41 protein-coding genes and 1 other RNA gene (2 of these 42 cut by a window edge) are annotated in these 57,671 nt (G+C 72.1%); 14 read left to right on the forward strand and 28 right to left on the reverse strand.

The genetic code is table 11. The features are described 5' to 3' along the window. Positions 1-457: the final stretch of a UDP-N-acetylglucosamine 1-carboxyvinyltransferase gene (gene murA / locus AB0O07_RS23120; RefSeq protein WP_365636140.1), read on the forward strand. It extends 887 nt beyond the left edge of the window; 457 of the gene's 1,344 nt are visible here — the last part of the coding sequence; its start codon lies beyond the left edge, outside the window; its stop codon occupies positions 455-457. Between the two features lie 168 nt (positions 458-625). On the opposite strand, the gene AB0O07_RS23125 is transcribed toward murA, so the two are convergent. The 10 genes from AB0O07_RS23125 to AB0O07_RS23170 all read right to left on the reverse strand — a co-directional run bounded on the left by AB0O07_RS23125 (position 626) and on the right by AB0O07_RS23170 (position 13,607). Then, positions 626-907 carry an HU family DNA-binding protein gene (locus AB0O07_RS23125; RefSeq protein ID WP_004571953.1) on the reverse strand — a complete coding sequence of 94 codons (282 nt, stop codon included), beginning with the start codon at positions 905-907 and terminating at the stop codon, positions 626-628. Between the two features lie 421 nt (positions 908-1,328). Then, a complete protein-coding gene (locus tag AB0O07_RS23130) occupies positions 1,329-2,756 on the reverse strand; it encodes an NAD-dependent malic enzyme (protein ID WP_365636141.1) in 1,428 nt (475 codons plus the stop codon). Between the two features lie 416 nt (positions 2,757-3,172). Next, positions 3,173-5,725, reverse strand: a complete 2,553-nt coding sequence (locus AB0O07_RS23135) for a UvrD-helicase domain-containing protein (RefSeq protein ID WP_365636143.1) — start codon at positions 5,723-5,725, stop codon at positions 3,173-3,175. Positions 5,726-5,835: 110 nt separating this feature from the next. Then, positions 5,836-6,693: a zf-HC2 domain-containing protein gene (locus tag AB0O07_RS23140; protein ID WP_365636145.1), complete on the reverse strand. Its 858-nt coding sequence runs from the start codon at positions 6,691-6,693 to the stop codon at positions 5,836-5,838. Then, complete coding sequence (locus AB0O07_RS23145; RefSeq protein ID WP_114624088.1) at positions 6,690-7,277, reverse strand: sigma-70 family RNA polymerase sigma factor; 588 nt, start codon at positions 7,275-7,277, stop codon at positions 6,690-6,692. Before AB0O07_RS23145 ends, AB0O07_RS23140 begins: the two co-directional genes overlap by 4 nt. Positions 7,278-7,742: 465 nt before the next feature. Beyond that, entirely contained in the window at positions 7,743-8,366 is a 624-nt protein-coding gene (locus tag AB0O07_RS23150) for an ABATE domain-containing protein (RefSeq protein WP_365636147.1), read from the reverse strand. A 109-nt stretch (positions 8,367-8,475) separates the two neighbouring features. Continuing rightward, the gene (locus AB0O07_RS23155) at positions 8,476-9,087 is read right to left on the reverse strand and encodes a GNAT family protein (protein WP_365636149.1); all 612 of its coding nucleotides are present in this window, start codon (positions 9,085-9,087) and stop codon (positions 8,476-8,478) included. A 169-nt stretch (positions 9,088-9,256) separates the two neighbouring features. Continuing rightward, positions 9,257-10,570, reverse strand: a complete 1,314-nt coding sequence (locus AB0O07_RS23160) for a uroporphyrinogen-III synthase (protein WP_365636151.1) — start codon at positions 10,568-10,570, stop codon at positions 9,257-9,259. 123 nt (positions 10,571-10,693) lie between these two features. Continuing rightward, positions 10,694-12,070 carry a nitrate/nitrite transporter gene (locus tag AB0O07_RS23165; RefSeq protein ID WP_365636152.1) on the reverse strand — a complete coding sequence of 459 codons (1,377 nt, stop codon included), beginning with the start codon at positions 12,068-12,070 and terminating at the stop codon, positions 10,694-10,696. Positions 12,071-12,413: 343 nt separating this feature from the next. Then, positions 12,414-13,607: a helix-turn-helix domain-containing protein gene (locus tag AB0O07_RS23170; protein ID WP_365636154.1), complete on the reverse strand. Its 1,194-nt coding sequence runs from the start codon at positions 13,605-13,607 to the stop codon at positions 12,414-12,416. Between the two features lie 601 nt (positions 13,608-14,208). On the opposite strand from AB0O07_RS23170, the gene AB0O07_RS23175 reads away from it, so the two are divergent. Together AB0O07_RS23175 and AB0O07_RS23180 are read left to right on the forward strand one after the other, a co-directional pair. Continuing rightward, positions 14,209-15,405 carry a glutamate--cysteine ligase gene (locus AB0O07_RS23175; RefSeq protein WP_365636155.1) on the forward strand — a complete coding sequence of 399 codons (1,197 nt, stop codon included), beginning with the start codon at positions 14,209-14,211 and terminating at the stop codon, positions 15,403-15,405. A gap of 184 nt (positions 15,406-15,589) precedes the next feature. Further along, a complete protein-coding gene (locus tag AB0O07_RS23180; protein WP_365636157.1) occupies positions 15,590-16,843 on the forward strand; it encodes a LacI family DNA-binding transcriptional regulator in 1,254 nt (417 codons plus the stop codon). A gap of 111 nt (positions 16,844-16,954) precedes the next feature. On the opposite strand, the gene AB0O07_RS23185 is transcribed toward AB0O07_RS23180, so the two are convergent. From AB0O07_RS23185 to ftsE, 9 genes are all read right to left on the reverse strand, one after another. Beyond that, positions 16,955-18,400 carry an acyltransferase gene (locus AB0O07_RS23185; protein ID WP_365636159.1) on the reverse strand — a complete coding sequence of 482 codons (1,446 nt, stop codon included), beginning with the start codon at positions 18,398-18,400 and terminating at the stop codon, positions 16,955-16,957. Further along, a complete protein-coding gene (locus AB0O07_RS23190; protein WP_365636266.1) occupies positions 18,397-20,559 on the reverse strand; it encodes a bifunctional polysaccharide deacetylase/glycosyltransferase family 2 protein in 2,163 nt (720 codons plus the stop codon). The genes AB0O07_RS23185 and AB0O07_RS23190 overlap by 4 nt, the downstream gene beginning before the upstream one ends. A 312-nt stretch (positions 20,560-20,871) precedes the next feature. After that, on the reverse strand, positions 20,872-21,798 hold the full coding sequence (locus AB0O07_RS23195) for a hypothetical protein (protein WP_365636161.1): 927 nt from the start codon (positions 21,796-21,798) through the stop codon (positions 20,872-20,874). A gap of 154 nt (positions 21,799-21,952) precedes the next feature. Next, the gene (locus AB0O07_RS23200) at positions 21,953-22,903 is read right to left on the reverse strand and encodes a LysR family transcriptional regulator (RefSeq protein ID WP_365636163.1); all 951 of its coding nucleotides are present in this window, start codon (positions 22,901-22,903) and stop codon (positions 21,953-21,955) included. 283 nt (positions 22,904-23,186) lie between these two features. Continuing rightward, positions 23,187-23,573: a transfer-messenger RNA gene (ssrA, locus tag AB0O07_RS23205) on the reverse strand. Between the two features lie 119 nt (positions 23,574-23,692). Continuing rightward, the gene (gene smpB / locus AB0O07_RS23210) at positions 23,693-24,172 is read right to left on the reverse strand and encodes an SsrA-binding protein SmpB (protein ID WP_365636165.1); all 480 of its coding nucleotides are present in this window, start codon (positions 24,170-24,172) and stop codon (positions 23,693-23,695) included. A gap of 68 nt (positions 24,173-24,240) precedes the next feature. After that, a complete protein-coding gene (locus AB0O07_RS23215; RefSeq protein ID WP_365636166.1) occupies positions 24,241-25,488 on the reverse strand; it encodes a S41 family peptidase in 1,248 nt (415 codons plus the stop codon). A gap of 69 nt (positions 25,489-25,557) precedes the next feature. Next, positions 25,558-26,478, reverse strand: coding sequence for a permease-like cell division protein FtsX (gene ftsX / locus AB0O07_RS23220; protein WP_365636168.1), 921 nt, complete (start codon positions 26,476-26,478; stop codon positions 25,558-25,560). 124 nt (positions 26,479-26,602) lie between these two features. Continuing rightward, positions 26,603-27,292 carry a cell division ATP-binding protein FtsE gene (gene ftsE / locus AB0O07_RS23225; protein ID WP_365636170.1) on the reverse strand — a complete coding sequence of 230 codons (690 nt, stop codon included), beginning with the start codon at positions 27,290-27,292 and terminating at the stop codon, positions 26,603-26,605. A 280-nt stretch (positions 27,293-27,572) separates the two neighbouring features. On the opposite strand from ftsE, the gene AB0O07_RS23230 reads away from it, so the two are divergent. Next, the gene (locus AB0O07_RS23230; RefSeq protein ID WP_365636172.1) at positions 27,573-27,767 is read left to right on the forward strand and encodes a hypothetical protein; all 195 of its coding nucleotides are present in this window, start codon (positions 27,573-27,575) and stop codon (positions 27,765-27,767) included. A 284-nt stretch (positions 27,768-28,051) separates the two neighbouring features. Here AB0O07_RS23230 and AB0O07_RS23235 read toward each other — a convergent pair whose 3' ends face one another. The 4 genes from AB0O07_RS23235 to AB0O07_RS23250 all read right to left on the reverse strand — a co-directional run bounded on the left by AB0O07_RS23235 (position 28,052) and on the right by AB0O07_RS23250 (position 33,508). After that, the gene (locus AB0O07_RS23235) at positions 28,052-28,900 is read right to left on the reverse strand and encodes an LPXTG cell wall anchor domain-containing protein (protein ID WP_365636174.1); all 849 of its coding nucleotides are present in this window, start codon (positions 28,898-28,900) and stop codon (positions 28,052-28,054) included. A gap of 279 nt (positions 28,901-29,179) precedes the next feature. Next, on the reverse strand, positions 29,180-30,286 hold the full coding sequence (prfB, locus tag AB0O07_RS23240; RefSeq protein ID WP_365636176.1) for a peptide chain release factor 2: 1,107 nt from the start codon (positions 30,284-30,286) through the stop codon (positions 29,180-29,182). A gap of 120 nt (positions 30,287-30,406) precedes the next feature. Beyond that, positions 30,407-31,636, reverse strand: coding sequence for a serine/threonine-protein kinase (locus AB0O07_RS23245; protein WP_365636178.1), 1,230 nt, complete (start codon positions 31,634-31,636; stop codon positions 30,407-30,409). Positions 31,637-31,813: 177 nt separating this feature from the next. Further along, positions 31,814-33,508: a serine/threonine-protein kinase gene (locus AB0O07_RS23250; RefSeq protein WP_365636180.1), complete on the reverse strand. Its 1,695-nt coding sequence runs from the start codon at positions 33,506-33,508 to the stop codon at positions 31,814-31,816. 441 nt (positions 33,509-33,949) lie between these two features. Here AB0O07_RS23250 and AB0O07_RS23255 point away from each other — a divergent pair, with 441 nt between their 5' ends. The 4 genes from AB0O07_RS23255 (at position 33,950) to AB0O07_RS23270 (ending at position 41,831) form a co-directional block, all read left to right on the forward strand. After that, positions 33,950-37,792 (forward strand): FHA domain-containing protein, encoded by a 3,843-nt coding sequence (locus tag AB0O07_RS23255; RefSeq protein ID WP_365636182.1) that lies wholly within the window; start codon positions 33,950-33,952, stop codon positions 37,790-37,792. Positions 37,793-38,138: 346 nt separating this feature from the next. After that, positions 38,139-39,485, forward strand: a complete 1,347-nt coding sequence (locus AB0O07_RS23260) for an ABC transporter substrate-binding protein (protein WP_365636184.1) — start codon at positions 38,139-38,141, stop codon at positions 39,483-39,485. 4 nt (positions 39,486-39,489) lie between these two features. Next, the gene (locus AB0O07_RS23265) at positions 39,490-40,893 is read left to right on the forward strand and encodes a sugar ABC transporter permease (RefSeq protein ID WP_365636186.1); all 1,404 of its coding nucleotides are present in this window, start codon (positions 39,490-39,492) and stop codon (positions 40,891-40,893) included. Further along, positions 40,890-41,831 (forward strand): carbohydrate ABC transporter permease, encoded by a 942-nt coding sequence (locus AB0O07_RS23270; protein ID WP_365636188.1) that lies wholly within the window; start codon positions 40,890-40,892, stop codon positions 41,829-41,831. The genes AB0O07_RS23265 and AB0O07_RS23270 overlap by 4 nt, the downstream gene beginning before the upstream one ends. Before the next feature lie 187 nt (positions 41,832-42,018). Here the strand turns inward: AB0O07_RS23270 and AB0O07_RS23275 are convergent, their stop codons facing one another. Next, positions 42,019-42,660: a TetR/AcrR family transcriptional regulator gene (locus AB0O07_RS23275; protein ID WP_365636269.1), complete on the reverse strand. Its 642-nt coding sequence runs from the start codon at positions 42,658-42,660 to the stop codon at positions 42,019-42,021. 412 nt (positions 42,661-43,072) lie between these two features. On the opposite strand from AB0O07_RS23275, the gene AB0O07_RS23280 reads away from it, so the two are divergent. After that, complete coding sequence (locus AB0O07_RS23280) at positions 43,073-43,900, forward strand: ABC transporter permease (RefSeq protein WP_365636190.1); 828 nt, start codon at positions 43,073-43,075, stop codon at positions 43,898-43,900. Then, the gene (locus AB0O07_RS23285; RefSeq protein ID WP_365636191.1) at positions 43,893-44,714 is read left to right on the forward strand and encodes an ABC transporter ATP-binding protein; all 822 of its coding nucleotides are present in this window, start codon (positions 43,893-43,895) and stop codon (positions 44,712-44,714) included. Before AB0O07_RS23280 ends, AB0O07_RS23285 begins: the two co-directional genes overlap by 8 nt. A gap of 228 nt (positions 44,715-44,942) precedes the next feature. Here the strand turns inward: AB0O07_RS23285 and AB0O07_RS23290 are convergent, their stop codons facing one another. Then, complete coding sequence (locus AB0O07_RS23290; protein WP_365636193.1) at positions 44,943-49,931, reverse strand: NAD-glutamate dehydrogenase; 4,989 nt, start codon at positions 49,929-49,931, stop codon at positions 44,943-44,945. A 475-nt stretch (positions 49,932-50,406) separates the two neighbouring features. Here AB0O07_RS23290 and AB0O07_RS23295 point away from each other — a divergent pair, with 475 nt between their 5' ends. Further along, positions 50,407-50,973, forward strand: coding sequence for a DJ-1/PfpI family protein (locus AB0O07_RS23295; protein WP_365636194.1), 567 nt, complete (start codon positions 50,407-50,409; stop codon positions 50,971-50,973). A gap of 32 nt (positions 50,974-51,005) precedes the next feature. Here the strand turns inward: AB0O07_RS23295 and AB0O07_RS23300 are convergent, their stop codons facing one another. Both AB0O07_RS23300 and AB0O07_RS23305 read right to left on the reverse strand, forming a co-directional pair. Further along, entirely contained in the window at positions 51,006-51,686 is a 681-nt protein-coding gene (locus AB0O07_RS23300) for an HAD hydrolase-like protein (protein WP_365636196.1), read from the reverse strand. A gap of 77 nt (positions 51,687-51,763) precedes the next feature. Continuing rightward, positions 51,764-52,270, reverse strand: coding sequence for a hypothetical protein (locus tag AB0O07_RS23305; protein ID WP_365636198.1), 507 nt, complete (start codon positions 52,268-52,270; stop codon positions 51,764-51,766). Positions 52,271-52,550: 280 nt separating this feature from the next. Here AB0O07_RS23305 and AB0O07_RS23310 point away from each other — a divergent pair, with 280 nt between their 5' ends. Next, complete coding sequence (locus tag AB0O07_RS23310) at positions 52,551-53,042, forward strand: Rv3235 family protein (protein ID WP_365636199.1); 492 nt, start codon at positions 52,551-52,553, stop codon at positions 53,040-53,042. A 92-nt stretch (positions 53,043-53,134) separates the two neighbouring features. On the opposite strand, the gene secA is transcribed toward AB0O07_RS23310, so the two are convergent. Continuing rightward, entirely contained in the window at positions 53,135-55,957 is a 2,823-nt protein-coding gene (gene secA / locus AB0O07_RS23315; protein ID WP_365636200.1) for a preprotein translocase subunit SecA, read from the reverse strand. A 240-nt stretch (positions 55,958-56,197) separates the two neighbouring features. Between secA and AB0O07_RS23320 the strand changes: the two genes are divergently transcribed. Both AB0O07_RS23320 and AB0O07_RS23325 read left to right on the forward strand, forming a co-directional pair. Next, a complete protein-coding gene (locus AB0O07_RS23320) occupies positions 56,198-56,767 on the forward strand; it encodes a GNAT family N-acetyltransferase (RefSeq protein ID WP_365636202.1) in 570 nt (189 codons plus the stop codon). Between the two features lie 110 nt (positions 56,768-56,877). Beyond that, positions 56,878-57,671 carry the 5' portion of a crosslink repair DNA glycosylase YcaQ family protein gene (locus AB0O07_RS23325; protein WP_365636203.1) on the forward strand. The gene runs 406 nt beyond the window's last position, so 794 of the gene's 1,200 nt are visible here — the first part of the coding sequence; the start codon lies at positions 56,878-56,880; its stop codon lies off the right edge, out of view.

Here is a 57,671-nt window from a genome sequence, read left to right on the forward strand (position 1 = left end):
CTCGCTCAACGCGATCGCGCTGGAGACGGATGTGCACCCCGGGTTCCAGACGGACTGGCAGCAGCCGCTGGTGGTGGCGCTGACGCAGGCGTCGGGGCTCTCCATCGTGCACGAGACGGTGTACGAGTCGCGGCTCGGCTTCACCTCGGCGCTCAACCAGATGGGCGCGCACATCCAGCTCTACCGGGAGTGCCTGGGCGGCTCCGACTGCCGTTTCGGGCAGCGGAACTTCCTCCACTCGGCGGTCGTCTCGGGGCCCACCCGGCTCCAGGGCGCCGATCTGGTCATCCCCGACCTGCGGGGCGGGTTCTCGTATCTGATCGCGGCGCTGGCGGCGCAGGGCACGTCGCGGGTGCACGGGATCGACCTGATCAACCGGGGGTACGAGAACTTCATGGAGAAGCTGGTCGAGCTGGGCGCGAAGGTGGAGCTGCCGGGCGGCGGCGCGCTGGTCTGACCCCGGCCCGCCTGCCCGCCCCTGTGCGGCACGCCGGTGGCCCCGCTCTCCCCGGAGCGGGGCCACCGGCGTTCCCGGGGCGGTTCCGGCTCCGGACGGGGGCGTACGCAGCGGAGGCGGCCCCCCGGTCGGGGGGCCGCCTCCGCGCTTCGCCTGTGGGTGTGCGGGTTACTTGCCCTTGGCGGCTTCCTTGAGCTTGGAGCCCGCGGAGACCTTCACGCTGTAGCCGGCCGGGATCTGGATCGGGTCGCCGGTCTGCGGGTTACGAGCTGTGCGAGCGGCACGGTGGGTGCGCTCGAAGGTCAGGAAGCCAGGAATGGTGACCTTCTCGTCGCCCTTGGCGACGACCTCGCCGACGGTCTCGGCGAGAGCGGCCAGCACAGCGTCGGCGTCCTTGCGGGTCACCTCGGCGCGGTCGGCCAGGGCGGCCACCAGCTCACTGCGGTTCATGTTTGTACTCCCGTGTTCTTCTTGCCTGTGAGGCGTGAGATCGAAGCCGATGCTGCCAGGGCCCTCGGACAGTCCCCGGACCCGGGTCTGCGGACAGACCCTCGCGCCCGAATACGCATCCTGCCCCCACCAGCGGCGGGAAAGCCAATCCGGCACCCTCCGGAGCCGGCCGGAGACCGCCACCGCCTCGCCGTCGTGACGTTCCGTCGACTCTGTGGGGACTCCTCGGAGCCTTTACGGGGCCCCGTGAGCCCGCTGTGGGCCCGTCGGAGGCCCGGAAACCTCCCCGGAGCTGCGGGGCTCATGGTCCGTCACCCTAGAGGGGCCCGCGTGGCCCGGCGAATCGCGACGCGCCGGGCACCGGGCGGACGTGAGATGCGCCGCAGTGACGGCTACCGTGACCGGCCCGGGGTGGGCATGGTCACACCGTGGGGGCGGCGGCGCTCTCGGCCGCCTTCGCGGCGTCCCGCACGGCGCCCGCGACGGCGCCCGCCACCTTGTCGTTGAAGACGGACGGCACGATGTAGTTGGGGTTCAGCTCGTCCTCGGTGACGACATCCGCGAGGGCGGTCGCGGCGGCGAGCATCATCTCCGTGTTGACGGTACGGGACTGGGCGTCCAGGAGGCCGCGGAAGACCCCGGGGAAGACCAGCACGTTGTTGATCTGGTTGGGGAAGTCCGAGCGGCCGGTGGCGACCACGGCGGCGGTCTCGCGGGCGACCGCGGGGTCGACCTCCGGGTCGGGGTTGGCCAGCGCGAAGACGACCGCGCCGTCCGCCATGGCGGCGACGTCGTCGCCGTCCAGGACGTTGGGGGCGGAGACGCCGATGAAGACGTCGGCGCCGACGACGGCCTCCTTGAGGGTGCCGGTGATCGCCTCGGGGTTGGTGTTGTCGGCGATCCAGCGCAGCGCCGATTCGGGGGCGGCGTCCACCAGGTCGGCGCGGCCCGCGTGGACCACGCCGTGGATGTCGGCGACGACGGCGTGCTTGACGCCCGCCGCGAGGAGCAGTTTGAGGATGGCCGTACCGGCGGCGCCCGCGCCGGACATGACGACCCGGACGTCGCCGATGTCCTTGCCGACCACGCGCAGCGCGTTGGTCAGGGCCGCGAGGACGACGATGGCGGTGCCGTGCTGGTCGTCGTGGAAGACCGGGATGTCCAGGGCCTCGCGGAGCCGCGCCTCGATCTCGAAGCAGCGGGGCGCGGAGATGTCCTCCAGGTTGATGCCGGCGAAGCCGGGGGCGATCGCCTTGACGATGGCGACGATCTCGTCGGTGTCCTGGGTGTCCAGGCAGATCGGCCAGGCGTCGATGTCGGCGAAGCGCTTGAAGAGGGCCGCCTTGCCCTCCATGACCGGCATGGCGGCCATCGGGCCGATGTTGCCGAGGCCGAGGACGGCGGAGCCGTCCGTCACGACCGCGACCGTGTTCCGCTTGATGGTCAGGCGGCGGGCGTCCTCGGGGTTCTCGGCGATCGCCATGCAGACCCGCGCCACGCCGGGCGTGTAGACCATGGAGAGGTCGTCACGGTTGCGGATGGGGTGCTTGGACGCCATCTCGATCTTGCCGCCGAGGTGCATCAGGAAGGTACGGTCGGAGACCTTGCCGAGGGTGACGCCCTCGATCCCGCGCAGCTCCGAGACGATCTGGTCCGCGTGGGCGGTCGAGGTGGCCGCGATGGTCACGTCGATCCGGAGCTTCTCGTGGCCGGATGCGGTCACGTCGAGGCCGGTCACGGAGCCGCCGGAGGACTCCACGGCCGTGGTGAGCTGGGAGACCGCGGTACCGCTCGCGGGCACCTCCAGCCGGACCGTCATCGAGTACGAGACGCTGGGCGCCGTTGCCATGACCGATTTCCTCTTCTTTCCCTAGCCGCTTTTCCGCACCGCGGGAACACTTGTCCGCGCGGCGCCCTCGAATGGTCGCACCTACCGGCCGGTAACAGGTAATAGCGGCGGATTCAACGAAAGCAGGCCCTCACCAGGGAAAGGTGAAGGCCCGTTGAAAGGAAGGTAAAAGAAGGCGACACCGGCCCGCCATGCTCGCCTCGCGGCAAGTGGTCGCTCGTAGCGACGAAGGTTGGGCCCGGGGGCTTGGATCGGGCCGGTGTCTCCCCCAGGCTAACAAATCACCCCGGGAAGTGACTCGCTCCTCGCGAGTTGACCGTAAGTCAACGTACGGGGTCAACCCACGGCCGGGGCATCCCCCGGGCGGGCGCCCCGGGGGCCCGCCCCGGAGACCCGCCCCAGGGGCGCCCCGCCCGTCACTCCCTGAGCAGGTCGGGGACGCCCGCGGCGTCGGGTTCGTCGCGCGCCGTCGACACCACCGTGAGCTGCTGGGTCGCCCGGGTCAGCGCCACGTACAGCACCCGCAGCCCCGCCGGGGACTCGTCGGCGATCTCGGCGGGCGAGACCACGACCGTCGCGTCGTACTCCAGCCCCTTCGCCTCCAGGCTGCCCAGCGCGACCACCCGGTCGCCGAGCCCGGCGAGCCAGCGCGCCGCCTGCTCGCGCCGGTGCATCGCGACGACGACGCCCACCGTGCCGTCGACCCGCTCCAGCAGCCGCCGCGCCTCCTCGGTCACGGTACGGGCGAGCTCCCCGCCGTCCGGTACGACGGCGAAGCGCGGCCGTACGCCCGTGGAGCGGACCGCGCGCGGGGACTCCATGCCGGGCATGGCGAGCGCGAGGACCTGCGCGGCGAGCGCGGCGATCTCGGCCGGGTTGCGGTAGTTGACGGTCAGGGTGAAGTGGCGGCGCGGGCGGGTGCCCAGCGCCTCGTCCCTGGCCTCGGCCGCCTCGTCCGGTTCCGACCAGGAGGACTGCGCGGCGTCCCCGACGACGGTCCAGGTGGCGGTGCGGCCCCGGCGGCCGACCATGCGCCACTGCATGGGCGTCAGGTCCTGCGCCTCGTCGACGATGACATGCGCGTACTCGGTACGCTCCGCCGCCAGCCGTTCGGCGCGCTCGCGCTGCGACTCCTCGCGCCGGGGCATCAGCTCCTCCACCCCGGTGAGCTGGTCCAGCGGGTCGAGTTCGCGGCGCACCCGGGGCCGGGGCGGGGCGCCGAGCACGGTCTCCAGCTCGTCCAGGAGCGCCACGTCGTGGACGGAGAGCGGCCCGGTGCCGTCCGGGCCGAGCCGCTTGAGGGAGCGGGCCAGGCGGCGGCTCTCGCCCTGGTTGAGGACCCGGCGCGACCAGCGGCCCAGGCGGCGTTCGTCGGCCATCGCGGCGAGCACGCCGCGCGGGGTCAGCTCGGGCCACCAGGCGTCGAGGAAGGCGGTGAAGGAGTCCTCGGCGGTGACGTCCTCGTCGAAGGAGGAGCGCAGTTCGGCGGCGAGTTCGGGATCGGTGTGCCGGCCCGCGCTGCCGGAGCGCGCCCAGAGGGCGTCCAGCAGGAGTCTGCGGGCCCTGGGTCTGAGCAGGTTGACGGGGGCGGTGCCACCGAGCACGGTGTGCCGGATACGGCGGAGCTCGTCCGCCTCCACCTCCAGGCGACGGCCGAAGGCGACGACGCGCAGCAGGTCGGTACGGACCGGAGCGCCGGCCCCGTACGCCTCGTCGGTCTCGCCGATCCCGCCGGTGTCGTCGGGGGCATCCGCCGCGTCGTCGTCCGGTACGTCGAAGGCGAGCTGCCCGGCGGCGCCCGTACCGCCCGTACGGCCTGCGCCGCTCGTACCGCCCGCGCCGCGCGTACGCCCCGTACCGCCGCCGGCGCCGCCGTCCTCCAGCACCCCCCTGGCGGCCTTGCGCAGCACCTTCACCATCCGGGCCGAGCCCTTGACGCGGGCGACGGCCGGTTCGTCGTACGCGGTGGCCTCGGCGCCGTCCACCAGCGAACCGACGGCCCGGATCGCCACCTGGCCCTCCTCGCCCAGCGAGGGCAGCACGCCCTCGGTGTACGCGACGAGCAGCGGGGTCGGCGAGACGACCAGGATGCCGCCCGCGTACCGCCGCCGGTCCTGGTAGAGCAGGTACGCGGCACGGTGCAGCGCGACGGCGGTCTTGCCGGTGCCGGGGCCGCCGGAGACCTCGGTGACGGAGGCGGCGGGCGCCCGGATCACCAGGTCCTGCTCGGCCTGGATGGAGGCGACGATGTCCCGCATGGTGTGGCTGCGGGCCTGTCCGAGGGCGGCCATCAGCGCGCCGTCCCCGATCACCGCCAGCCGCTCGCCGCCGAGCGAGGCGGTCAGCTCGGGGCGCATCAGGTCGTCCTCGACGCCGAGGACCCGGCGCCCCTTGGAGCGGATGACCCGGCGCCGTACCACCCGTCCTGGCTCGACCGGCGTGGCGCGGTAGAAGGGCGCGGCGGCGGGCGCGCGCCAGTCGATGACCAGCGGCGCGTAGTCGGAGTCGAGCACGCCGATCCGCCCGATGTGGAGCGTCTCGGCGATGGCGGCCGTACGGTCGGCGCCGATCGCGTCCTCGGCGGGCTCGACGGAGGTGTACGCGCCGTCGGGGCCCTTCTGGCCGTCCTTGCCCTGGAGCAGGTCGATCCGGCCGAAGAGGAAGTCCTCGAACTCGCTGTTGAGCCGGTTGAGGTGGATCCCGGCCCGGAAGACCTGGGCGTCCCGCTCGGCGAGCGCGCCCGGCGTACCGACCTGCCCCCGTTTGGCGGCGTCGTTCATCAGGAACTCCGCCTCGTGGATCTTCTCCTCAAGGCGGCGGTACACCTGGTCGAGATGGTGCTGTTCGACGCCGATCTCACGGACGCGTACGGAGTCGTGCCCCGTGTCGCGCCCGGGACCGGCGGCGGGTCCAGCGGGTTGAGCGGATTCAACAGCGGCATCCTGCGCGGCCACCGAGGCCCCCTTCATGACGTGCGTCGGGCAGCCGTCAACCGTACGCGAAGGGGGCACGTATGTCAGGCGTCGATCTTCGCCTGTGTCCTGACCGCTGTCAGGCGTTCACCGTCGGGCGTTCACCGTCAGGCGTCCATCCGTACGAGCAGCTTGCCGTCGATGGTGTTGCGGACCTCGAAGTGATCGATGTCGCCCAGCTCCATCGAGGTGCTCCCCGTGATGTACAGCGGCTGCTTGCCCTGCGGATTCGGGCTGTCGGCGAGCCCGTATCCCCAGCTCGGGACGGACCAGGAGGCCATGACGTCCTGCTCGCCGGTCTTGGAGACGGCGACGATGTTGCACTTCAGGGGACCCTTGACGTTCTTCAGTTCCAGGGTGCCCAGCGTGCCGTACGCCTTCTCCTCCAGCGCGACGGTGCCGCTGACCTTGGTGTCGGCGTCGGTGGCGCCGACCTTGTTGGTCATATGGCTGAAATCCTGCGCCAGGGTGGAGCGGGACGCGATGTCCTTGGTGCCGTCGGCCCCGCCCTGGACGGCGAATCCGACGGCGACGGGGCCGCCGACGATCAGCGCGGCAGCGGCTGCGACCAGGTAGAGCCCGCGGCGCTTGCGCTTGGCGCGCTTGGCCGCGACCTCGTCGACCAGCTTGTCGAGGAGCTGGGGACTGGGGCGTACGGAGACGGACGGGGTCGGGAGCTGGGCCAGCGACACCGGGGGCGAGCCCGGTGGTCCGATCGAGGAGACGGAGGCCAGCGACCCTGCCGACGTCTGGGAGCCGAACGGGTCGGGGCTGTCCGCGAGCATCGCGAGCATGGGTTCCATCCCGGAGAACTCCTCCAGATGGACCGCGCAGATCCGGCATCCGGCCAGATGCGCCTCGAAGACGGAGGCGTCGACGTCGTCCAGGATGCCGAGAACGTACGCTCCGACGGTTTCATGCACTGAACTTTCGTCGCCCAGTCCGTACTGCTCGTGCGTGGTCATGCCGAGACCCCCCTCTCCTCCAACGCGAGCTTCATCGAACGCAGTGCGTAGAACACACGGGAACGCACGGTCCCGCTGGGTATGCCGAGCGTCTCGGCCGCTTCATTGACGGTACGCCCCTTGAAGTACGTCTCCACGAGTACTTCCCGGTGGGCGGGGGTCAAATCCTCAAGGGCATCTGAGAGCGTCATAAGCCACAACGCCTTGTCGATCTCGTCCTCCGCGGGCATGACCTCCAGCGGCGAGGGATCGACTTCCTGCGGCCGGGCCTGCCGGCTGCGGTGTCCGTCGATCACGATCCGCCGTGCGACCGTCACCAGCCAAGGTCGGACAGAGCCGGTCGCACGGTTGAGCTGACCGGCGTTCTTCCAAGCACGGATGAGCGTCTCTTGCACGACATCCTCGGCTCGCTGGCGGTCGCCCGCGACGAGACGCATGACGTAGGCGAGCAGCGGTCCGGCATGTTCCCGGTAGAGGGCTCGCATCAACTCCTCGTCTGGTGCGGGAGTGTTGGTGCGCGGTGTCGCGCTCCGGTGTCGGGCCCGGTGAGGGCGGTCATCGGCCACGGCCGCATCTTTGCGCACCTAAACCTCCCGGTCGAGACCTTCATGGCTGCTTCTCCCTCATCACTACGGAAGCCCGAGCGGGGGTACTCAACGGTTCCGAAAAAAGTTTCAAGATCTTTTGGATGCGCTCCCAGGCCTCCTGAGCGGGTTCGCGCCGGTCCGGGCCTCGCTCCGGGATTCGTGCAGAACTCGTGGAGGACATGTCCGCGACTCGCAAAGGGGCATGCAGAGTTGGCTTGAAATAGGCCAAGAAGCCCCTGGAATCGGCCGGGGAGGCGCCCTTGCCGGGCCGTCCGGAGTGTGCGGGACGGCCGGTTGTGTGGCCATTGGTGCACTCCAGGGGTGCGCCGGGGCGTAAACCTGTTGTGCGCCGGAGTGCGCCCTGGGGTGTGATCAGGGTCGAAATCCGGGTCACCGTCAGGGCCGGTTCAGGGGCGCGCGCACGGGACAAATCCCGCATAACGGGAGTCCCCTGAGCGGGTCTCAGCCCTGTGTGAGGGCGGCGCGGCGGCGGTGCCGGGCGACGCGTTCGCGATTTCCGCAAACTTCGCTGGAGCACCAGCGGCGCCGCCGGCCGCGCGAGGTGTCGAGGTAGACCCGCCCGCACCGGTCCCCCTCGCACCGGCGCAGCCGGGCCCGCGCCTCCTGGTCGGTGAGGAGGTCCACGGCGTCCCGGGCGACGGCGGCGAGCAGGGCGGCGCACTCCGGCTCGGCGATCGGCGCCCGTACCAGGGCGCCCGCCTCGTTCCGTACCGCCCGGATCCCCGGCGGCGCGGCGGCGGCCAGCGCGTTGACCCGCTCCAGCGCCGCGGGCGCCGCCCGGCCGTCGATCTCGGCCCGCACCAACCGCCCTATCCCGTCCCGGAGTTCGAGGAAGGCACGGACCCAGCGGGTGTCGATCCCGGTGAGCGGGGTGCCGGGCGGCAGCAGTCCGGCGCCGAGCAGCCACCGCCTCAGCGGCCCGGCCCCGTCGAGCCGGCCCCGTCCGCCCGCGCCCGGCTCTGCGGTGGCCACCAGATCCAGGCAGACCCGCCCGGAGTCGAACCGCCAGCCGTACGCGCCCGTGCCCGCCGCCGTACCTGCCGTACCCGCCGTGCCCGCCGCCATGCGCCTGTCACCGCCTCGGGTTCACTCACACCGTGGGTGCCGTGTGCCGTGCTCCCCTCAGAGTGCCCGTCCGGCGGCGCCGCCGGAACCCCTCCTGCCGGGGAGGGGGTCAGGCCGCGGTGTTCGGGGGGCCGTTGTGCAGGATGCGCTGGAAGAGGCGGTGGTCCTGCCAGGCGCCGTGGATGTGCAGGTACCGGGGGGCGACCCCGATCTCCTCGAAGCCGCATTTGCGCAGCACGCGCTGGGAGGCGGCGTTGTCGAGGAGGGTGCCCGCCTGGACCCGGTGGAGCCCCAGCTCCTGGTGGGCGGCGCGGCAGACCTCCTCGACGGCGTACGTGGCGAGCCCGCGCCCGGTGTACCCGGCGTCGACCCAGTACCCGAGATCGGCGCTGCGGAACGGCCCGAGGACGAGGTTGGAGAGGGTGAACTGGCCGACGACGAGGTCCCCGTCGCGCAGATGCCAGAGCCGGAGGGAGGGATCGGCGAGCCGGTTGACCTGGGCGCGGACGGTGAAGTGGTCGGCGGGCCGGTCGGGCCCCCAGCGCCGCATGTGCTCCCGGTTGCGTATGAGGGAGGCGAGGAGGGCTTCGGCGTCATCGGGGGTGGCGGGCCGGAGCCGGACGGAGGCGTCCGGGGTGGGCTCGGGGGTGCCCGGGGTGGGCTCGGGGGAATCCGGGATCGGCGCGGGGGTGCCCGGGGTGGGCTCGGAGTCAGGAACCATGCGCGTACGGTATCCACACGGGCCCCGTACACACCCGCGCTTATCCACGCCCCTCCAGCTCCCCCTACGCACCCTCGGTGCCTGCGGTGCCTGCGGTGCCTTCGGTGACTTCGGCGCTCTCCGTACCTTCCGCGCCTTCCGAGACTCCCGCGCCTTCCGAGACTTCCTCCTACGTCCCCTCTGATCCTTCCTCGGCGTACTTGGAGTCGGCCGAGGGGTCGAGGGCCAGCCGGTAGCCGCGCTTGACCACGGTGTGGATGAGCTTGGGGGCGCCGAGGGCGGTCCGCAGCCGGGCCATCGCCGTCTCGACGGCGTGTTCGTCGCGCCCGGCGCCCGGGAGCGTACGGAGCAGGTCGGCCCGGGAGACGACCCAGCCGGGCCGCCGTGTCAGGGCCTTCAGCAGCGCCATGCCGGCGGGCGGCACCGGCCGGAGTTCGCCGTCGACCAGGACCGCGTGGCCCCGTACCTCCATCAGATGGCCCGCGACCGGCAGCGTACGGGCGCGGCCCGGCAGCTCCGCGCAGAGGAGCTGGACCAGCGGGCCGAGCCGGAAGCGTCCTGGCTGGACGGTGTCGATGCCGCGCGCCTGGAGCGGCAGCGCGGTGACCGGGCCGACGCAGGCGGCGAGGACGTCGTGGTGGAGGGCGTCGAGGAGTTCGGGGAGGCGGCCCCGTTCCTCGGCGCGGGCGAGGAGGGAGGCGACGGCGGGCGCGCTGGTGAAGGTGACCGCGTCCACGGTACGGGCCACGGTGGCGTCGATCAGCCGGTCCACGGGGCCGAGGTCCTCGGGCGGCATCCAGCGGTAGACGGGGACGACCACGACATCCGCGCCGCCCGCCCGGAGCGCCTCGACGAAGCCGGGCAGGGGTTCGCCGTGGAGCTGGAGCGCGATCCGGCGCCCCTCGACGCCTTCGCCGAGGAGACGTTCCAGGACCTCGGCCATCGATTCGGAGGTGGGCGACCAGGCCTCGGTGAGCCCGGCGGCCCGGATGGCGCCCTTCACCTTGGGCCCGCGGGCCAGCAGCTCCACCCCCCGCAGGCAGCTCAGCAGCTCTTCGCCGAGCCCCCACCCGTCGGCGGCCCCGACCCACCCCCGGAAGCCGATGGCGGTGGTCGCGACGACGACATCCGGCACCTGCCCGATGAGCTCCTTGGTGGCGGTCAGCAGCTCCGCGTCGTCGGCGAGCTGCACGATACGGAGGGCGGGGGCGTGCACGACGGAGCCGCCGCGCCGCTGGAGCAGCGCGGCGAGTTCGTCGGCGCGGCGCGCCGCCGTGACCCCGATGGTGAACCCGGCGAGCGGGCCGTGCCCCTGCGGGGGCCGGCGCGGCTGGTCCTGCGACTGCGGGTCCTGCGACGGCCGGTCCGGTGGCTGCGAGTCCTGCCGCTGGAGGTCCTGCGACCGCGGGTCCTGCGACGGCGGGCCTTGCCGCTGCGGGTCCTGCCGCTGGGGGTCCTGCCGCTGCGGGTCGTCCATCTGCACGTACATCTCCTCTCACCCACGTCCCGGCCACACCTCCAAGCCGTACCGAGCCTGTCAACACCGGATGACAGCCCCGGTACGCCACCATTTCACCGGCGTTAAGACACCCCGTGGCAGCCTGGCCTACACCTCGGCATAACTGAGCGTGGGCTTGCTCTCGGCGCGTACGGCGCCGGCCGGCGCCTTGCGAAGGTATACCGCCCAGGTGAGGGCGAAACAGCAACCGTAGAACACGAGGAAGGCGAGGAACGCCGAGGTCCCGGTGCCCGCCGTCTGGAACGACTGCCGGAACGCGAGGTTGATGCCCAGCCCGCCGAGCGCGCCGACCGCCCCGATCAGGCCCATGGAGGCCCCGGAGAGCCGCCGCCCGTACGCCGCCGCGGCCTCCCCCGTGAGCCCCCGCTCCACCGCCCTGGTCCGGAAGATCCCGGGGATCATCTTGTACGTGGAGCCGTTGCCGAGCCCGGAGAGCAGGAAGAGGGCGACGAAGCCGATCAGGAAGACGGTCAGCGACTCGATGACGGAGGCGAGGACGACGACGCCGGTGGCGAGGGCCATGGCCGCGAAGTTCCCCAGGGTGATGCGGGCGCCGCCGTACCGGTCGGCGAGCACCCCGCCGACAGGCCGTATCAGCGAACCCAGCAGCGGCCCGATGAAGGTGATGGAGGCGGCCTGGAGCGGCGTCCGCCCGAACTGCGTCTGGAGCACGAGACCGAAGGCGAAGCTGTACCCGATGAACGAGCCGAACGTACCGATGTAGAGGAACGACATGATCCAGGTGTGCCGGTCCCGTACGGCTTCCCTGGCGGCGCCGGTGTCGTTGGTGACGGGGGTGAGGTTGTCCATGAAGAGCGCGGCGCAGACGGCGGCGCCGATGATCAGCGGCAGGTAGATCCCGAGGACGATCCGGGGGTGGCCGGCCCCGGCGGTCCCGATGACCAGCAGCCCGATGAGCTGCACGACGGGCACGCCGACGTTGCCGCCACCGGCGTTGAGCCCCAGGGCCCACCCTTTCTTCCGCAGCGGAAAGAAGGAATTGATGTTCGTCATGGAGGAGGCGAAGTTCCCGCCCCCGATCCCGGCGAGCGCGGCGACGACCATGAAGGTGGTGTACGAGGTGCCGGGCTCCATGACGACGTACGCGGCGACGGTCGGGACGAGCAGGAGGAGGGCGCTGAAGACGGTCCAGTTCCGCCCCCCGAAGCGGGCGACGGCGAAGGTGTAGGGCACCCGCACGATGGCCCCCACCAGGGTGGCCGTCCCTATGAGGAAGAACTTGCCCGCCGGATCGACCCCGTACTCGGGCCCCATGAAGAGCACCATGACGGACCAGAGGGTCCAGATGGAGAAGCCGATGTGCTCGGAGACGACGGAGTAGAGCAGATTCCGCCGGGCGATCCGCTCCCCGCCCTCCCGCCAGAAGGTCTCGTCCTCCGGATCCCAGTGCTCGATCCAGCGGCCCCCTTTACGTGCTGCGACAGTGGTGCTCGGGGCAGTCATCACGCCTCCACGGACGGGGTTCGGTAGATGGTCCCGACCGTAGATACGGCGCGTTTCACCCCCGTGCCTCAACATGACCGGAGCGCAACCTTGCTCTCACGCGGGGGCGGGGCTCGATGTGAGCGGGGGTGCGTACGGGGCGGCGCCTGCGGCCCCCGCCCGGCGACGACCGGGGGCGGACTCGCGACCGGGGCGTCAGGCGGGACGGGCCCCGGGCTCCCCGGGGTTTTCGGGCCGTCGGAGGGCAGGTCGGCGCCACGTCATGCGGTCACGCTATGGAACGAGACGAACACAGCCCAGCGCCGAGCGGCCCCAGTCCGCTGATCGGGTAGGGCGGGGCGTCCTACCCGATCAGGCCGAGTCGGTCGGCGAGCCCCAGCAGAGCCGTGTCGCGGCGGGGCGCCCGTTCGCGGAGGTCTGCCACCAGGCGGCGCGAGGTCGCGTGGTAGCGCATCCACTCGGGCGCGGCCGACTCCGCCTTCAGCAGCGCCCCGGCCGCCGCCCGGTCCTCGCCGAGACTGTCGTAGGCCAGCGCCCGGTCGACGTGGAACCGTGCACGCCAGGTCGGGGGCAGCGAGCCGAGCCCCGGGACGCGGGACGCCGCGATGGCCTGGGCGCCCCGGTCCATCTCCACCAGAAAGTTGACGTGGGCGACGGCCGCGTTCGTCGGCCCGAACGGGGTCGCGTGGACCAGACGGTCCTCGCCCATGCTCCCGGCGGCGCCCCGCGCCATCCGCAGGAACTCGTTCACGGCGTCGTACTTCTCCTGCCGTACCGCCGCCGTCGCCGCGCGCAGCAGCAGGATCCCCCACAGCGCCAGTTCCTCGGGGGCGGACCGGAAGGACGGTTCGATCTGTTCCGCGCGGGCCAGGGCGACCTGTTCCGCGTCGGCCAGGCGGCCCTGCTTGGTGAACACCCAGGACAGCGTCGACGCGGTCAGCGTCTCCAGCGCGGGGTCGTCGCACTGCTCGATCGCGAGCAGGGAGCGCTCCATCGAGGTGAACGCCGCGTCCTCCTTGCCCAGCGCGGTCAGCGTCGTCGCCGCGACCTGATACGCCACGGCGAGAACGGAGTTGGCCGCGGCCCGGTCCGCCCCCGTATAGGCATGGGCCGCAGTGCGCGCGTCCCGGATCAACTGGGGCAGCAGCGCGCCGATCTCCGCCATGCGCCCGTCACGGCGGATGACCTCCGTCGACGCCAGAGCGGCCCGGAGTGCCTCGACGGTGGGCGGTTCCTCGGGGTCGGCGTCCCCGCCCAGCAGGTCGGATACGGGGGAGACCGCTTGCCGGAGCGCGAGCACGGAAGGGAGCGCGCTCTCCTCCGTGGTGCGCACATCGAAGGTGGTGGGCTGGCCGACGAGATAACTCGGCTCCGTGTCCAGGGCACGCGCGAGTGCGTTGATACTGGACAACCGGGCGGTCTGGCGCCGCCCCTGTTCGAGCTTTCTCACCACGTCGACCGAGAGCCCGGCACGCTCGGCCAGTTGCTCCTGGGTCATCCCCCGCCGGAACCGCAGCTCCGCGATGCGGTCGCCCATGCTCGATGACGCGGCTCTCATCGTTACCCCCGCCAGAAGGTGAGCTTCCACGGTACGCCCAACCCCGGCGGACCACCCCGCGTGCCCTACCACCCCGGGAGGGAACAGGGGCGCGGCCATACCCACGGGCGGGCTGAGCCCAACTCAGGCGGCGTCCCAGAGACCGGCCATCGGGCGGCGCGCCCCAGCGCCCAGCGGGGAGTTGCGTGCCCGTGGCCGCACGCTGTGGACTGCCCGCACGGCGACGCGAGTGCGCTACCTGATCGCCTGCGCGGCGGGCCCGACCCAGTACCCAGTACATCGACCACGGCGTACGCACCGCGCAGGCCGCACGCCGGGATGTCCTGCATCGCGGCCGGAGCCGACTCCCTCTTCGCCGAGGAAGTCACCGCCCGGCGTGCACAAGCCGTACGGGCCGTCGTCCGTGGCCCCCGGCGGAGGTCTTCGGCCATCCGTCGTTCCGTTCGGGGCGCGTTCGGGCGTACGTGGGGGATTGCGGGTGCCGCCGGTGGAAGATGCTCGCGTGGAGAGACGGCAGGACCGTAGCCCGAGCATTCCCCGCAGTGCCGGCGTTCCCCAGGGCACCGGCGTTCCCCGGAGCGTGAGCGCTCCCCAGGGCGTCGGTGTTCCCCGGAGCGCGGGCGCTCCCCGCGCCGCCGGCGGGGGCGGGGCCGGGGGGCGGGGGGCCCGGCTCACCGTGGGGGTGGAGGAGGAGTTCCTCCTGGTCGATCCGGGGACCCGGGTACCCGTGGCCCTGGCCGGGCCCGTCGTCGGGACCGCCCGGCAGCGGCTCGGGGGGCTGGTCGCACCGGAGTTGACCCGGTATCAGGTCGAGACCCGCACCGAGCCGCACCGCCGGATGGACGCGCTCGCCGAGCAGCTCTACGTCAACCGGCTGTACGTGTCCCGGGCGGCCGCCGCACACGGGGCCGGGGTGGTCGCCACGGGTACGCCGGTCCTCCCCCCGGCGGGTGCGATGGCGTTCATGCCCGGGGAGCGCTACGAACGCAGCGCCCGCAGGTTCGGGGCGCTCGACGAGGAGCAGGTGTGCTGCGCCTGCCACGTCCATGTCGGGATGGCGAGCCGAGAGGAGGCCGTTCTCGTCAGCAACCACTTACGGCCCTGGATCGCCGTGCTCACCGCCACCGCGGCGAACTCCCCGCTCTGGGACGGCCGCGACACCGGGCACGCGAGCTGGCGCAGCCTCTGCTGGGCGCGGTGGCCGGCCGCGGGACCCCCGCCGTACTTCGACTCCGCCGCGCACTACGACGACGCCGTCGCCACCCTCGTCTCCAGCGGCGTGGTCCTCGACCCCGCCGGGATCTACTGGGACATCCGGCCCTCCCACCACCTCCCCACCCTGGAGATACGCCTCGCCGACGCGGGCCTCACCGTCGACGACACGGTGCTCTTCGCCGCGCTGGTCCGCGCCGCCGCGGCGACCGCGCTGGACGCCGTACGCGCGGGCCGGCCCGCCCCGCGCCCCGACCCCCATCTGCTGCGGGCCGCGTCCTGGCGCGGCGCCCGGGAAGGGCTCACCGGGGCGCTCCTGGACCCGGTCAGCCGCCAACTCACCCCGTCCTGGCGCCGGATGCGCCACCTGTTAACCTGGATTCAGCCCGCCCTGGCCCGGCACGGCGACACGGCTCTGGCCGACCGGCTGATCTCCCGGCTCACCCTCCACGGCACCGGCTCGGTCCGGCAGCGCGCCGCACTGCGACGCCGCCGACAGCCTGCGGACACCGTCGACTACCTCCTCGCCCATACCCTCAGCGCGCCCGTCGTCCACCACCGCTGACCGGGTATCGCGGGCCTCCGGGGCACCAGAAGACCCACAAGGCCCCCAAGGAACGGGGCTCGGAGCCGTGCCCCCGCCGATATTCGGACCACTCGCCGCCGTACTCCGTTTATCGTTCCGAACCGGGGGCGCCTGACCACGCGTCGGATCCGGCCGGCGCGGCGCCCGTACACAGAGGAGACCGATGGCAGGTACGAGGACGAGGCCCGGCGGGTCCGGTACGTCCGGTAGGGGCGGCAAGACCGGTGGGGGCGGCCGGGGCAACGGCCCCAACGGCCCCAACGGCCCCACCGACCGGCCGGTCACCCTGGCCCAGGTGGCCCAGCGCGCCGGAGTCTCCCCACAGACCGTGTCCAACGCGCTCAACTCGCCAGAGCTGCTCGCACCGTTGACCCTCGAACGGGTCCGCCGGGCCATCTCCGACCTCGACTACCGGCCGCACCAGGCCGCCCGCGCCCTGCGCACCCGATCCAGCAGGCTCATCGGATACGGGGTCACGCCGACGCCCGACGGGGTGTCCGGGCCCGTCATGGAGCACTTCCTGCGCGCCTTCTCCCGTTCCGCCAACGCCTCCGGATACCGGGTCATCCTCTTCACCGCACCCGTCGGCGCGGAACACGAACCCGACTGCTACGCCGACCTGCTGAAGGAACAGCCGGTCGACGGCTTCGTCCTCACCCACACCTACCGGGGCGACCGCCGCCCCGCCTGGCTGCGCCAACGCGGGGTCCCCTTCGTGGCGTTCGGCCGGCCCTGGTCCGCCGCGTCCGGCAAGTCCGCCACGTCGGGCACGCCGGTCGCGTCCGCCGGGGACTGGGTGGACGTGGACGGCGCGCACGGCACCGCCGCCGCCGTCGACCACCTCGTCTCCCTCGGCCACCGCAGGATCGCCTTTCTCGGCTGGCCCAAGGGCTCCGGCGTCGGCGACGACCGGGCCGACGGCTGGCGGACCGCGATGCGCCGCCACGGGCTCTCGATACGGGGGCTCCGGGCGTACGCGGTCAACGAGGTCGACGCCGCGCGCGAGGCGGTGGCCCCCCTGCTCCGTCACGGTACGGGCGCCGGTACGACCGCCCGTAGGGCCACGCGCACAGCCAGCCGTACGACCGCCGTGGTGGCCGCCAGCGACACCCTCGCCCTCGGCTGCTACCGGGCCCTGCTGGACGACGGGCGGGCACCGGGGCGGGATGTCGCGGTCGTCGGCTTCGACGACTCCTCCGCCGCCGCGCTGATCTCCCCCAGCCTGAGCAGCCTCCGGCAGCCGCTCGCCGAGGTCGGGCGCGCCTGCACCCGGCTCCTCCTCGACCGCATCAAGGACCCGGACGGCGAGCCCGGACAGGTGCTCCTGAACCCGGAGCTGATCGTCCGGGAGAGCTCCGGCCCGGCCGTCGGGGAAGGGGAGGGAGCAGGGGAGCGAGTAGAGGAAGGAGGTAGGTAGGCAGGGAAGGAGGTAGGCAGACAGGAAGCAGTAGGCGGCGGAGAAGAGGTACGGGGTACGGGGGTACGGGGCCCGTCCCCGCCCTGTCGACGGGCCCCCGCAGCCCGCCCCTCAGCGGGACCTGGCCCGTGCGCCCTTCCGCTCCCCGGTCCCCCGCGTCTCGCCGTTCGGCCACAGCCTCGGGCGCCGCTTCGCCGCCAGGTCCTCCACCCATCCCATCGCCAGGATCGCCAGGCCGATCATCGGCCACACCAGCACCACCGGCAGGATGTCGTACGAGGCGTTCAACTGCTCCTCGAAGCCGCTCAGCCCCGGCACGTTCCAGAGCTGGTCGATCATCGGATACGTCAGCATGATCAGCAGGTTGTGCCAGAGGTAGATCGTCACGGCCCGGTTGTTCGCCAGGGTGACCAGCGGGTCGAACTGCTTGATCTTCGGCGGCAGTTCGCGCCACGACGGCGAGTACTGGAGCAGGATCGCCACGAACCCGAGCGACCACGTCGCCTGCGCCAGCGGGATCTCGTCCAGGTTCCACCCCTCGTCGGTGAGGTGCCCGGAGGCCCACCACAGGCCGAAGGCCATCGTCATCGACGCCAGCGAGACCGTCAGATAGCGCGGCACCTTCTGGAACAGGCCGTCGTTGTGGGCGAACCCGAGGATCCAGCACGCCCCGTACACCGCGAAGTCGGTCAGCGCCTCGCCCGACTCGCCCGGCACGGTGACCAGTCCGGTGCCGATGACCGCCGTCAGCGCGACCGGGAAGACCAGCGTGACCCGGGGCGCGCGGCGGAACGCCCGTACCAGCAGCGGCGAAAGCAGCACGAACCACAGATACGCGCGGATGTACCAGAGCGGGCCCGCCGTGTCGTCCGCCCACGTCGTGTCCAGGATGCCGCTGCCGTCACCGCTCTCCGCCGGGTACGGCGGGGTGCCGATCGGGAGGAGGTAGTCGAGGAGCCGGACCAGACCCCACAGGCCCTCCTCACGGAACGGCTTCCATCCCATCAGGAACATCACCGGCACGATCAGCGCCGCCAGCGCCCACATCGGCGGCAGCAGCCTGCGCAGCCTGCCGCGCAGCACACTCCACGGCGGGCGCTTCTCCAGCGACCGGGCCATCAGGGAGCCGGCCAGCGCGAACATCACGCCCATGGACGGGAAGAGGATCGTCAGCCACGCCCAGCCGAAGATGTGGAACACGACGACACGGACGAGCGCGATCGCCCGCAGCAGGTCCAGGTAGCGGTCCCGTCCCGAGGGGCGGGGCGATGCCGACGGCTCCGGCTTCGGCTTGGTGAAGGCGGGAGCGGGAGCGGGGGTGGGCGTGGGTGTGGGCGTGGGGGTGCTTGTACGGTCGTACGCGCCCTCCCCCGTCGGCTGCGCCGGGATGTGGACCGGGATCCGGGCCGGGTTCGCCGCCGGGGCCGGATGGTCGTACGGGCCCTGCCGGTCGTACGGGCCCGGGTGGCCGCCCGAAGGGACCGTACCCCCGGGGCCGCCGCCCGTCGCGCCCGTACCGCCGCCCGTACCTCCGCCGTTCGAGAAGTAGTCGCTCATGCCACCGGCCTCCGGTCCGTGCCCATGCCCTGCCCCTGGCCCTGGCTCGTGTTCCGTGCCCCGCGTCCGCGCGGCTGCGGGATGGCGCCGGGGGCCTCCACCGCGCCCGTGCGGCGCAGCTTCTGCCAGCGGAGGCGGCCACCGGTGAGGGCGGTGATCCAGGACTGGAGCAGCACCACGTACATGAGTTGGCGGTAGAGGATCTGCTGGAGCGGGAGGGAGATCAGGTGGGTCATCCGCTCCCCGTCGAGCCGGAAGGCGTACGCCGCGCAGACCGCCTGCACCGCCAGCACGCCCAGCCACGCGCCGACCGTCTTCTCCGTCGGGCCGAAGACCAGGCCGTAGACGAGGAAGACATCGATCAGCGGGGCCAGCAGCGGCGCCAGCACCATGAAGAGCGAGACCAGCGGGAGTCCTACCCGGCCGAAGCGGCCGGAGGGGCCGCGTTCGACGACGGCGCGGCGGTGCTTCCAGATCGCCTGCATCGTGCCGTAACTCCAGCGGTACCGCTGGGACCAGAGCTGCTGGACGGACTCGGGCGCCTCGGTCCAGGCGCGGGCGCGCTCGGCGTAGACGACGCGCCAGCCGTCCCGGTGCATGGCCATGGTGATGTCGGTGTCCTCGGCGAGGGTGTCCTCGCTCATCCCGCCGACCCGCTCCAGCGCCTGCCGCCGGAAGGCGCCGATCGCGCCGGGGATGGTGGGCATGCAGCCGAGTACGTCGTACATCCGGCGGTCGAGGTTGAAGCCCATCACATACTCGATGTGCTGCCACGCCCCGATGAGTGTGTCCCGGTTGCCGACCTTGGCGTTGCCCGCGACCGCGCCGACCCTCGGGTCCGCGAACGGCTGCACCAGCTCCCGTACGGTGGACGGCTCGAAGACCGTGTCGCCGTCCATCATCACGACGATGTCATGACTCGCGTGCGCGATGCCGTTGTTGAGGGCGGCCGGCTTGCCGCCGTTGGGCTGGCGTACGACATGGACATTGGGGAGCCACATCGCCTCCACGATGTCCGCCGTACCGTCCGTCGAGCCGTCGTCGATGACGATGACCTCGATCGGATGTTCGCTCGCCATCAGGGAGTTGACCGTGTTGGCGATGCACTCGCGCTCGTTGTACGCGGGGACGAGCACCGTGACCGGTTCGGTGACCTCCGGGCCCCAGCTGAAGCCGCGGCGGCGGACCTTGCGGGCGTGGGCGAAGGAGAGGATGAGCATCATCCCGAACCGGGAGATGACCAGGACCCCGATGACGGCGAGCCCGCCGACCAGGACGGCGGTGATGTTGTCGGAGAGCGCGACGGCGGCGACCCACGCCTTGCCCTTCCACAGCTCGAAGCCGGTGACCGGGGTATGGGCGCTCGAAGCGCCCAGCGCCTCGGTGAGGTTGGTGAAGGCGTAGCCGCGCTTCTGCATCTCGGGGAGGTAGCGGCCCAGCGCCTCGACGGTCTGCGAGCGGTCGCCGCCGGAGTCGTGCATCAGGACGACGGAGCCCTCGTGGCCCTTGGGCGTGGCGCCCTCGATGATGGCGTCGACGCCGGGGCGCTTCCAGTCCTCGCTGTCGAGGGAGTCGAGGACGGTGATGTAGCCCCGGCTCCCGATGTACTCCGTGACCGGCCACGACTTGTTGTCCATCGCGTCGGCGAAGGAGGAGTACGGGGGCCGGAAGAGGGAGGAGCGGATCCCGGCGGCGCCCGCGAGGGAGAGCTGGTTCTGGGTCAGCTCCCAGTCGATGCGGGACTTCGTCTGGTAGGAGAGGTCCGGGTGGTTGAAGGTGTGCAGCCCGATCTCGTGGCCCTCGTCCACCATCCGCTTGACCAGGTCCGGGTAGCGGGAGGCCATGGTGCCGGTGACGAAGAAGACGCCGTGCGCGTCGTACTTCTTCAGCTCGTCCAGCACCTTGGGGGTCCACTCGGGGTCCGGGCCGTCGTCGAAGGTGAGGACGAGTTTGCGGTCCGGGATGTCGATGGACTGGGCGGCGCCGGTGCCGCGCGCGTCGATGACCGGGCCGCCTTCCAGGATGTGCTGGGGGACCTGGTCGGTGTCGGCGGGCGGGCGGACCCGGTGGTCGGCGAGGATCTCGCTGTGGACGTAGCCGCGGAGCATGAGCATGGCGGCCATGGCGGCGAGGACGAGGACGGGCAGCAGGTAGCGCATGGGCAGTCTGCGGCGGCGCGCGGCCGGGGCGGACTTGGCTGCCCTCGCCGGCCGGGGCGGTTTCGGCGGGCGGGACTGCTTGCGGTGGGTGGAGGGGGTGGAGTACGGCGAGGGGGTGCCTGGGGTGGTGTGGGTGCCCTGGGTGGGGCGGGGAGGTTCGCCGAAGGCGCCGGGGCCGCCCTGGCCGCCGGGGGCGGTGGGAGCGCCGGTCCCGGGCGGGTCGGTGCGGGCCCAACTGGGGACGTGGCCGGGCGCGGTGTCGCGCGGCGTGGCCTGGTGTCGCCGGGCCCGCCTGCCGGACGGATTCATCTGTTACGCGCCTTCCGCGGCCTGAGGAGCGTCGTCGCCCGACGGCGGGTCGACGGGGGTGTTGGAGTCGACGGGGTCCGGGCTGGTCCCGGTGGCGGGCGCGCTCGGGGTGGCGTTCCCGCCGCCCGTGGCGCCCGTACCGCCGCCGTTGTCGGATCCGGTGCCGGGCTCCGGGGAGCCGCCCGGGGCCGGGACGGTGCCGGAGTCGGGGGAAGAGGCGGTCGGGGAAGGGGAGTTGGTGGTGCCCGGCGCGGAGCCGGTGGCGCCGGTGGTCACGGTCCCGGGGTTACGGGAGACGACGGTGTCCCCCGGGTCGGTGGCCGAGGGCGAGGCGCTCGGGTCCCCGCTCGGGCCCCCGGCGGACGGGGATTCCGAGGGGGCGGGCTGTATCTGTACGGTGTCGGGGTTCTTCTTGTCGGCGAGCCCGGGTATGGGCAGCCAGGGAGCGGAGGAGTCGCCGCCGACGAGGGCGGCCACGACGGTGACCGCGTAGCAGGCGCAGGCGGCGGCGACGACCCAGCCGGCCCGGCGCAGCTTCTTGCTCCGCCGGCCGCTCTCGTCCACGAAGACGGGGCCTTCCGGCGCCTCCGGCTCCAGTTCCGACAACTCCGAGTGCTCCGAGCGCTCGGAGCGCTCCGACGGAGCGGGGGCCGATGCGGGGTACGTGCCCGGGGCCGGGCAGGAACCCGATGCCGGGTACGCGTTCGACGCCGGATACGAGCCCGGGTACGGGCCCGGCTCCGCGGCGAGGGCGGCCTCGGCGTCCACACTGACGGTTCTCATGGCTCTGGTCGGCGCCTCGGCCCCCGCACCCGTGGGCAGCTCGGAGAGCTGCCGGCCGAGGCCGTCCATCTCGACGGTGACGTCGTTCGGCTCATATGTGTGCCCCGTACGGGCACCTTCGCGCCAATTTTCCACTGAAGTGCGCACATCCCCCACCACTGAACGATTTGGGTGCATACACAACTGGCCGATTCCGTCGCCGGATCCCCATCCGAACCACGCGTCACTATCACACCGCACCCGGACAACGAATGTAGCGCACGGAGAGAGTGTGTGGATCCGGTTCACAAGTTGTGACGTATCAAAGCAATGACCGTGGTAGGAGGAGATGAGCAGGGTCGCTTTCCAGCCATCCGCCCTCCGCCGCGAGAACGGTGGCGGCCGCCCTGAGCGCCCTCAGGCCCGGATGACGCCCCCCTTTGCGCCAGACGAGCGACAGCGGGGCGAGCGGCACGGGATCGACGAGCGGACGGAGCACTGTGTCCGGCATCACCGGGAAATCTACGACGGCCAGCACCAGTTGGCGATGTTTGGCCATGACTCGGCGGAACTCCTCGGCCCCCACGGCCATCGGCGCGGGCGCGGCCACCTCCGCCGGGCGCCCCGCGAAGAGGTGCCGGGCCAGCGCGGTCCACTCGGCGGTCCCGGGGTTCCCGGCGCCCGCGTAGACCCGCTCCCCCGCGAGCGCGCCGAGCGGCACCTCGGGGAGCGCGGCGAGCGGATGGCCGGCCGGCACCAGCACGGCCAGCGGTTCGTACCGTACGAGCTGATGGTCCAGCCCGGCGCGGAGAGCGGGGGCGAGACCGCCCACGTACCCGAAGGCGGCGTGGAGCCGGCCCGCCAGGATCTCCCCCGCGGCGCCGGTCAGCCCGGAGCCGAAGCGGGCCATCAGCTCCTGCTCCGGGGCGAGTTCGCGGGCCCGGGCCAGCACCCGGCCGGAGATCAGGCCCTCGGTGTTGAGGTCCACGAGCAGGGGCGTCATCGCGCCGCCCGCACAGGCCGCCAGCAGCTCATCCTGGGCGGCGAGCATCCGCCGGGCATACGGAAGCAGCCGTTCGCCGTCCGGGGTCAGGGTCACCTGGCGGGTGGTGCGTACGAACAGCTCCGTACCCAACTCCCGCTCCAGGCGGCGTATATCGCGGCTCAGCGCCTGCTGGGCCACATAGAGCCGGGCGGCGGCGCGGGTGAAGTGCAGCTCTTCGGCGGCGGCGGTGAAGGCGCGCAGCAGCCGGGGGTCGAGATCCTGGGGCACACCTCAGTGAACCGCCGCCGCACCGCACTGACAACAGAATTGTGTGAATGGCGGCTGACCAGGTGTTGGACCGGGCGGGGCGCGGACCGCGAGGGTGGGGGCATGCCGCTTCTCCCGTACAGACCCCCGCAGTTCGCCCCCGCCCGCCGGACCCCGCCGCTGGAGGCGGCCGTGACCGGGTCCACGCTGGTGGTCACCGCATGGCGCGCCCGGCGGAAACAGAAAAGCGGCACCTCCCGGGTGGAAGGTGCCGCTCCTCATAAACATGGGTGGAGATGGTGGTGAGTGGAGATGGCGGGAATCGAACCCGCGTCCAACGGTGCGGAACCAGGGCTTCTCCGAGCGCAGTCCGTTACGATTTTCTCGGCCCCGGAGATCACACGGACAAGTCTCCGACGGGCTCAGTCACTGTTTGATTTCCTTCCGCGCCCCGCGACCGGGCTCGGAAGTTTAGTCCCCTAGCTGATGCCAGGATCCGGGTCGGGAACAGCCCCGGGCTGACACTCCGCAGAGTCTTCGCTAGCTGCTAATTAGGCAGCGAGGGCGAAGGCGGAGGAATCGCGCTTGGAATTGGCGATTATTGTTTGCGACATATGGTTTACGAGATCATTGCCGCTTCCTCGGCTCGCTTCCCCTGCTTCGACATCCGCTGTCGAAACCGATCATCCCCATGTTTATTTTTCAAAATGTGCGCCCACTGCGGGGTGCACGGCCCATGGTACGTGACCGACACCGCCACGTGCCAGCCCATTGATCCTCCGGGCGATCCCTCGGGGATCCCCCGGACGGTCAGGCGCGCTGGCGGCGCTTGACCGCCGCGATGGCGCGGTCGGTCTCACGCCGGTCCTGCTTCTCGCGGAGCGTCTGGCGCTTGTCGTACTCCTTCTTGCCCTTCGCGAGCGCGATCTCGACCTTGGCCCGGCCGTCCTTGAAGTAGAGGGCGAGCGGCACGATCGTATGACCGGTTTCCTGGGCCTTCGACTCCAGCTTGTCGATCTCGGCCCGGTGCATCAGCAGCTTCCGCTTGCGGCGGGCGCTGTGATTGGTCCAGGTGCCCTGGGTGTACTCGGGGACGTGGATCTGGTGCAGCCACGCCTCGTGCCCGTCGATCTGCACGAAGCCGTCGACCAGGGAGGCCCGCCCCTGGCGCAGGGACTTCACCTCGGTACCGGTGAGCACGAGACCGCACTCATAGGTGTCCAGAATGAGGTAGTCGTGCCGCGCCTTCTTGTTCTGCGCAATGATTTTGCGCCCTTTTTCCTTAGCCATGGTCCCCCCATTTTCGCACCCCCGCGCAACTCCTTTACGCGGCGGAGCGCCGGGCCCGTACCCGGGTGTCAGTCGGCGCCGCCGCCGAGACCGGTCAGCACCGTCCTGGCGCGCTCCTGGGCGCCCGCGCCGACCTGGAGGTCGGGGGTGACGCCCTGGCCGTCCACGCCGTGCCCGGCCGGGGTGCGGTAGTGGCCCACGGTCAGCTCGGCGACCGAGCCGTCCGGGAGCCTGCTCGGCATCTGCACCGAGCCCTTCCCGAAGGTCCGCGAGCCGACCGTGACCGACCGGCCCCGGTCCTGGAGCGCCCCGGTGACCAGCTCGGCCGCGCTCATCGTGCCGCCGTCGACCACCACGACCAGGGGGCGCTCGGTGTCGCCGCCGGGCTCCGCGTAGAGGGCGCGCTGCTCGCCCCGTACGTCGTACGTGGCCACCAGGCCCCCGTCGAGGAAGGCGGAGGTAGCCGTCACCGCCTCGCTGACCAGCCCGCCCGCGTTGCCCCGCAGGTCGAGCAGGACACCGGCGCCCTTCGGCGCCGCCAGCACCGCGTGGCGCACCCGCTCGCCGGTGCCCTTGGTGAAGGCGCCGACCTTGATCCGGAGGGCGCCGCCCTCGATCGTCTCGACGGTGACGGACTCGGTGGTGAGCCGGGCGCGGCGGAGCCGCTCGGTCCAGTGGTGCCCCGCGCGCTCCAGGCCGAGCGCCACGGCGGTGCCTGCCGTGCTCTCGCGGGCCGGGTCCGCGCCGGCCGGGTCCGTGCTTCCGGCGGTCTCGTCGGCCTCGGCGGCCTCCACCGCCGTCGTACGCCGGTCCCCGCGCAGCAGCGCCATGACCTCCGTGACGGGGCGCTTGGCCATGGTGCGGCCGTCGATCTCCCTGATGATGTCCCCGGCGCCGATCCCGGCCCGTTCGGCGGGACCGCCCGGCTGCACCCGGGTGATCTCGACCAGGCCGCCCGCCGTACGGCGGGCCCAGATGCCGACGCCCGTGTACGCGCCGTCCAGGGCCTGCCGGAACTCCTCGTACTCCCGCTTGTCGTAGACGGCGCCCCAGCGGTCCCCGCTGCGGCTCACGACCTCCTCTGCGGCGTCGGTGCCGGAGGCGCCCTCGGCCATGGCGTCGGCGGCGGCCCGCGCGACCTCGTCCCGGTCGGCGGTCGAGGCGACGGGCGCGGCCTGCTCCCGTACCGGCTCCTCAGGGGTGCGCGGCAGCGAGTTCGTCGCCGCGGCCGTGGCGAGCACGGTCGCGAACACCAACGTCAGGGCCGCCCCGCGGCGTAAACCGCAGGGTCTGTGAACCGCCTCTGAACCGGACATGGCGTTGAGTCTAGGACAACGCGACCCAACCGGACGGTGCTTGCCGTCACACCCGCCCAAGGGCGCTTGTCACACCCGGAGGTACTTGCGCAGCGCGAGAAAAGCCGCCACGGCCGGCATCAGCAGACCGATCGCGAGCACCAGGGGAAGCTTCGACAGCACCGCGTCCCAGCCGATGAAGTTCACCAACTGCATCTTGTCCGCGAGCGCGATGCCGTGGTCGATCAGGAAGTACCTGCCGAGCAGCAGCATCACGCACGCCACCCCGCCGCCGATCAGCCCGGCGAACGCGGCCTCCATGATGAACGGCATCTGGATGTAGAAGCTGGAAGCGCCGACCAGCCGCATGATCCCGGTCTCCCGGCGCCTGCTGAACGCCGACACCCGCACCGTGTTCACGATCAGCATCAACGCGATCACCAGCATCAGCGCCATCACGCAGAGCGCAGCCACGTTCATGCCGTTCATCAGGTCGAAGAGGTTCTGGAGGATGTTCCGCTGGTCCTGGACGGACTCCACCCCGTCCCGCCCCGCGAAGGCGGTGGCGACCACCTGGTACTTCTCCGGGTCCTTCAGCTTCACCCGGAAGGACTCCGGCATCTGGTCCGGGGTGATGGTCGCGGCGATCGGGGTGTCGCCGTACCGCTCCTTGTAGTGCTTGTATGCCTCGTCCGACGTCTCGTAGTGGACGGTCTCGACGATGCTGTCCATCTTCTTCAGGTCGGCCTTGATCTGGTCCTTCTGCTGACCGGTGGCCGCGCCCTTGGCGCACTTGGGCGCGGTGGCCGCGTCGTTCTTGTTGCAGAGGAAGATGGAGACGTTGACCTTGTCGTACCAGTAGTCCTTCATCACGCCGACCTGCTCGCGCATGAGCAGCGCGCCGCCGAACAGGGCGAGCGAGAGGGCTACGGAGACGATGACCGCGAAGGTCATCGTGAGATTGCGGCGGAGACCGACGCCGATCTCCGACAGGACGAACTGGGCGCGCATGGCGTCCTTTCAGCTTTTCGTGGTGCTCAATGCTCGATGCCCGACGGCGGGGTGACCGGCGGCGGGACGACCGGTGGTCCCGCCATGGTCGGTGCCGGCGGCCGTATCAGTGCTGCCGGCCGTATCAGTGCTGGTAGCCGTAGACACCGCGGGCCTGGTCACGTACGAGACGGCCCTTCTCCAGCTCGATCACGCGCTTGCGCATCTGGTCGACGATGTTCTGGTCGTGGGTCGCCATGACGACCGTCGTACCGGTGCGGTTGATGCGGTCCAGCAGCTTCATGATGCCGACGGAGGTCTGCGGGTCGAGGTTGCCGGTGGGCTCGTCCGCGATCAGCAGCATGGGGCGGTTGACGAAGGCGCGCGCGATCGCCACCCGCTGCTGCTCACCGCCGGAGAGCTCGCCCGGCATGCGCTCCTCCTTGCCGCCCAGACCGACGAGGTCGAGGACCTGGGGGACCGCCTTGCGGGTCTCGCCGCGCGGCTTGCCGATGACTTCCTGCGCGAACGCCACGTTCTGGGCGACGGTCTTGTTCGGCAGCAGCCGGAAGTCCTGGAAGACGGTGCCGAGTTGTCGGCGCATCTGCGGGACCTTCCAGTTGGAGAGGCGGGCCAGGTCCTTGCCGAGGACATGCACCACGCCATGGCTGGTGCGCTCCTCGCGCAGGAGCAGACGGAGGAAGGTCGACTTTCCGGAACCGGACGAGCCGACGAGGAAGACGAACTCGCCCTTCTCGATTTCGAGCGAGACATCGCGCAGGGCGGGGCGGTTCTGCTTCGGATAGGTCTTGGTGACGTTGTCGAATCGGATCACGGGTGCACCACGGTCGGCCGGGAGTAGGTGAGCGAGACACTACGCGAACCGGGTCGGCGCGCGCAGTCCGGCTCCGAAGTCGAGGGGACCGGCTTGGGCGGTTTGGCACGGATACGGTGCCACCGCGACCGGAAGCGGCCCGGCCGGAATGCGTCCGACCGCGCCGAACGGGCCCGGAACTGGCACAGTGGGGGTGTGGGGGAACGGTGGTGTTCCCCCGAGCGTTGAGCGGAGAGACAGCGATTTCGTCGGCTCTGCCGCGCGGTGAGGAGGAGTGCGCATGACCTACGACCGATTGGTGTGCGCCAACTGCGCGGGGCCGGTCACCGAGGGCCGCTGCAAGGTCTGCCGGGCCCACCGGGAGCGCCTGGAGCAGCAGGGCCCTCTGGGGGCGCTGAGCCCCGTGGCGCTGCTGACGCTGGTGGTGCTGCTGCTGGCGGCGGTGGCGTTCGTCGCGGTGCACCAGCCCGCGTGATGACGGTGCGTGGCCGGGCGGATACGGGTGCGGCGCGTGACGCGATGCGGGATGCCCTGCGTATCGCGTGACGTCGAGCACAGGGGCGCGTCAGGCTGTACCGGCGACGCGTGCGACGCGTGCGACAGGTGCGACACGTGCGACATCGGCTGGACCGTACGAGGGCACGAAGGTACGTGGACGAAGGGCCCGGGGCAGGCAAGCCCCGGGCCCTTCCTCATGTGCTCGTACGGTCACACCGTGCCCGTACGGTGATCAGTCAGTCCTTGATCGGACGGCCCTGATCAGACGGCCGCGCGGCCGCCGCCGACCAGGCGGGGCAGCATCCGGAAGCCGATGCCACCGGCGATCATGGTGGCGGCGCCGATCAGCAGGAACGAGGTCTGGGCGGCGCCGGTCTCCGCCAGCTCCTCCTTGGCCTGACCCTGCTGGACCGGCCTGGAGCCGGCGTTGTTGGTGTCGATGGCGTCGTCGCACGCGGCACCGTCGAGGTCGACGGTGCAGGTGCCGGCGCCGCCGTTGCCGCCGGTGGTCGAGCCGCCGGTGGCGGTCGAACCGCCGGAGGAACCGCCGGTCGCGGTGGAGCCGGTGGAGCCGCCGGTGGACTGGCCGGCCGTGGAGGTCCCGCCGTCGGTGCCGCCACCGCCGGTGGTCCCGCCGTCCGTCGTGCCACCGTCGGTGGTGCCGCCGTCGGTCGTGCCGCCGTCCGTGGTGCCGCCGTCCGTCGTGCCACCGTCGGTGGTCCCGCCGTCCGTGGTGCCACCGTCGGTGGTGCCGCCGTCGGTGGTCCCGCCGTCGGTCGTGCCGCCGTCCGTGGTCCCACCATCGGTGGTCCCGCCGTCCGCCGTACCACCGTCGGTCGTGCCACCGTCCGAGGTGCCACCGTCGGTGGTCCCGCCGTCCGAGGTGCCGCCGCCGTCGACGCCGCCCGGGTCACCGCCGCCGTCGGTCGTACCGCCGTCGGTGGTGCCACCGTCCGACTCGTCGTTGATGCCAAGGCCGACATCGACGATGCCTGTGTTCACCGTGATATCGGTGGCCTGAGCGACGCCCGCGATGGTCAGCGAGGCGCCGGCGGCGACGACCGCGCCGGCCGCGACACGCGCCACGCGGATCCGCGTCTTCTTCGTCATCTGATTGCTACCCCCAGTAGCTCATTCGTCATCGGTGCAGCGCCGGGGCCGCGGGCGCTGGGGGTCCGTGCTCGCCGCCCCCGGCCTCACGCGGCCCTTAAATACGCATGCCACGCGCCAGAGTTCCCGTTTTTCATATGAGCGTCAAGGACGTTGCGCGAGCGATGCCCGTTATCAAGGCAGTTGTCCGGCGTGCGGGGATGCAACTGTGACGTAAAAGGGAACTGCCGCCGTGGAGGCGACAGTTCCCCTTGCTTGCCTTGTCGACAAAGCGCGAAATTACTTCTCCTGCTGCTTGCGCCAGCGAATTCCGGCCTCCAGGAAGCCGTCGATCTCACCGTCGAGCACGCTCTGCGGATTGCCGACCTCGAACTCCGTCCGCAGGTCCTTGACCATCTGGTACGGGTGCAGGACGTACGAACGCATCTGGTTGCCCCAGGAGTTGCCGCCGTCGCCCTTCAGCGCGTCCATCTTCGCCTGCTCCTCCTGGCGGCGCCGCTCCAGCAGCTTCGCCTGAAGGACGTTCATCGCGCTCGCCTTGTTCTGGATCTGCGAACGCTCGTTCTGGCAGGACACGACGATGCCGGTCGGGATGTGCGTGATGCGGACCGCGGAGTCCGTGGTGTTGACGCCCTGTCCGCCCGGGCCCGAGGCGCGGTACACGTCCACGCGCAGCTCGGTCTCGTCGATCTCCACATGGTCGCTCGACTCCACCACGGGAAGCACCTCGACGCCCGCGAAGGAGGTCTGCCGGCGGCCCTGGTTGTCGAACGGGGAGATCCGCACCAGCCGGTGCGTGCCCTGCTCGACCGAGAGCGTGCCGTAGGCGTACGGCGCCTTCACGACGAAGGTGGTCGACTTGATGCCGGCCTCCTCCGCGTACGAGGTCTCGTAGACCTCCGTGCCGTAGCCGTGCCGCTCGGCCCACCGCAGATACATGCGCTGGAGCTGCTCCGCGAAGTCCGCGGCGTCCACGCCGCCCGCCTCGGCCCGGATGTTGACCAGCGCCTCGCGCTCGTCGTACTCGCCGGACAGGAGCGTACGGACCTCCATCTCGTCCAGCGCCTTGCGCACCGCCTCCAGCTCCGTCTCGGCCTCGGCGCGCGCATCCGCGTCGTCCTCGGACTCGGCCAGCTCGAACATCACCTCCAGGTCGTCGATACGCCCGCGCAACGCCTCCGTCTTGCGGACCTCGGCCTGGAGGTGCGACAACTTGCTGGTGATCTTCTGCGCCGCCTCGGGATCGTCCCAGAGGGACGGGGCAGCGGCCTGCTCCTCAAGCACGGCGATGTCGGCCCTGAGCCTGTCGAGGTCAAGGACGGCCTCGATCGACCCCATGGTCGAGGAGAGGGACTTCAGCTCTTCGGATACATCGACGACTGCCACGCACCCACCCTAACGCGGATTTTTTTGAGGCTCGGTTCGCCTCCGGGCGCTGGAAGCCACCGTCGTAGGGGCGAGCGGGGCCTGGTCGGGCTCATGGGGCCCGAAGAAGGACCAACTCCGTCAGGGGCCGGGCGCCGAGGTGCCCGAGGAGTCTCTGGGGGCCGGGTCGGGGGTGTCGCCCGTGGTGGCGAGCCAGCCGCCCACGCCCGCCACGGCGACCAGCAGCAGTGCCGCCACGCCCAGGGTGATCCGGCGCTTGCGGACCGCGCCGGCCTTGTGGCGGGCGCTGCCGGGGCGGCGCTGGCCCGGGGAGCGGGGGGCGCGGGCCGTGCCCCGGGCGCCGCCCGCCAGTTCGTCCGGGCCCGGGACGCGCATGGACGTATGGGTGTCGCGGTTGGAGTCCGGCGCCGCGCCCTGGACCAGCGGGACGGCGCCCCTGCGGCGCGGCTCCTCCGGGGTGCCCTGGTCCTCGTACGGCTGCTCGGTGGGCTCCGCGTCCGGCTCGTCCACGTCCAGCGGCGGGATGCCCGCCAGGAGGGGGAGCTGCTCGCGGAGGCGGGCGGCCAGCTCCGAGGCGCGCAGCCGGGACGCGGGGGCCTTGGCCAGGCACTGGACCAGGAGCTGCCACAGCTCCTCGGGGATGCCGGGCAGCGGGACGACCGTCTCGGTGACATGGCGGCGGAGCACGGCGCCGGGGTGGCCGCCGCCGAACGGGGTGAACCCGGCAAGCAGCTCGTACAGGACCGTCGCCAGGGCGTAGATGTCGACGGCGGCGCGGGGCGGCAGCCCCTCGACGATCTCGGGGGCCAGATAGTCGGGCGTCCCGATGATCTTGCTGGCCTTGGTGCGCCGGGGGGTGTCGATCAGCTTGGCGACGCCGAAGTCGGTGAGGAGCGCGGGGTGCGCGCCGCCCGGGCCGAGCGGGCCCTCCATGTCGAGCAGGATGTTCTCCGGCTTGACGTCGCGGTGGACGAGCCCGGCGGCGTGCGCTGCGGCGAGGCCGTCGGCGACATCCGCGACGATCGCGACGGCCGCCTCGGGGGCGAGCCTGCGCTCCCGGTCGAGGCGGGTGCGGAGATCGGTGCCGCGGATCAGATCCATCACGAGCGCGAGGTCGTTGCCGTCCACGACCAGGTCGTGGACGCCGACCACGCGCGGGTGGTCGAGCCCGAGCAGCGCGGTGCGCTCCTGGACGAAGCGGCCGACCAGCTCCTGGTCGGAGGCGAGGTCCTCGCGCAGCAGCTTGATGGCGACCGGCCCGTCGGGCCCCTCGCCGAGCCACACCGTGCCGGCGCTGCCCCGCCCCAGGATCTGATGGGCGGTGTACCGGCTGCCGATATTCCGTGCCAAGACTGCTCCCTCAGCTCCCTCAACGGCCGGCGTCATTCCACGTCGTCCCGCGTCCCGCGGCGTCCCGCGTCGCCCCTCAACGTACGCGGAAGTCGGGGCGTTCCGTGGCCGGGTCGGCCGTCAACTCCCCCGGGAGCGACGGATAGCGGGTGGTCTGCGGGGAAATCTCCCCGCCCGCTAGCCGGTGGTGAACTGGTCGAACCAGCCGGTGACCTTGGAGATCCCGTCGCCGATCGCCTGCCAGTAGCTCTTGCCCTCGGCGATCCAGCTCTGGAGCGGGGTCAGCTCCCAGACCAGCCATCCCGCGATGACCAGCAGGACGACCATGAAGAGGCAGCCCTTGAGGCAGCCGAGGCCGGGGATGCGCATGGGGTTGGCGCTGCGCGGGCGGGGCGGGCGGGGCTCACGGGGCGGCCGTGGCTCGCGCTGCGGGCGGGGCGCGGGCTGCGCGGGCGGCGGCTGCTGGGGCGGGGCGTACTGCTGCCGCTGGGGCTGCTGCTGGTACTGGGGCTGCTGGGACGGCGCGTACTGCTGCTGGGGCGGGGGCGGTGCGTACTGCTGGCGGCGCTGCGGCTGCGGGGGCTGCTGCTGCGGGGCCGGGCGGCGCTGTGGGCGGCGGCGGAGCGGGTCCTCGCTGGGGTCGAGGTACTGGACCTGGGTCTGCTCGTTGCGGTCGCGCGCGGCCTGGAGCTGGCCCTGCCAGGGGTGCGGGCCGTCCGGCTCCTGCGGTACGGGGGGCATCATCGCGGTCGGGTCGGCGGCGCCGGGGCCGCGCCCGCCGGGGCCGCCCTGGCCGGTGCCGGGCAGGAGGCTGGTGGCCGCGTTCGGGTCGAAGCCGCCCGGGGCGCCGGAGGTCGGCAGCACGCTGGTGGCGGCGGCCGGGTCGTACGAGGCGGCGTTGGAGGGCAGCACCTGCGTCGGCTCCGCGTCCCCGCCCGCCTGGCCCGGGACCGGCGCGGGCGCCGGGTCGGGGGCGAGGAGGGCGGCGACCCCGAGCGCGGCGTCGGCCTGGGCGGGCGTGGCGTGCGCGCCGACCCCGTCGGCCACGGTGCGGAGGGCGCGGGCGAGGTTACGGGCGCTGGGCCGCTGGTCCGGGTTCTTGCGCAGGCAGCGCTCGATGACCGTCCAGAGCGGCTCGGGCAGGGTGGAGGGGCGGCGGGGCTCCTCGCTGAGGTGGCGGTGGAGCACTTCGAGGGCGGTCGCGCCGGCGAACGGGGGCTCCCCGGTGACCAGCTCGTACAGGAGGATGCCGGCGCCGTAGATGTCCACGGCGGAGGTCTGCGGGCGGCCCTCGGCGGACTCGGGCGCGACATAGGCGGGGGTGCCGACGAACTCGTGGGCGCGGGTCAGCCCCGGGGAGTCGGCGAGGCGCGCGATGCCGAAGTCGGTGAGCATCGGGTGCAGGGCGCCGCGGTCGTTCCTGAGCAGGACGTTGGCGGGCTTGAGGTCGCGGTGGACGACCCCGTCGGCGTGGCTGGCGGCGAGCGCGTCGGCGATCTGCGCGGTCAGCAGCGCGGCGCCGACCGGGGTGAACGGGCCGTTCTCGCGGAGATGGCGGTGGAGGTCGGGCCCGTCGATCAGGTCCATGACGAGCGCGAGAAGATCGCCCTCGACCACCAGGTCGCGGGTGCGCACGATGTTCGGGTGGGTCAGCCGGAGGAGGACGGAGCGCTCGCGCAGGAAGCGCATCACCACGTCCGCGTCGTTCGCCAGCTCCTCCTTGAGGACCTTGATCGCGACGGTCTCGCCGGGCTGGCCGGCGACGGCCGCCTCGGCCCCCGCGGTCTCGCGTTGCCGGGCTCGCCAGACGGTGCCCGTGGCGCCGCGTCCGATCGGCTCATCGAGCAGGTATTTGCTGCCTACGGGCCGCACGTCACGCACTCCCTGCTGATCGTGGTCGTCTCGCTGGTCGTGATCATCATGCCCGGCGGACCGGGCGCCCGGTCCACTGTAGTCCGGACACCTGTGCCGCAGTCCGAAGGAAAGACGCGGGCGCCGTACGGCCGGTTGCCACAGGGCGTCGTCGAGGACATCACACCCGATCTCAAGGCGCCGTGAAGAAGGGGCCAAGCAGGCACTTTTACGCCAACAGCCGACTATTCAAGATCACTTGTTGCCGGTACCCGGGCGTGTTGTCAGTGGCGGGTGCGAAGATGCCCTCAAGCACGTGACTGTGGAGTGAGTGGGGGAATCACACCACCCCGTGCCGACCTGTACCGGACGACGCGTCCGTGCGTGGTGGTGGGGGGAGATCACCGGGCTTCCCCCGCTGCCTCTGCCGGGCACTCCGCGCAGAAGGGACCGCTGACGGCGATGCAGATCCGGCTGACCGTCCTCGCGCCGCGTGGCGGACATGCCGCCGGGCGCTCCTGTGACGTACTCGTCACGGCCCCGGCGGGTACGGCGCTGGCCGCCGTCGCCGCGGGGATCGCCACGGCCGTCGCGGGGAGCGAGGCGCCCGCCACCGTGCTGCTGTACGCGGGGCGCGAGCGGCTCGACCTCCAGCGCCGCACGCTGGGCGAGCCACCGCTGATCGACGGCGCGGTCCTCTCGCTCCAGGTGCCCAACGAGGCGGACGTCCCGACCGAGGACGCGCCCGCCCAGCTCCATGTGGTCGCGGGCCCGGACGCGGGCGGGGTCCATCTGCTGCACGGCGGCCAGATCCGGATCGGCCGCTCCGCCGAGGCCGAGGTGCCGCTGGACGACCCGGACGTGTCGCGGCTGCACTGCGCGGTGACGGTCGCGGAGGACGGCGGGGTGACCGTCGCCGACCTGCGCTCCACGAACGGGACGACGCTGGAGGGCGCCCCGGTCGGCGGCGCGCCGGTCCGGCTCGCCCCGGGCGCGCTGCTCAGGATCGGCGAGTCGGCGCTGCGGCTGACGGGCGGGGCCCGCCCCGCGGCGCTGGCGACGGCGTCGGACGGCGAGGGCCATCTGCGGCTCACCCGGCCGGGGACGGCGGAGGGCGCGGCAGGCCCGGCAGGCCCGGAGGGCGCGGACAGGGCGGACAGGGCGGAGGGGCGCGACGGTCCGGGCCGCTCCGTGGGCGCGGGGGGTACGGACGGATCCCGTACGGGCGGCTCCGGTGCGAGCGGTTCCGGTGCGAACGGTTCCGGTACGGGCGGCTCCGGTACGGGCGGCTCCGGTTCCGGGGGTGCGGGGGACTTGGGGCCCGGTGGGGCCCCGGCAGGCGTGGGCGAGCCGCTGCCGGGCGGCGGAACGCAGGGCTCCGCGCCGGGAGGGCTCCCGTACGGTACGGAGGACCCCGCCCCCGGCGGCGCGGGCCGCCACGCGGGCTCCCGTACGGCCGGGACGTACGACCCCGGCAGACCCCCGGCCGGTGCCGGGCCGGGCGCCGCGCCCGGCACGCCGCCCCGGATCCCCGGGCGGCGGTACGAGCGGGGGCGGTACGACGCGGAGTACGAGTCGGCGTACGACGGCCAGAGCGGCTCGCGCCCCGAGTACGGCGGCTCCCAGTTCGGCAACCCCCCGGGCGCCCCGCGCGTCCCCGCCCCGCGCGCCGGCGACCCCCAGACGGCCACCCACGCCACCGGCATCCGCGCCACGGGCCCGCTCGGCGCCGGCTCCCCCGGCACCGGCCCGGACCCCCGTACCGCCGACACCCACCACGGCGGGCGCTCCCCGCTCGTACCGCGGGACGGCGCACAGCCCGGTCCCGCACGGCCCGGTCCCGCCCACGCCGGTCCCGCGCAGGGCGCCCCCGAGTCGCCGTACGCGATCCACGACAGCGCGCACAGCCGGGCCCAGGCGGCCGGGCAGGGCACGGACCCGGCGGCGTACGAGGAGCCCCGCGCGCACAGCAGGACCCCGGGCTCGCGCCGTCAGGAGACCCCCACGCGGGGGACGGAGGCGCCCGACCTGGGCGCGCGCCGGAGCGGGCGGATAGGGGCCTGGGCGCGGCGGCTCGCGGGCGGCCGGGGCGAGGAGCGGGCCGGGGGCGTGCCGGGCCCCGCGGGTCCCGGCGCCACCGGGCGCGGCCCCACCCCGGAGACCTGGCCCGATCCGGCCACGGTGCTGCTGACCGCGCTCGGTCCAGGGCCCCGGCTCTGGGAGCGCGGCGGGCGCCACCCCGAGGCGCTGGCGGTCCGGCTCGGCACCGCCGACCGGCCCTCCGCCGACGGCACCCGGCTGCCGCTCGTCCCGGTGACGGTCGGGCTCCGCGAGGCCGGTTCGCTGGGTCTCGCGGGCCCGCGCGAGCGGCTGCTCGGGGCGGCCCGCTGGGCGGTGGCGCAGCTCGCCGCCCTGCACGCGCCGGCCGAGCTGGAGATCGTGCTGATCAGCGCGGACCGGGCGCGGAGCCTGCCGGAGCGCACCCGCGACTGGGGGTGGCTGGGCTGGCTGCCGCATGTCCGGCCGGGCCATGGCCAGGAGTGCCGGCTGCTTCTCGCGTACGACCGGGAGCAGGCCGCCGCGCGGACGGAGGAGCTGACCCGGCGGCTCGACGAAGGCGTGCTGGGTACGGCCTGGGCCTCGGCCGACCCGTGGACGGTCACGGAGGCGGCGGCCCGCCACGACGGCCCGTACACGCTGGTGGTCGTGGACGGCGACCCCGGCTCCGCCGCGCTGCGCGAGACGACGGCGCGGCTCGCGGGCGGGGGCGCCGCCGCCGGGATCCATCTGCTCTGCCTCGCCGAGACGGAGTCCGCCGCTCCGCACTCGCCGGTCACGGCGGTGTACGAGGCGGCGTGCGCCGCCTCCCCGCCGTTCCGTGACTGCGGGGCGGTCGCCCTGCTCAGCGGCGATGTGGCCACCGGGCTGCGGCTGCTCCGTACCGCCGTGGGACAGCCCGCGGGGCATGGCACGCTCGCCGTGGTGGACGCGGTGTCGGCGGCCTGGGCCGAGCGGTTCGGGCGGGCGCTGGCGCCGCTGCGCGCCGCCGGGAGCGGCCGGGCCAGGCCGGTGGCCGCGCTGCCGCGCTCGGCGCGGCTCCTGGACGAGCTGGGGCTCGCGCGCGCCACCCCGGCCTCCCTGATGGCCCGGTGGGCGTCGGCCGCCGACCGGACGAAGGGGTGCACGGTGGTGCTGGGCGCCGGACCGCACGGCCCGGTCGGCGTCGACCTCACGGAGGAGGGCCCGCATCTGCTGATCGAGGGCCCGCCGGGCAGCGGCCGTACCGAGCTGCTGCGCTCCATCGCCGCCTCGCTCGGCGCCGCGGCCCGCCCCGACCAGTTGGGGCTGCTGCTGGTGGACGGCGCCGGGGGCGCGCCCGGTGAGGGGCTCTCGGTCTGTACGGAGCTGCCGCATGTGACGGAGCATCTGGTGGCGTCGGACCCGGTGCGGATGCGGCAGTTCGCGCAGGCGCTGGGCGGCGAGCTGAAGCGCCGGGCCGAGGTGCTGGGGCGGCTGGACTTCGCGGAGTGGCACAGCGGCGTACGGGAACTCCACAGGCCCCGGGAGTCACGCGAGCCCCACGGGACCCACGGCCCCCACGGATCCTCGTCATCCCACGGACCCCACGGGTCCTCGTCGCCTCATGGGTCCCATGGTCCCCGTGACTCCCAGTCAGCCCATGGATCCCAGGGACCTCACGGCTCCCAGTCGGCCCAGGGATCCCATGGGTCCCAGTCGGCCCACGGCTCTCCCGGCGCCGCCGGGTCCGGCGGCCCCCTCCCCCGTCTCGTCGTGCTGGTCGACGGGTACGACGCCCTGGTGGCCCCCTCGCTGGGCAGTCCGGGGCGTCCGTCGGCCGGCTCCGTGGTGCGCGCCCTGGAGGCCGTGGCCCGGGAGGGCGAGCGGCTCGGCGTCCATCTGGTGGCCGCCTCCGCCTGCCCGGAGGCCACCGTCGACACCGAACTCGCCCAGGGGGCGCGGCTGCGCGTCGTCCTGGACGCGCCGCCGGCCGCCCCCGCCCCCGACGACCCGTCGCCGGGCCGGGGCAGACTCGGCCATCCCGACGGGCGGGTCACCCCGTTCCAGGGCGGCCGGGTCACCGGCCGTATCCCGCGCACGGGGACGCTGCGGCCCACGGTCACCGTGGTCGAGTGGGAGCGGATGGGCGACCCGCCCGCCCGCCGCCCGGTCCGTGAGCTGGGCAACGGACCGACGGATCTGGCCCTTCTGGCGAGCGCGCTGGAGCGGGCCGCGCGCTCCGTGGACGCCGTACCGCTCGCCCCACTGACCCCCGCGCACACCTGAGTCGCAGAGGTATCCGCCCACGCGCCGCGGGGATATCCACACAAGATCATCAGACCATCCTTTTTCCTCTCCGGCCGGCTCCGGGACCACGTCACGAGCCCATCACGATCGGCTCGTTCCCACCCGGCCCGGTATTGCGGCCCCCGGTCACCCGGCGTAGGACTAGGGGCACACGGGACGAGAGCAGCGCCGCTACGTCATGCCGCGATGCCGGTCCCGCACGCGCGTAGATCCACGTGCGGATGCGACGCAGAGGGACAGAAACGGGGCAGTGATGCGCACAACTCTCAGGGCACCTGGGGCTCTTGGCGGCAGAGACGGCAGGGGCACCGGCGCCTCCAGGACGGTGCTCGGGACCCGCGGGGGCGCCGTCGCCCTCGCCGTGGTCGGCGCGCTGACCCTGAGCGGCTGCGGCGGCTCCGGTGACGAGAAGAGTTCCGGCGACAGCTCGGGCAAGCCGGCCGCCGTCACGGTCGAACTCCCCAAGCTGGACGGCGAGACGGTCCAGGTCTCCGCCGTCTGGTCCGGTTCGGAACAGGCCAACTTCACCAAGGTCCTCAAGGAGTTCGAGAAGCGGACCGGCGCGAAGGTCACGTACGTACCGGCGCAGGACCCGATCGTCAACTTCCTCGGGACGAAGATCGCGGGCGGCTCCCCGCCGGATGTGGCGATGCTCCCGCAGGTCGGCGCCATCGACGAGGCCGTGAAGCGGAAGTGGGCGAAGCCGGCCGGCGCCGAGGCCAAGGCCCAGCTCGCCAAGAACTACGGCAAGGGGTGGCAGGAGCTCGGCGCGGTGGACGGCACGCAGTACGGCGTGTACTTCAAGGCCGCCAACAAGTCGCTGGTCTGGTACAACACCGCCGCGTTCGACAACGCGGGCGCCTCGGTCCCGAAGACGTGGAAGGACTTCCTCACCACCGCCGAGACCATCTCGGCCTCCGGTGTCGCGCCCGTCTCGATCGGCGGCGCGGACGGCTGGACGCTCACCGACTGGTTCGAGAACATCTATCTCTCGCAGGCGGGCCCGGAGAAGTACGACCAGCTCACCAACCGCGAGATCAAGTGGACCGACCCGTCCGTGAAGGACGCGCTCACCACCCTCGGTGAGCTCTTCGGCAAGCCCAGCCTGATCGCGGGCGGCACGCAGGGCGCGCTCCAGACGGAGTTCCCCACCTCGGTGACGCAGACGTTCACCGGCGGCGACCAGCCCAAGAGCGCGATGGTCTTCGAAGGGGACTTCGTCGGCGTCAACATCGCGGATACGAAGGCGAAGATCGGTACGGACGCGAAGGTCTTCCCGTTCCCGGCCGTCGGCGCCGACTCGCCGGTGGTGACCGGCGGCGACGCGGCCGTGGCGCTGAAGGACACCAAGGGCGCCCAGGCGCTGCTGACCTTCCTGGCCTCCGCGGACGCCGCGAAGATCGCGGCCGAGTCGGGCGGCTTCATCTCGCCGAACAAGTCCCTGGACCTGGCGGCGTACCCGAACGACGTCCAGCGGGACATCGCCAAGGCGCTGATCGACGCCGGCGACAACTTCCGTTTCGACATGTCGGACCAGATGCTCCAGTCGTTCGGCGGGACGCCCGGCAAGGGCGAGTGGAAGGCCCTTCAGGACTTCCTGAAGAACCCGAAGGACGTGGCCGGCACGCAGAAGGCGCTGGAAGACGCCGCGGCCAAGGCGTACAAGAGCTGACACGATGACGACGACGACCACGGGGGACGGCGCCACGCCGCCCCCCGTCCCCCAGGCCGGTCCGGCGGACTCCGTCCGTCCGGGCCGGCGCGGCGGGCCGCGCAGTGTCACCGGTACGAGCAAGCTCCTGGCGGCGGGGTTCCTGCTGCCGGCGCTGGTGCTGCTGGGCGCGCTCGTGGTGTACCCGATCTGTTTCTCGATCTACCGGTCCTTCTTCGACAAGTCCGGTGCGAACTTCGCCGGATTCGACAACTATGTGTCGCTCTTCACCGACCCCTCGACGCTCACGGCGGTCAAGAACAACGCGATCTGGGTGGTGGTCGCCCCGACCGTCGCCACCGCGCTGGGCCTGATCTTCGCCGTCCTCACCGAACGGGTGCGGTGGGGCACGGCGTTCAAGCTGATCGTCTTCATGCCGATGGCGATCTCGATGCTCGCGGCGGGCATCATCTTCCGGCTGGTGTACGAGCAGGAGCCGGCCCGCGGTGTCGCCAACGCGGTGGTGGTCGGCGTCCATGACACGTTCAGCCCGTCGACCGGCTACCCCAACGCGCATCCGCTCCCGGTCCATCCGCTGAAGGCGGGCGGCGGCGGCTCGTTCGTCACCAAGGAGCCGGTCTCCGCCGGTACGGAGGTGCTGCTTCCGCTGGTCGGTGTCGCGCCCGCGAAGATGCCCTCGGACGCCCAGCACGCCCGGCACGCCCAGGCCACGGCCTCCGGCTCCTCCGGTGACGGCAAGGTCACCGGCACGGCGTGGCTGGACTTCACCCCGGGCGGCGGCGGCAAGCCGAACGTCATCGACCCGAAGGAGCTGGCCCTCAAGGGCCTCACCGTCGAGGCGGTCAAGGACGGCAAGGTCGTGGCCACCACGACCACCGGCGCCGACGGCACCTTCACCCTCCCCGCGGCGGCCGACGGGGCCCAGCTCCGGCTGCCCGCCGACAACTTCAGGGAGCCCTACAACGGGGTGAACTGGCTCGGCCCCGCCCTCGTCACCCCCGCGATCATCGGCAGCTATCTCTGGATGTGGGCCGGGTTCGCCATGGTGCTGATCGCGGCGGGTCTGGCGAGCGTCCCCCGGGAGCTCCTGGAGGCCGCCCGGGTGGACGGCGCCGGCGAGTGGCAGGTCTTCCGCCGGATCACCGTGCCGCTGCTGGCCCCGGTCCTCGCCGTGGTCATGGTGACCCTGATGATCAACGTCCTGAAAATCTTCGACCTTGTCATGATCATCCCCATGGGCTCCAACGAGGCCGACGCGAATGTGCTGGCCCTCCAGCTCTACCGCACCTCGTTCGGCACCGACGCGGACCTGGGGGCCGGCAGCGCCATCGCCGTCCTGCTGCTCCTGCTGGTGATCCCGGTGATGCTCGTCAACGTACGGCGCATGCGAAGGGAGACGCGGCGATGACCACGACAACGGCCTCGGACGCGGCCCCAGGACCGGTCCCCGGACCGGCCTCCGGTGACGGTGGGGTACGGACGGCGGCGGAGCCCCGGCCCTCCCTCGGCGCCCGGATCCGCGCCCGCCTCGGCGGTACGGCGGTCCAGGTCTTCCTGGTGCTGGTCGGTCTCTTCTGGCTGATGCCGACGATCGGCCTCTTCTTCTCCTCGCTGCGGGACGCGTCGGACATCAGCACGACCGGCTGGTGGAAGGTCTTCACCGCGCCCGCGCAGCTCACCTTCGGCAACTACGAGAAGCTGCTCCAGAACGACGTCATCACCAACTCGCTCCTCTCCACCCTGGTCATCACCGTCTCCTCGACGGTGCTGCTCGTGGTGATCGGCTCGCTCGCCGGATACGCCTTCGCCTGGATGGAGTTCCCCGGCCGCGACTGGTGGTTCCTGGTGGTCGTGGGGCTGCTGGTGGTCCCGGTACAGGTGGCGCTCGCGCCGGTCGCCAAGCTCTTCGGCATCATCGGCATCTTCGAGACCACCCTCGGTGTGGTCCTCTTCCATGTCGCCTTCGGGCTGCCCTTCGCGGTCTTCCTGCTCCGCAACTTCTTCGCGGAGATCCCGAGGGAGCTGCTGGAGGCGGCGCGGCTGGACGGGGCGGGCGAGATCCGGCTCTTCGTCCGGGTGGTGATGCCGCTGGGCGGACCCGCGATCGCCTCGCTCGGCATCTTCCAGTTCCTCTGGGTCTGGAACGACATGCTGGTCGCGCTGATCTTCGCGGACTCCGACCACCCGCCGATCACGGTGGCGCTGCAACAGCAGTTGCGGCAGCTCGGGAACAACATCGACGTGCTCGCGCCGGGCGCGTTCGTCTCGATGCTGATCCCGCTGGTGGTGTTCTTCGCGTTCCAGCGGCAGTTCGTGCAGGGCGTGATGGCGGGAGCCGTCAAGTAGCGCCGTACGGACGACGAGCGCTGGGAACGACACGGCCGGAAGACACGGCCGCGAGACAGAGCCGCAAGGCACCGGCCGAGGGGCCGTTCACCGTCGCTGTCGACGGTGGACGGCCCCTTGCGCGTCGTACGGTACGGGGCGGTCCGCACCCCGTCGCGGTACGGCGTGCCCCGCGCCCCGCGCGGCCTCAGGCGCGGGTCAGCGCCGCGACCGCCGAGGCCGCGAGGTCGTCCAGATACCCCGGGGGCAGCGGGGTGCGGACCACGGCCAGCCGCCAGTAGAGCGGCCCGACGATCAGGTCGAGGGCCCGGTCCGGGTCGGCGCCCTCGGGCAGTTCCCCGCGTACCACGGCCTCCCGGACGATCACGGCCGCGATACCGCGCTGCCCGTCGAGCAGGGACGCCTTGATCGCCTCGGAGATCTCCGGGTGCCGGGCCGCCTCCACCAGCAGATCCGGGATGACCTGCGAGGCGACCGGATGGCACAGGGCGTGCGCGGCCACCTCCAGCAGGGCCCGCACATCGCCGTGGAGCGAGCCGGTCGCCGGGGCGGGCAGCCCCTCCGCGGCGACGGCCGTGACCAGGTCGAGAACGAGCTCCAGCTTCGACTTCCAGCGCCGGTAGACGGCGGTCTTGCCGACGCCGGCGCGCCGCGCGATGCCCTCGATGGACATCCGCGCGAACCCGACGGAGCCCAGTTCGGCGAAGACGGCGGCGCGGATGGCGTCGGTCACCTCCTCCCGGAGCACGGCGGCGCCCGCGGGGGCACGGCGCGGCGTACGGGGGTCCTCGGCGGGACGGTCCTGGGCGGCGCCGGGGCCCGTGGTCATCGGGTCGGCGGCCGTCGGTTCGGTAGTCATCGGTGCCGAGCATAGCGGCGCCAGGGCGCCCCGACTACGTAACGACGATACGGTTGCGTTGCGACGCCCTCCGGCCTACCGTGGCCGTTACGACGATACGGACCCGTCCCGCCCCCGCACCCCGTCGTACCGGTCCCGTCGTACCGGTCCCGTCGTACCTGCCTCCCGTACCTGCCTCGCCGTACCGGTCCCGTCGGACCCGCCCGTTCGCACCTGCCCCGTCGAAAGCGACCCTGTGAGCCAGAGCCAGACGATCGCGGCGACCTCAGCCGCCCCACCGGCCCCATCAGACACACCGCCCCCTCCGGTCCCACCGGCCCCACCCGGGTCCTCGGTACCGGAGACCGACCTCTCCGCCCTCGCCCGCCGCCACGGGCTCACCGTGAGCGGCGCCCGCCCCGCCCTCCCCGCGTACCTCCGGCAGCTCTGGTCGCGGCGGCACTTCATCACCGCGTTCGCGACCGCCCGGCTGACCGCCCAGTACAGCCAGGCCAAGCTGGGCCAGCTCTGGCAGCTCATGACCCCGCTGCTCAACGCGGCCGTCTACTACTTCATCTTCGGGGTGCTGCTCGACACCAAGCGCGATGTCCCCGACTTCATCCCGTTCCTGGTGACCGGCGTCTTCATCTGGACCTTCACCTCGAACTCGATCATGGCCAGCACCCGTGCCGTCTCCGGCAACCTCGGCCTCGTACGGGCCCTGCACTTCCCGCGCGCCGCCCTGCCGATCGGGCTCGCCCTCCAGCAGTTCCAGCAACTGCTCTTCTCGCTGGGCGCGCTGGTGGTGATCCTGATCGGCTTCGGCGAGTACCCGGGCCCGGCGTGGCTCCTCGCGGTGCCCGCGCTGCTCCTCCAGGCGGTCTTCAACACCGGTGTCTCGATGGCGATGGCGCGGGTGGCGGCGAGGACCCCGGATGTCTCGCAGCTCATGCCGTTCCTGCTGCGCACCTGGATGTACCTCTCCGGGGTGATGTGGAGCGTCGACAAGGTGACGCGGAGCAGTGACGTACCGCACCTCGTGGGCGTGGCGTTGCAGTGCAATCCGGCCGCCGTCTACATCGACCTGCTGCGCTTCGCGTTCGTCCGCAGCTTCACCGCCGCCCAGCTCCCCCCGCATGTCTGGGCGCTCGCGCTGGGGTGGGCGCTGGTGGCCGGGGCCGGCGGGTTCCTGTTCTTCTGGAAGGCCGAGGAGGAGTACGGACGTGGCTGAGCCCCTCTCCACCGGTACGGCCGGTTCCGGCGCCCCGGAGCCGGAGCCCACCGTCGTGGCCGACGGCGTGCATGTCACGTACACCGTCCATGGCACCAAGGGCGGCAAAGGCTCCGCCACCTCCGCCCTGAGCCGGATCCTCTCACGGCGCGCCGCCCCGGGCGCCCGTGAGGTGCACGCGGTCAAGGGCGTCAGCTTCGCCGCGTACAAGGGCGAGGCGATCGGCCTCATCGGCTCCAACGGCTCCGGCAAGTCGACCCTGCTCAAGGCGGTCGCCGGGCTGCTGCCGCCCAGCCGGGGGCGGGTCTTCACCCGTGGCCAGCCCTCGCTGCTCGGCGTCAACGCCGCGCTGATGAGCGACCTGACCGGCGAGCGCAATGTCGTCCTCGGCGGGCTCGCCATGGGCATGACGCGGGAGCAGATCCGCGAACGCTACGCGGAGATCGTGGAGTTCTCCGGCATCAACGAGAAGGGCGACTTCATCTCGCTGCCGATGCGCACGTACTCCTCCGGCATGGGCGCCCGGCTGCGTTTCTCCATCGCGGCGGCCAAGAGCCATGACGTCCTCCTCATCGACGAGGCGCTCTCCACCGGCGACGCCCGCTTCCAGCGCCGCAGCCAGGAGCGCATCACCGAGCTGCGCGCGGAGGCGGGGACGGTCTTCCTGGTCAGCCACAGCAACAAGTCGATCCTGGAGACCTGCGACCGGGCGCTCTGGCTGGAGTCGGGCACACTGCGGATGGACGGCCCGGCGGCGGAGGTCGTGGCCGCGTACGAGGAGTTCACCGGCGCCACGAGGAACAAGAAGAAGTAGCTCCGCGGCCCTCGGCCCTCGGCCTCCGTGCACTGGCCACCGTCCGGCCCCAGCCACCGGCCCTCGGCCCTCGACCACCGGCCCGGGGCTCGGGGCTCGGGGCTCGGGGCTCGGGCCCGGGGCCCGGGGCCCGCGCCAACGGCCCCGCTGTTCCGTGAACGCGCCAGGGGCGCCCGGCTCATGGCGAGCCGGGCGCCCCTCACACGTACCCTCGCACCCGCGTACCCCTCAGCGGTGCGTGCGCAGCAGCGTCCGCATCGTGCGCATCGCGACCGACAGGTTGGCGAGGTCGAACGCGTCGGAGTTCTGGATCTCGTCCAGCGTGGCCCGCGACCGGGTCAGGATCGCCGCGTTCTTCTTCTCCCACGCCGCGAAGCGCTCCTCGGGCGTCGCCGAGCCGTCGCCCACCGTCAGCACATCCGCCGTCAGCCCCGCGTGCGCCGCGTACAGGTCCTCGCGGATCGAGGCGCGCGCCATGGACTGCCACCGGTCGGCCCGGGGCAGCTCCACGATCCGGTCCATGAGCCCGGAGATCCGCAGCCGGTCGCCGAGGTCGTAGTAGACCTCCGCGACGGCGAGCGGGTCCTGCTCCGTACGGTCCGCGATGGCGACGATGTCGAGCGCCGGGAAGACCGAGGAGAACCCGGCGACCCGCAGGGCCAGCTCCTCAGGGACCGCGGCGTCGGTCAGCTCCGTCACGATGGAGCGGTACCACTCCAGCTCGGGGCCGCGGAGCATCGTCGGGAGCTGGGCCCAGACCCGCTCGACACCGGCGGCGAAGAAGGCGATGGTGCCCGCGATCTCCAGCGGCTGCGGCCGGTTGCCCAGCAGCCAGCGGGTGCCGCGCTCGACCAGGCGGCGGGAGTGCAGCCGGATCCGGGTCTGCGTCTCGGCCGGGACCTGGTTGTCCAGCGCCTCCACGGCGTCCCAGACCGCGTTCAGCCCGAAGATCTCCCGGGCCGCCGCCTGCGCCCGTACGATCTCCTCCACCGAGGCGCCGGTCTCCTCGCGGAGCCGGTGCAGGAAGGTCGAACCGCCGGTGTTGACCGTGTCGTTGACCAGGACCGTCGTGACGATCTCGCGGCGCAGCGCGTGCGCGTCGATCTGCTCGGCGAACCGCTCGCGGAGCTGGCGCGGGAAGTACGCGTGGAGCAGCGCGCGCAGATGCGGGTCGTCCGGCAGCTCGGTGTGGATCAGCTCCTCGGCCACCGTGATCTTGGTGTAGGCGAGCAGCACGGCGAGTTCGGGCTGGGAGAGGCCCTTGCCGGAGTTGAGGAGTTCCTTGATCTGACGGTCGGTGGGGAGGAACTCCAGCGCCCGGTCGAGGTGCCCGTCCCGGGTGAGCCGGCGCATGAAGCGCTGGTGGGCGTGGAGCAGGGAGGGCGCCTGGGCCTGGGCGTTGGCGAGGGCGGTGTTCTGCGCGTAGTTGTTGCGCAGGACGAGCGCGCCGACCTCGTCGGTCATCTCGGCGAGCAGCTTGTTGCGCTGCTTGACGGTCATGTCGCCCTCGGCGACCAGGCCGTTGAGCAGGATCTTGATGTTGACCTCGTGGTCGGAGGTGTCCACCCCGGCGCTGTTGTCGATGGCGTCGGTGTTGATCCGGCCGCCCTCGCCGCCGGCGCCGCGCCGGGCGAACTCGATGCGGCCGAGCTGCGTCAGCCCCAGGTTGCCGCCCTCGCCGACGACCTTGACCCGCAGGTCCTCGCCATTGACGCGGATGGCGTCGTTGGCCTTGTCGCCGACGTCCGCGTCCGTCTCGGTGGACGCCTTGACGTACGTACCGATCCCGCCGTTCCACAGCAGGTCGACGGGGGCCTGGAGGATGGCCTTCATCAGCTCGGCGGGCGTCAGCTTGGTGATGCCCGGTTCGATGCCCAGGGCCTCGCGGACATGGGCGTTGACGGGGATGGACTTGGCGGTACGGGGGTGGATCCCGCCGCCCGGCGAGAGCAGCCCCTTGTCGTAATCGGCCCAGGACGAGCGGGGCAGTTCGAAGAGGCGGCGGCGCTCCGCGTAGGAGGTGGCCGCTTCGGGGTGCGGGTCGAGGAAGATGTGCCGGTGGTCGAAGGCGGCCACCAGCCGGATGTGCTCGGAGAGCAGCATGCCGTTGCCGAAGACGTCGCCGGACATGTCGCCGACGCCGACGACGGTGAAGTCCTCGGTCTGGGTGTCGTGGCCGCGCTCGCGGAAGTGCCGCTTGACGGACTCCCAGGCGCCGCGCGCGGTGATGCCCATGCCCTTGTGGTCGTAGCCCGCGCTGCCGCCGGAGGCGAAGGCGTCCCCGAGCCAGAAGTCGTAGGCGACCGCGACGTCGTTGGCGATGTCGGAGAAGCTGGCGGTGCCCTTGTCGGCGGCGACGACGAGGTAGGTGTCGTCCCCGTCGTGGCGGACGACGTCGGCGGGCGGCACGACCTCGCCGGCGACCATGTTGTCGGTGATGTCGAGCAGCGCCGAGATGAAGATCTTGTACGAGGCGATGCCCTCGGCGAGCCAGGCGTCCCGGTCGACGGCCGGGTCGGGGAGCCGCTTGGCGACGAAGCCGCCCTTGGCGCCCACCGGCACGATCACCGTGTTCTTGACCATCTGGGCCTTGACCAGGCCGAGGATCTCGGTACGGAAGTCCTCCCGCCGGTCCGACCAGCGCAGCCCGCCGCGCGCGACCTTGCCGAAGCGCAGGTGGACGCCCTCGACGCGCGGGGAGTAGACCCAGATCTCGTAGGCGGGGCGGGGCGCGGGCAGGTCGGGGATGGCCTGCGGGTCGAACTTCATCGACACATAGCCATGCTGCTCACCGGCCGAGGTCCGCTGGAAGAAATTGGTCCGCAGCGTGGCCTTGATGAGGGTGAGGAAGGAGCGCAGGATGCGGTCCTCGTCGAGGCTCGCGACCTGGTCGAGGGCGCCGTCCAGCTCCTCCAGCATGGCCTCGGTCAGCTCGGTGCCCGCGCGCTGCCGCTCCGGGGACATCCGGGCCTCGAAGAGGGAGATCAGCAGCCGGGTGGTGTGCGTGTTGGAGCGGAGGGTGGCCTCCATGTACTCCTGGCTGAAGGTCGAGCCGGACTGGCGCAGGTACTTGGCGTACGCGCGGAGCACCATCGCCTGCCGCCAGTCGAGGCCGGCCCCGAGGACGAGGGAGTTGAAGCCGTCGTTCTCGGCGGCGCCGGTCCATACGGCGGCGAACGCGTTCTGGAAGCGCTCGCGGTCGTCCTCGGTGAGGAAGTCGCCGCCGGTGCCCGCGCCGGCCGCGCTCTGCGGCAGCCGGAGCCCGAAGTCGTAGATCCAGGCGTGGGTGCGGTCGGCGCAGCGCAGCTCGTACGGCCGCTCGTCGACGACCTCGACGCCGAGGCGCTGGAGGACCGGGAGGACGGCGGAGAGGGAGACCTGTTCGCCGGTGCGGTAGATCTTGAAGCGGCGCTCGCCGGGGCCGGCGCCGACCGGCTCGTACAGGGAGAGCGAGAAATCCTCGCGCTCCTGGTCGAGGGCTTCGAGGTGGACGAGGTCGGCGACGGCGGCGCGCGGCGCGTGGTCGGCCTTGTACCCCTCGGGGAAGGCGGCGCCGTACCTGCGGAGCAGTTCGGCGGCGCGCTCCTCGCCGCACTCGGCGTTGAGCGCCTCGCCGAACGCGTCGGCCCAGGAGCGGGTGGCGGCGGCGAGCCGGGCCTCGATCCGGTCGGTGTCGGCGTCGGTGAGCTTGGCCAGCTCGGTGCCCCGGGGGACCCGGACGACGAAGTGCAGCCGGGAGAGAATCGATTCTGTGTTCCACGCGGTGAAGTCGACGCTGGTGCCGCCCAGCTCCTCCTTGAGGATGTCGACGAGCCGCAGCCGGACCGCGGTGGTGTAGCGGTCCCGGGGCAGGTAGACGAGGGCCGAGTAGTAGCGGCCGTACTCGTCCTGGCGCAGGTAGAGCCGGAGCCTGCGGCGCTCCTGGAGGTAGAGCACGCTGGTGACGATCGAGCGGAGCTCGTCGACGGGCGTCTGGAAGAGCTCGTCGCGCGGGTAGGTCTCCAGGATCTGGAGGAGGTCGCGGCCGTCGTGGCTGTTGGGCGAGAAGCCCGCGCCGTCCAGGACCTCGGCGACCTTGCGGCGGATGACCGGGACGCGCCGGACGGACTCGGTGTACGCGGCGGAGGAGAAGAGCCCGAGGAAGCGGCGCTCGCCGACGACATTGCCCTTGTCGTCGAACTTCTTCACCCCGACGTAGTCGAGGTAGCTGGGGCGGTGGACGGTGGCGCGGCTGTTGGCCTTGGTGAGGACGAGCAGCTTGTGCTCGCGGGCCTTGGCGCGGGCGTCGGCGGGGAGCCGGCTGAAGGAGGGGCTGACCGGGTGGTCGTCCTCCTCGCTGTGGTGCGGGTCGGAGCGGAGCACGCCGAGCCCGGTGCCGGGGACGGCGGAGAGCGCGTCGCTGTCGGTGAGCTGGTATTCGCGGTAGCCGAGGAAGGTGAAGTGGTCGGCGGCGAGCCAGCGCAGCAGCTCGCGGGCCTCCTCGACCTCCTGGTCGCGCAGGTCGTCGGCGGTGGGCTCGGTGGGCAGGTCCTCGGCGATACGGAGCGCGGCCTGCCGCATCTTGTCCCAGTCCTCGACGGTCTCGCGGACGTCGGAGAGGATGCGGAGCAGGTCGGCGGTGATCTGCTGGAGGTCGGCGCGGTCGCTCTCGCGGTCCACCTCGACATGGATCCAGGACTCGGTGAGCGCGTCGTGGGGGCGCTCCGCGGAGTCGGCCACCCCTTCGGGGAGCACCTCGATCAGCTTTCCGGCGACATCGCGGCGCACAGTGATCTGCGGGTGGATCACGACATGGATGCCGCGGCCCTGCCGGGAGAGTTCGTTGGTGACGGAGTCGACGAGGAAGGGCATGTCGTCGGTGACGACCTCGACCACGGAGTGGCTGCACGTCCAGCCGTTCTCCTCGACCGTCGGGGTGTGCACCCGTACGTTGGCGGTGCCCTGGGGACGGTGTCCGGCGAGCCGGTAGTGGGAGAGCGCGGCGCCGAGGATGTCGGCGGACTCACGGCCCGCCAGGTCCTCGGGGGCGGTGTGCAGGTAGTAGCGCTGGAGGTACGCGAGGAGCGCGGCACCGTCGGCGCCGTCCCCGTACGGGGACACCGTGTCGTCCGGACTCCGGCCCCCCGGCCCCCCGGTACCCCCCACCGGGCTGTTCTCAGCGGCCCGGGCCGCCTGTTCGAGCAGCTCGGCCTTGGCTTCGTCCAGCTTGGTCTGCATGTCCTCTGGCTCCTGTCGCGCGCCGTTGCGTGACGTAGGTGAAGGAAGCGACACAACGCCACGACGCGGTGTTTCCGGTCGAGGTCGACGTTATGCCGCGATGAGAGATGTCCGGGGCCTTATTGACCAATTTTGACAGTCGCCGCGCTTCCGGTTCGGTACCGGACGGACGATCCTGGCCTGGGCCATGCCCGAGGTGAGCGGCGGTCGCCCGGGCGCCGTGGCGGTCCGGGCGCAGGCCGGGGGCTCCACTGCCCCCACGGCGTATCGCGCTGATCACGGGCACAAGGCTATCTCTCCCCACCGGGGCGCCGTCATGATCTGCTTGTGTACAAAAGCAAGGCTCCGAATTGGCCACTTCGGACAGGCCCACGGGGTGGTGCGGGGTGACCCGGACGGCCCGTGCGGACGGCCAGCGGTACTCGTCGGAGAGGGCTACGTTGAGACCAGAGCCCCATCCTCCCCGGGAGCAGCCATGGCACCGCAGATCCTGATCGTCACCGGTGACGCCGCCGAGTCCCTCGAAGTCCTCTATCCGTACCAGCGTCTGCGCGAAGAGGGGTACGAGGTCCATATCGCCGCTCCTTCCCGAAAGAAACTCCGGTTCGTGGTCCATGACTTCGAGCCCGGCTTCGACACGTACACCGAGAAGCCGGGGTACACCTTCCCCGCCGACCTGGCCTTCTCCGAGGTCGACCCGACGGCTTACGCCGCCCTGGTGATCCCGGGCGGCCGGGCCCCCGAATATCTGCGCGGCGACGCGGAGCTGCGCAAGATCCTCAAGTCCTTCTTCGACGCGGACAAGCCGGTGGCCCAGATCTGCCACGGCCCCCTGCTGACCGCCGCGATCGGCGAACTGGCGGGCCGGCGCGTCACCGCTTACCCGGCCCTGGAACCCGACATGCAGAGCGCGGGCGCGACCTTCCAGGACACGGAGGTCGTGGTGGACGGCCCCCTGATCTCCTCCCGGGCCTGGCCCGACCACTCCGCCTGGATGCGCGCCTTCCTGACCCTGCTCCGCACCGAGGCCCCGGTGACCTGACCGGCCGGCATCCCGTGTTCGTCGCGGTGGCGCTACGCCGTCTCCCGGGCCAGGGACACCGCCTCCTCCAGGGTGTCCACGACCGGGGCGCCGGTCCTCTCCAGCGCGGCGCGGCTGTTGGTGCCGCCGGTGTAGAGGACGGCCCGCGCTCCCACATGTGCCGCCGCCACCGCGTCGTCGACCGCGTCGCCGATCACCACCGTGCGCTCGGCGGATATCCCCCCGGCGGCCCCGGGCAGCCCCGCGAGCGCGGTCAGGTGGCGCTCCAGGTGGAGCGCCTTGCTGCCGCCGGACGGGCCCGTGCGGCCGTCGACCCGCAGGAAGTGCGGCTCGATCCCGTATCCCCGCACGACCGGGACGAGTTGGTCGTGCCCGTACATGCTCAGCAAGGACTGGCTGCCGCCCGCGAGCGCCCACCCCGCGAGCAGTTCCTCGACGCCGCGCGTCAGTCCGCACGCCACCCGCAGCTCCGTGTAGTGGCGGTGGAACGCCTCGTCCATGGCGACCCATTCGCTGTCGCTCGGCGCCCGCCCCATCAGCCGCTCGTAGAAACGCGGCAGGGGGACGCAGTGCAGCTCCCGGTAGCGGTCGAGCGTGACGGGCCCGACCGCTGTCTCCGCGAGCGCCGCGTTGGTCGCCCCGACGACCGCGCGCATGTCGTCGAGGATCGTGCCGTTCCAGTCCCACACCAGGTGGGGGGTGCGATTCCTCATGCCCAAAACCGTACCGGCCGGGTCTGACAACGTCCCCGGCGCGGCGCTGACCAGCGCAAACCGTCGCGCGGACGGGGTCAGGCGATGAGCTGCGGGATCTCCTGGACGCCGTACCAGAGCAGCTCGTGGTCCTCCGCGCCGTCCACCGTGAACCGCGCGTCGTCGTCGCCGTGGTCCGCCGCGCCGAGCGCCGCCGCCGCTGCCGTGACGTCCGCGTCCGCCTCGTCGGAGTCGACGTGCACCGCCGCGGCCGTACGGAGCGCGATCGCCCCCGCGATCCGCACCTCGCCGAGCGAGGAGGCGTCCAGCCGCAGATCGGGGTCGGAGACGGCCTCCCGGTCCGGGACGTCCGCGGCGACGACCACCCGGCGGCGGGCGGCGGCCGGGTCAGCGGCGATCAGCCGGAGCGAGGCGGCGGCGGCCCGGTTGAGGGCGGCGTACTCCAGCTCCTCGATGTCGTCCGAGAGGTACCACTCGCGCAGCCCCGGGGTCACCGCGTACGCGGTGAGCGGTCCCGGTCCCACCTCCCCCGCCCGGTGCGCCTCGGCGAGAGCGGAGAGCGTCAAGGGGACGTAGACACGCATGGCGGGGCCGCTTTCGTCGTCGGGAGAAGACCTAAGGATACGTGGGCCGCTCCCTCTTCGGGGTGACGCCCAAGGCACCCGCAGCCGTCCACCGGAAACCACGCCGGCCGGTACCGCCACGCGTCGCACCGTCCGAAGTTCGCCCGGATAGGTGAACGTGGCGCCGTGTGTCCACCCCGCTCCCCGCCCCTTGCGACGCTCCGCCGAGGCCCCGTAAAAGATGCCCCAACAGAAGTTACCGACCGGTATCCACCGGACGGGCAGAACGGGGGCGATCTGCATGCACCGGACCACTGCTTCCACCGGGACCACAACGACCAGGAACACCTCGTCCACGAGGACGGCTTCCGCCGCCAGGACCCGGCCGCCGGGCCGCCGCGACGCCCGGGGCCCCGGCGCGGCCCGCCCGCGCCCGCTCCGGCGCCCGCCCACCGCCCCCGCGCCCCACGAACTCTTCGCCGAACGGCTGCTCGCCGTCCTCAGCGGCCACCGACCCGTCCACTGGATGCTCGGCAGGACCGTGGGCGAGGCGTACGAACAGCTCGTCCGGCTCGCCCCGGGCACCCCGCTCAGGGCCAGGGGCGTCCGCCCGGTCATCCGCACCTGCCGCTGCTCACAGCCCCGCCCGGGGGTCCTGGAGGCATCCGCCAGCATCGCCGCCGGCGAACAGGTCCGCGCCCTCGCCTTCCGCCTGGAACAGAGCCCGGACCTCCGCTGGCGGTGCGCGGCCGTCGAGGTCGGCGGGGCCCCGGCACGCGGCGCCGACCGGTGACCCGCACCACGGGGCGCGCGAGGCCGCCGTACGGAAACGGGCCGGGGCGCGCACCACAGCGGTGCGCGCCCCGGCCCGTACGGCCTTCCCGGCTACTTCTTGCGGCGGCGGCCCGGCGCGCTCTTCTGCGCCTTGCGGCGCTCCGCCCGCGTCATCCCGTCCGACGTGGAGCGGGTCGGCCCGTCCGCGCTCTGGAAGTCGCCCTCGACGATGCCGCCCTCGCCGTCCACCGTGGGCGCGGAGAAGTGCAGCCGGTCGGGGCGCTGCGGCGCGTCGAGGCCCTTCGCCCGGATCTCGGGGCGCGCGGCGGCGGGCACCGCGTCCTCCTTCTTCTCCAGCGAGGTGCGCTCCGCGGCGTCCTCCACCGGGACCTCCTCGACCTGCTGCTCGACCTGGACCTCCAGGTTGAACAGATAGCCGACGGACTCCTCCTTGATGCCCTCCATCATGGCGTTGAACATGTCGAAGCCCTCCCGCTGGTACTCGACCAGCGGGTCCTTCTGGGCCATCGCCCGCAGGCCGATGCCCTCCTGGAGGTAGTCCATCTCGTACAGGTGCTCACGCCACTTGCGGTCCAGGACGGAGAGGACCACGCGGCGCTCCAGCTCCCGCATGATGTCCGAGCCGAGCTGCTTCTCGCGCTCCTCGTACTGGGCGTAGATGTCGTCCTTGATGGACTCGGAGATGAACTCGGCGGTGATCCCGGCCCGGTCGCCGGCCGCGTCCTCCAGCTCCTCGATGGTGACCTTGGCCGGGTAGAGCTGCTTGAAGGCGCCCCACAGCCGGTCCAGGTCCCACTCCTCGGCGAAGCCCTCGACGGTCTCGGCCTGGATGTACGCCTCGATCGTGTCGTCCATGAAGTGGCGCACCTGCTCCTGGAGGTCCTCGCCCTCCAGGACCCGGCGGCGCTCGCCGTAGATGACCTCGCGCTGCCGGTTGAGCACCTCGTCGTACTTCAGGACGTTCTTACGGGTCTCGAAGTTCTGCTGCTCGACCTGCGACTGCGCGGAGGCGATGGCCCGGGTGACCATCTTGTTCTCGATCGGGACGTCGTCCGGCACGTTCGCCATGGACATCACGCGCTCGACCATCTGCGCCTTGAAGAGCCGCATCAGGTCGTCGCCGAGCGAGAGGTAGAAGCGGGACTCGCCGGGGTCGCCCTGACGTCCGGAGCGACCGCGGAGCTGGTTGTCGATACGGCGCGACTCGTGGCGCTCCGTGCCCAGCACGTAGAGCCCGCCCAACTCCTTGACCTCTTCGAACTCCGACTTGACGGCCTCCTTGGCCTTCTCCAGAGCGCGCGGCAGTCCGGTCGACCACTCCTCGACCTGCTCGACGGGGTCGAGGCCGCTCTGGCGCAGCTCCGCCTCGGCGAGGTCGTCGGGGTTCCCGCCGAGCTTGATGTCCGTACCACGGCCGGCCATGTTGGTCGCGACGGTGACGGCGCCCTTCCGGCCGGCCTGGGCGACGATGATCGCCTCGCGGTCGTTCTGCTTGGCGTTCAGCACCTCGTGCGGCACGCCGCGCTTGCTGAGCTGCTGCGAGAGGTACTCGGACTTCTCGACGGAGGTGGTGCCGACCAGGACCGGCTGGCCCTTCTCGTGCCGCTCCACGATGTCGTCGACGACCGCCGCGAACTTGGCGACCTCGGTGCGGTAGATCAGGTCGGACTGGTCGAGGCGGCGCATCGGCCGGTTGGTCGGGATGGGCACGACGCCCAGCTTGTAGATCTGGTGGAACTCGGCGGCCTCGGTCATGGCCGTACCGGTCATACCGGAGAGCTTGTTGTAGAGGCGGAAGAAGTTCTGGAGGGTGATCGTGGCGAGCGTCTGGTTCTCGTCCTTGATGTCCACCCCTTCCTTCGCCTCGATCGCCTGGTGCATGCCCTCGTTGTAGCGGCGTCCGGCGAGGACACGGCCGGTGTGCTCGTCGACGATCATGACCTCGCCGTCGATGACGACGTAGTCCTTGTCGTTCTTGAACAGTTCCTTCGCCTTGATGGCGTTGTTGAGATAACCGACGAGCGGGGTGTTGACCGACTCGTACAGGTTGTCGATACCGAGCCAGTCCTCGACCTTGGAGACGCCGGACTCGTGGATGGCGACCGTGCGCTTCTTCTCGTCGACCTCGTAGTCGCCGGTCTCCTCGATGCCCTTGAGCGGGTTGCCCGCCTCGCCCTTGGTGAGCCGCCGGACCAGCTTGGCGAAGTCTCCGTACCACTTCGTGGCCTGGTCGGCGGGGCCCGAGATGATCAGCGGCGTACGCGCCTCGTCCACCAGGATCGAGTCGACCTCGTCCACGACGGCGAAGTTGTGGCCGCGCTGGACCAGCTCGTCCTTCGACCACGCCATGTTGTCGCGCAGATAGTCGAAGCCGAACTCGTTGTTCGTGCCGTATGTGATGTCGCACGCGTACTGCTCGCGGCGCTGCGCGGGCGACATGTTCGCCAGGATGCAGCCGACCTCAAGCCCCAGGAACTTGTGGACCCGCCCCATCAGCTCGGAGTCGCGCGAGGCCAGGTAGTCGTTGACCGTGATCAGGTGCACGCCCTCGCCGGAGAGCGCGTTGAGGTACGCGGGGAGCGTGCCGACGAGGGTCTTGCCCTCACCGGTCTTCATCTCGGCGACGAAGCCGAGGTGGAGCGCGGCCCCGCCCATGATCTGCACGTCGTAGTGGCGCTGGCCCAGGACACGCTTGGCCGCCTCACGGACGGTGGCGAACGCCTCGGGGAGCAGGTCGTCCAGGCTCTCGCCGTCGGCGTACCGCTCTTTGTACTCGGCGGTGAGCGCCTTCAACTCCGCATCGGAGAGGTTGACGAAGTCCTCTTCGATGGAGTTGACCTGGTCCGCGATGCGGTGCAGTTTGCGCAGGATCTTGCCTTCGCCTGCACGCATGAGCTTGTTGAAGACGGACACTGAGGCTGGTCTCCTTGCCGGTCGGGCCTGGCACGTGGTCGGTATCGGACACGGGCGCGGGCACGGCAGGCGGGCCCCACCGCAACGGCCATCGTAAGCGAGGACGCGGCCGCGCCGGGAGGGCCGCCGTCGCGCGGGTCTGCCGCCCACCCGCCTATATGAACGCGCGGAGACCACGGAAGGTGCCGGTACGGCCGAAAACCACTCGCCCCGGGTCTACGGGCTCCGCAGAATCCGTCCATGGAACCCGTCTCCCTCACCACCGCGCGCCTCCTGCTCCGCCCCCTGGGCCCCGACGACGCCGCCGCCGTCCACGCGATCTGCCAGGACCCCGGGATACAGCGCTGGGTGGCCCTCCCCACCCCGTACGAGCCCGAGCACGCGGAACGCTTCGTCGAGCAGAGCGTGCCGGACGGCTGGCGCTCGGGGACGATCTGCACCTTCGGGATGCTGCCGGCCGACGGCGGCCCGCTGCTGGGCGCCGTGAACGCGCACCGTCAGACCGGCACCTGGGAGATCGGCTACTGGACGGCGAGGGAGCACCGGGGCCGCGGCTATACGACGGAGGCGGTACGGGCCGTGGCGCACTGGTCCTTCACGGCGCTGGGCGCGGGGCGGCTGGAGTGGCGCGCCGAGGTCGGCAACACGGGGTCACGGGCGGTGGCGGAGCGGGCCGGTTTCACGGTGGAGGGGGTGCTGCGCGCGGCGGTTTTCCAGCAGGGCACGCTGCGGGACGCGTGGGTGGGCTCGCTGCTCCCCTCGGACCTGGGGCTGGCGGGGCCGTACGCGTATCTGCCCCACCCGGGGTGACCGGCGGGCCCCGCCGATCAGGCGGGCCGACGGCGCGTATCCGCAGGTCAAAGGGTGGCCGCCACCGTCTCCCGGGCCCGTTGTCAGTGCCGGCGTCTATCGTGCGGTCCATGACGACTGCGCCGCCCGCCACTCTCGAACTCTCCGCCGACGAGGCCCGCCGCACGGCACTGCGCGCCCAGGGCTTCCTGGGCGCGCAGGACCGACGCGGCGGGGTACGGGGGGTGCTCCGCCACCTCGGCGCCGTCCAGCTCGACACGATCTCGGTGCTGGCCAGGTCGCACGAGCTGATTCCGTACGCACGGCTGGGCGCGGTGGGCCGCCGTACGGTCGAGGACGCCTACTGGACGCCGCCGGGCGACGGCACCGCGCCCGCCGAGCCGCACGCGTTCGAGTACTGGTCGCACGCGGCGTGCGTGCTGCCCATCGAGGAGTGGCCGCACTTCGCCTTCCGCCGCCGCGCCTACCGCGCCCGCCCGCACTGGCACCACGAGCTGACGGACGGCGCGTACGACGCGGTGATCAAGCAGTTGCGCGCCGAGGGCCCGCTGACCGCCACGGAGCTGGGCGGCGCCAAGAACGGCGGCCTGTGGTGGGACTGGTCGGAGGCGAAGGTCGCCGTCGAGCGCGCCCTGATGTACGGGGAGGTGGTGTGCACCGGGCGGCGGAGCTGGAAGCGGGTGTACGACCTCGCGGAGCGCGCCATTCCGGACCCGCTGCTCCATGACGACCTGGATGACACGGAGTGCCTGCGCCGGCTGGTGGCGCTCGCCGGGCAGTCGCTCGGGGTGGGCACCCGCGCCGACATCGCCGACTACCACCGGCTCAAGGGCGAGCAGTTCGACGCGGTGGTAGCGGACTCGGGGCTGGTCCCGGTACGGGTCGAGGGGTGGTCGAAGCCGGC

Source organism: Streptomyces sp. NPDC093085 (assembly GCF_040683935.1).
Taxonomy (GTDB): Bacteria; Actinomycetota; Actinomycetes; order Streptomycetales; family Streptomycetaceae; genus Streptomyces.

Bases quoted from the DNA above. Each gene is read 5' to 3' on its own strand.
- AB0O07_RS23125 (WP_004571953.1), bottom strand. From the start codon at position 907: ATGAACCGCAGTGAGCTGGTGGCCGCCCTGGCCGACCGCGCCGAGGTG.
- AB0O07_RS23130 (WP_365636141.1), bottom strand. From the start codon at position 2,756: ATGGCAACGGCGCCCAGCGTCTCGTACTCGATGACGGTCCGGCTGGAG.
- AB0O07_RS23135 (WP_365636143.1), bottom strand. From the start codon at position 5,725: ATGAAGGGGGCCTCGGTGGCCGCGCAGGATGCCGCTGTTGAATCCGCT.
- AB0O07_RS23140 (WP_365636145.1), bottom strand. From the start codon at position 6,693: ATGACCACGCACGAGCAGTACGGACTGGGCGACGAAAGTTCAGTGCAT.
- AB0O07_RS23150 (WP_365636147.1), bottom strand. From the start codon at position 8,366: ATGGCGGCGGGCACGGCGGGTACGGCAGGTACGGCGGCGGGCACGGGC.
- AB0O07_RS23155 (WP_365636149.1), bottom strand. From the start codon at position 9,087: ATGGTTCCTGACTCCGAGCCCACCCCGGGCACCCCCGCGCCGATCCCG.
- AB0O07_RS23165 (WP_365636152.1), bottom strand. From the start codon at position 12,070: ATGACTGCCCCGAGCACCACTGTCGCAGCACGTAAAGGGGGCCGCTGG.
- AB0O07_RS23170 (WP_365636154.1), bottom strand. From the start codon at position 13,607: ATGGGCGACCGCATCGCGGAGCTGCGGTTCCGGCGGGGGATGACCCAG.
- AB0O07_RS23180 (WP_365636157.1), top strand. From the start codon at position 15,590: ATGGCAGGTACGAGGACGAGGCCCGGCGGGTCCGGTACGTCCGGTAGG.
- AB0O07_RS23185 (WP_365636159.1), bottom strand. From the start codon at position 18,400: ATGAGCGACTACTTCTCGAACGGCGGAGGTACGGGCGGCGGTACGGGC.
- AB0O07_RS23190 (WP_365636266.1), bottom strand. From the start codon at position 20,559: ATGCGCTACCTGCTGCCCGTCCTCGTCCTCGCCGCCATGGCCGCCATG.
- smpB (WP_365636165.1), bottom strand. From the start codon at position 24,172: ATGGCTAAGGAAAAAGGGCGCAAAATCATTGCGCAGAACAAGAAGGCG.
- AB0O07_RS23215 (WP_365636166.1), bottom strand. From the start codon at position 25,488: ATGTCCGGTTCAGAGGCGGTTCACAGACCCTGCGGTTTACGCCGCGGG.
- ftsX (WP_365636168.1), bottom strand. From the start codon at position 26,478: ATGCGCGCCCAGTTCGTCCTGTCGGAGATCGGCGTCGGTCTCCGCCGC.
- AB0O07_RS23230 (WP_365636172.1), top strand. From the start codon at position 27,573: ATGACCTACGACCGATTGGTGTGCGCCAACTGCGCGGGGCCGGTCACC.
- AB0O07_RS23235 (WP_365636174.1), bottom strand. From the start codon at position 28,900: ATGACGAAGAAGACGCGGATCCGCGTGGCGCGTGTCGCGGCCGGCGCG.
- AB0O07_RS23255 (WP_365636182.1), top strand. From the start codon at position 33,950: ATGCAGATCCGGCTGACCGTCCTCGCGCCGCGTGGCGGACATGCCGCC.
- AB0O07_RS23265 (WP_365636186.1), top strand. From the start codon at position 39,490: ATGACGACGACGACCACGGGGGACGGCGCCACGCCGCCCCCCGTCCCC.
- AB0O07_RS23270 (WP_365636188.1), top strand. From the start codon at position 40,890: ATGACCACGACAACGGCCTCGGACGCGGCCCCAGGACCGGTCCCCGGA.
- AB0O07_RS23275 (WP_365636269.1), bottom strand. From the start codon at position 42,660: ATGACCACGGGCCCCGGCGCCGCCCAGGACCGTCCCGCCGAGGACCCC.
- AB0O07_RS23290 (WP_365636193.1), bottom strand. From the start codon at position 49,931: ATGCAGACCAAGCTGGACGAAGCCAAGGCCGAGCTGCTCGAACAGGCG.
- AB0O07_RS23295 (WP_365636194.1), top strand. From the start codon at position 50,407: ATGGCACCGCAGATCCTGATCGTCACCGGTGACGCCGCCGAGTCCCTC.
- AB0O07_RS23300 (WP_365636196.1), bottom strand. From the start codon at position 51,686: ATGAGGAATCGCACCCCCCACCTGGTGTGGGACTGGAACGGCACGATC.
- AB0O07_RS23305 (WP_365636198.1), bottom strand. From the start codon at position 52,270: ATGCGTGTCTACGTCCCCTTGACGCTCTCCGCTCTCGCCGAGGCGCAC.
- AB0O07_RS23310 (WP_365636199.1), top strand. From the start codon at position 52,551: ATGCACCGGACCACTGCTTCCACCGGGACCACAACGACCAGGAACACC.
- AB0O07_RS23320 (WP_365636202.1), top strand. From the start codon at position 56,198: ATGGAACCCGTCTCCCTCACCACCGCGCGCCTCCTGCTCCGCCCCCTG.